The sequence below is a fragment of the Pseudomonas sp. NMI760_13 genome, from assembly GCF_021283245.1.
In the GTDB taxonomy this organism is placed as follows: domain Bacteria; phylum Pseudomonadota; class Gammaproteobacteria; order Pseudomonadales; family Pseudomonadaceae; genus Aquipseudomonas; species Aquipseudomonas peradeniyensis.
In genome coordinates, this window is record NZ_JAJSRC010000014.1 from 1 (window position 1) to 55,449 (window position 55,449).

The 55,449-nt window shown below is 66.9% G+C and carries 53 protein-coding genes and 1 pseudogene (1 of these 54 only partly in view); 23 read left to right on the forward strand and 31 right to left on the reverse strand.

Annotation, left to right across the window (positions count from 1 at the left end; genetic code table 11):
* Positions 1-750: 750 nt before the first annotated feature.
* From LU671_RS15765 to LU671_RS15785, 5 genes are all read right to left on the reverse strand, one after another.
* Positions 751-1,710: a lysylphosphatidylglycerol synthase domain-containing protein gene (locus tag LU671_RS15765; protein ID WP_232856172.1), complete on the reverse strand. Its 960-nt coding sequence runs from the start codon at positions 1,708-1,710 to the stop codon at positions 751-753.
* On the reverse strand, positions 1,710-2,912 hold the full coding sequence (gene clsB / locus LU671_RS15770) for a cardiolipin synthase ClsB (protein ID WP_232856173.1): 1,203 nt from the start codon (positions 2,910-2,912) through the stop codon (positions 1,710-1,712). Before clsB ends, LU671_RS15765 begins: the two co-directional genes overlap by 1 nt.
* Entirely contained in the window at positions 2,909-3,682 is a 774-nt protein-coding gene (locus LU671_RS15775; RefSeq protein WP_232856174.1) for an endonuclease/exonuclease/phosphatase family protein, read from the reverse strand. Before LU671_RS15775 ends, clsB begins: the two co-directional genes overlap by 4 nt.
* A gap of 223 nt (positions 3,683-3,905) precedes the next feature.
* The gene (locus LU671_RS15780; protein WP_203646669.1) at positions 3,906-4,049 is read right to left on the reverse strand and encodes a hypothetical protein; all 144 of its coding nucleotides are present in this window, start codon (positions 4,047-4,049) and stop codon (positions 3,906-3,908) included.
* A 106-nt stretch (positions 4,050-4,155) separates the two neighbouring features.
* Complete coding sequence (locus LU671_RS15785; RefSeq protein ID WP_232856175.1) at positions 4,156-4,452, reverse strand: hypothetical protein; 297 nt, start codon at positions 4,450-4,452, stop codon at positions 4,156-4,158.
* A 260-nt stretch (positions 4,453-4,712) separates the two neighbouring features.
* Between LU671_RS15785 and LU671_RS29450 the strand changes: the two genes are divergently transcribed.
* From LU671_RS29450 to LU671_RS15800, 4 genes are all read left to right on the forward strand, one after another.
* Positions 4,713-4,841, forward strand: a complete 129-nt coding sequence (locus LU671_RS29450; protein WP_269806751.1) for a hypothetical protein — start codon at positions 4,713-4,715, stop codon at positions 4,839-4,841.
* Positions 4,842-4,854: 13 nt separating this feature from the next.
* Complete coding sequence (locus LU671_RS15790; RefSeq protein ID WP_203646667.1) at positions 4,855-5,250, forward strand: low affinity iron permease family protein; 396 nt, start codon at positions 4,855-4,857, stop codon at positions 5,248-5,250.
* 14 nt (positions 5,251-5,264) lie between these two features.
* On the forward strand, positions 5,265-5,816 hold the full coding sequence (locus LU671_RS15795) for an ATP-dependent Clp protease proteolytic subunit (protein ID WP_203646666.1): 552 nt from the start codon (positions 5,265-5,267) through the stop codon (positions 5,814-5,816).
* Positions 5,817-5,973: 157 nt separating this feature from the next.
* Positions 5,974-6,195 carry a DUF6555 family protein gene (locus LU671_RS15800; RefSeq protein WP_186713273.1) on the forward strand — a complete coding sequence of 74 codons (222 nt, stop codon included), beginning with the start codon at positions 5,974-5,976 and terminating at the stop codon, positions 6,193-6,195.
* A gap of 170 nt (positions 6,196-6,365) precedes the next feature.
* Here LU671_RS15800 and LU671_RS15805 read toward each other — a convergent pair whose 3' ends face one another.
* Positions 6,366-6,980 (reverse strand): LuxR C-terminal-related transcriptional regulator, encoded by a 615-nt coding sequence (locus tag LU671_RS15805; protein ID WP_203646663.1) that lies wholly within the window; start codon positions 6,978-6,980, stop codon positions 6,366-6,368.
* A gap of 107 nt (positions 6,981-7,087) precedes the next feature.
* Here LU671_RS15805 and LU671_RS15810 point away from each other — a divergent pair, with 107 nt between their 5' ends.
* Positions 7,088-8,719: an ATP-binding response regulator gene (locus LU671_RS15810; RefSeq protein WP_232856176.1), complete on the forward strand. Its 1,632-nt coding sequence runs from the start codon at positions 7,088-7,090 to the stop codon at positions 8,717-8,719.
* A gap of 5 nt (positions 8,720-8,724) precedes the next feature.
* Here the strand turns inward: LU671_RS15810 and LU671_RS15815 are convergent, their stop codons facing one another.
* From LU671_RS15815 to paaF, 16 genes and pseudogenes are all read right to left on the reverse strand, one after another.
* On the reverse strand, positions 8,725-9,036 hold the full coding sequence (locus LU671_RS15815) for a hypothetical protein (RefSeq protein WP_232856177.1): 312 nt from the start codon (positions 9,034-9,036) through the stop codon (positions 8,725-8,727).
* 353 nt (positions 9,037-9,389) lie between these two features.
* On the reverse strand, positions 9,390-11,438 hold the full coding sequence (paaZ, locus tag LU671_RS15820; RefSeq protein ID WP_232856178.1) for a phenylacetic acid degradation bifunctional protein PaaZ: 2,049 nt from the start codon (positions 11,436-11,438) through the stop codon (positions 9,390-9,392).
* Between the two features lie 25 nt (positions 11,439-11,463).
* Positions 11,464-12,696, reverse strand: coding sequence for an OprD family porin (locus tag LU671_RS15825; protein ID WP_232856179.1), 1,233 nt, complete (start codon positions 12,694-12,696; stop codon positions 11,464-11,466).
* Positions 12,697-12,731: 35 nt separating this feature from the next.
* A pseudogene (locus tag LU671_RS15830) lies at positions 12,732-14,300 on the reverse strand (cation acetate symporter); the annotation flags it as partial.
* On the reverse strand, positions 14,291-14,599 hold the full coding sequence (locus LU671_RS15835) for a DUF485 domain-containing protein (RefSeq protein WP_110736998.1): 309 nt from the start codon (positions 14,597-14,599) through the stop codon (positions 14,291-14,293). The gene LU671_RS15835 and the pseudogene LU671_RS15830, both read right to left, overlap by 10 nt.
* A 171-nt stretch (positions 14,600-14,770) precedes the next feature.
* Positions 14,771-15,847, reverse strand: coding sequence for a 1,2-phenylacetyl-CoA epoxidase subunit PaaE (paaE, locus tag LU671_RS15840; RefSeq protein ID WP_232856181.1), 1,077 nt, complete (start codon positions 15,845-15,847; stop codon positions 14,771-14,773).
* 15 nt (positions 15,848-15,862) lie between these two features.
* A complete protein-coding gene (gene paaD / locus LU671_RS15845; protein ID WP_232856182.1) occupies positions 15,863-16,387 on the reverse strand; it encodes a 1,2-phenylacetyl-CoA epoxidase subunit PaaD in 525 nt (174 codons plus the stop codon).
* A complete protein-coding gene (paaC, locus tag LU671_RS15850; protein WP_232856183.1) occupies positions 16,374-17,132 on the reverse strand; it encodes a 1,2-phenylacetyl-CoA epoxidase subunit PaaC in 759 nt (252 codons plus the stop codon). Before paaC ends, paaD begins: the two co-directional genes overlap by 14 nt.
* Before the next feature lie 8 nt (positions 17,133-17,140).
* Positions 17,141-17,422, reverse strand: coding sequence for a 1,2-phenylacetyl-CoA epoxidase subunit PaaB (paaB, locus tag LU671_RS15855; RefSeq protein WP_011533969.1), 282 nt, complete (start codon positions 17,420-17,422; stop codon positions 17,141-17,143).
* Positions 17,423-17,450: 28 nt separating this feature from the next.
* The gene (gene paaA / locus LU671_RS15860; RefSeq protein WP_232856184.1) at positions 17,451-18,440 is read right to left on the reverse strand and encodes a 1,2-phenylacetyl-CoA epoxidase subunit PaaA; all 990 of its coding nucleotides are present in this window, start codon (positions 18,438-18,440) and stop codon (positions 17,451-17,453) included.
* Between the two features lie 288 nt (positions 18,441-18,728).
* Positions 18,729-20,048, reverse strand: coding sequence for a phenylacetate--CoA ligase PaaK (paaK, locus tag LU671_RS15865; protein ID WP_110737010.1), 1,320 nt, complete (start codon positions 20,046-20,048; stop codon positions 18,729-18,731).
* Positions 20,049-20,142: 94 nt separating this feature from the next.
* A complete protein-coding gene (gene pcaF, locus LU671_RS15870) occupies positions 20,143-21,363 on the reverse strand; it encodes a 3-oxoadipyl-CoA thiolase (RefSeq protein WP_110737012.1) in 1,221 nt (406 codons plus the stop codon).
* On the reverse strand, positions 21,356-21,805 hold the full coding sequence (gene paaI, locus LU671_RS15875; RefSeq protein WP_232856185.1) for a hydroxyphenylacetyl-CoA thioesterase PaaI: 450 nt from the start codon (positions 21,803-21,805) through the stop codon (positions 21,356-21,358). The genes pcaF and paaI overlap by 8 nt, the downstream gene beginning before the upstream one ends.
* Positions 21,798-23,315 (reverse strand): 3-hydroxyacyl-CoA dehydrogenase PaaH, encoded by a 1,518-nt coding sequence (gene paaH, locus LU671_RS15880; protein ID WP_232856186.1) that lies wholly within the window; start codon positions 23,313-23,315, stop codon positions 21,798-21,800. Before paaH ends, paaI begins: the two co-directional genes overlap by 8 nt.
* A gap of 2 nt (positions 23,316-23,317) precedes the next feature.
* On the reverse strand, positions 23,318-24,112 hold the full coding sequence (gene paaG / locus LU671_RS15885; protein ID WP_232856187.1) for a 2-(1,2-epoxy-1,2-dihydrophenyl)acetyl-CoA isomerase PaaG: 795 nt from the start codon (positions 24,110-24,112) through the stop codon (positions 23,318-23,320).
* A gap of 31 nt (positions 24,113-24,143) precedes the next feature.
* The gene (paaF, locus tag LU671_RS15890) at positions 24,144-24,917 is read right to left on the reverse strand and encodes a 2,3-dehydroadipyl-CoA hydratase PaaF (protein WP_232856188.1); all 774 of its coding nucleotides are present in this window, start codon (positions 24,915-24,917) and stop codon (positions 24,144-24,146) included.
* A 340-nt stretch (positions 24,918-25,257) separates the two neighbouring features.
* Here paaF and paaY point away from each other — a divergent pair, with 340 nt between their 5' ends.
* Together paaY and paaX are read left to right on the forward strand one after the other, a co-directional pair.
* On the forward strand, positions 25,258-25,857 hold the full coding sequence (gene paaY / locus LU671_RS15895; protein ID WP_232856189.1) for a phenylacetic acid degradation protein PaaY: 600 nt from the start codon (positions 25,258-25,260) through the stop codon (positions 25,855-25,857).
* 59 nt (positions 25,858-25,916) lie between these two features.
* Positions 25,917-26,840, forward strand: coding sequence for a phenylacetic acid degradation operon negative regulatory protein PaaX (gene paaX, locus LU671_RS15900; RefSeq protein WP_232856190.1), 924 nt, complete (start codon positions 25,917-25,919; stop codon positions 26,838-26,840).
* 174 nt (positions 26,841-27,014) lie between these two features.
* On the opposite strand, the gene LU671_RS15905 is transcribed toward paaX, so the two are convergent.
* Both LU671_RS15905 and LU671_RS15910 read right to left on the reverse strand, forming a co-directional pair.
* Positions 27,015-28,598, reverse strand: a complete 1,584-nt coding sequence (locus LU671_RS15905; protein WP_232856191.1) for a rhodanese-related sulfurtransferase — start codon at positions 28,596-28,598, stop codon at positions 27,015-27,017.
* Positions 28,595-29,197 (reverse strand): cysteine dioxygenase, encoded by a 603-nt coding sequence (locus LU671_RS15910; RefSeq protein ID WP_232856192.1) that lies wholly within the window; start codon positions 29,195-29,197, stop codon positions 28,595-28,597. Before LU671_RS15910 ends, LU671_RS15905 begins: the two co-directional genes overlap by 4 nt.
* A gap of 110 nt (positions 29,198-29,307) precedes the next feature.
* Between LU671_RS15910 and LU671_RS15915 the strand changes: the two genes are divergently transcribed.
* The 11 genes from LU671_RS15915 to LU671_RS15965 all read left to right on the forward strand — a co-directional run bounded on the left by LU671_RS15915 (position 29,308) and on the right by LU671_RS15965 (position 42,466).
* Complete coding sequence (locus tag LU671_RS15915; protein WP_203646635.1) at positions 29,308-30,204, forward strand: LysR family transcriptional regulator; 897 nt, start codon at positions 29,308-29,310, stop codon at positions 30,202-30,204.
* Between the two features lie 551 nt (positions 30,205-30,755).
* A complete protein-coding gene (locus LU671_RS15920) occupies positions 30,756-31,571 on the forward strand; it encodes an ABC transporter permease (RefSeq protein ID WP_232856193.1) in 816 nt (271 codons plus the stop codon).
* 2 nt (positions 31,572-31,573) lie between these two features.
* Complete coding sequence (locus tag LU671_RS15925) at positions 31,574-32,335, forward strand: ABC transporter ATP-binding protein (RefSeq protein WP_442964134.1); 762 nt, start codon at positions 31,574-31,576, stop codon at positions 32,333-32,335.
* Entirely contained in the window at positions 32,332-33,522 is a 1,191-nt protein-coding gene (locus LU671_RS15930) for an acyl-CoA dehydrogenase family protein (RefSeq protein WP_232856194.1), read from the forward strand. Before LU671_RS15925 ends, LU671_RS15930 begins: the two co-directional genes overlap by 4 nt.
* A complete protein-coding gene (locus LU671_RS15935; protein ID WP_232856195.1) occupies positions 33,519-34,463 on the forward strand; it encodes a D-isomer specific 2-hydroxyacid dehydrogenase family protein in 945 nt (314 codons plus the stop codon). Before LU671_RS15930 ends, LU671_RS15935 begins: the two co-directional genes overlap by 4 nt.
* On the forward strand, positions 34,460-35,278 hold the full coding sequence (locus tag LU671_RS15940) for a class II aldolase/adducin family protein (protein ID WP_232856196.1): 819 nt from the start codon (positions 34,460-34,462) through the stop codon (positions 35,276-35,278). Before LU671_RS15935 ends, LU671_RS15940 begins: the two co-directional genes overlap by 4 nt.
* Positions 35,279-35,293: 15 nt before the next feature.
* The gene (locus LU671_RS15945; protein ID WP_232856197.1) at positions 35,294-36,250 is read left to right on the forward strand and encodes an ABC transporter substrate-binding protein; all 957 of its coding nucleotides are present in this window, start codon (positions 35,294-35,296) and stop codon (positions 36,248-36,250) included.
* Positions 36,251-36,298: 48 nt separating this feature from the next.
* Positions 36,299-37,495: a dipeptidase gene (locus tag LU671_RS15950; protein WP_232856198.1), complete on the forward strand. Its 1,197-nt coding sequence runs from the start codon at positions 36,299-36,301 to the stop codon at positions 37,493-37,495.
* 320 nt (positions 37,496-37,815) lie between these two features.
* Positions 37,816-39,390: a flavin monoamine oxidase family protein gene (locus LU671_RS15955; protein WP_232856199.1), complete on the forward strand. Its 1,575-nt coding sequence runs from the start codon at positions 37,816-37,818 to the stop codon at positions 39,388-39,390.
* 75 nt (positions 39,391-39,465) lie between these two features.
* Complete coding sequence (locus LU671_RS15960; RefSeq protein ID WP_110737047.1) at positions 39,466-39,960, forward strand: RidA family protein; 495 nt, start codon at positions 39,466-39,468, stop codon at positions 39,958-39,960.
* Between the two features lie 55 nt (positions 39,961-40,015).
* Positions 40,016-42,466 carry a TonB-dependent receptor plug domain-containing protein gene (locus LU671_RS15965; protein WP_232856200.1) on the forward strand — a complete coding sequence of 817 codons (2,451 nt, stop codon included), beginning with the start codon at positions 40,016-40,018 and terminating at the stop codon, positions 42,464-42,466.
* A 41-nt stretch (positions 42,467-42,507) separates the two neighbouring features.
* Here LU671_RS15965 and LU671_RS29455 read toward each other — a convergent pair whose 3' ends face one another.
* Entirely contained in the window at positions 42,508-42,636 is a 129-nt protein-coding gene (locus LU671_RS29455) for a hypothetical protein (protein ID WP_269806752.1), read from the reverse strand.
* A gap of 151 nt (positions 42,637-42,787) precedes the next feature.
* On the opposite strand from LU671_RS29455, the gene LU671_RS15970 reads away from it, so the two are divergent.
* The 5 genes from LU671_RS15970 (at position 42,788) to LU671_RS15990 (ending at position 48,394) form a co-directional block, all read left to right on the forward strand.
* Positions 42,788-43,687 carry an aliphatic sulfonate ABC transporter substrate-binding protein gene (locus LU671_RS15970; RefSeq protein WP_232856201.1) on the forward strand — a complete coding sequence of 300 codons (900 nt, stop codon included), beginning with the start codon at positions 42,788-42,790 and terminating at the stop codon, positions 43,685-43,687.
* A 233-nt stretch (positions 43,688-43,920) separates the two neighbouring features.
* A complete protein-coding gene (locus LU671_RS15975) occupies positions 43,921-44,697 on the forward strand; it encodes a 2OG-Fe(II) oxygenase (protein ID WP_050705786.1) in 777 nt (258 codons plus the stop codon).
* Positions 44,698-44,702: 5 nt separating this feature from the next.
* Positions 44,703-45,452, forward strand: a complete 750-nt coding sequence (locus LU671_RS15980; protein ID WP_096050126.1) for a tRNA-dependent cyclodipeptide synthase — start codon at positions 44,703-44,705, stop codon at positions 45,450-45,452.
* A 70-nt stretch (positions 45,453-45,522) separates the two neighbouring features.
* On the forward strand, positions 45,523-47,067 hold the full coding sequence (locus LU671_RS15985; protein WP_232856202.1) for a DHA2 family efflux MFS transporter permease subunit: 1,545 nt from the start codon (positions 45,523-45,525) through the stop codon (positions 47,065-47,067).
* The gene (locus LU671_RS15990; protein ID WP_232856203.1) at positions 47,054-48,394 is read left to right on the forward strand and encodes an LLM class flavin-dependent oxidoreductase; all 1,341 of its coding nucleotides are present in this window, start codon (positions 47,054-47,056) and stop codon (positions 48,392-48,394) included. Before LU671_RS15985 ends, LU671_RS15990 begins: the two co-directional genes overlap by 14 nt.
* A 111-nt stretch (positions 48,395-48,505) precedes the next feature.
* Here the strand turns inward: LU671_RS15990 and LU671_RS15995 are convergent, their stop codons facing one another.
* From LU671_RS15995 to LU671_RS16020, 6 genes are all read right to left on the reverse strand, one after another.
* Complete coding sequence (locus LU671_RS15995; RefSeq protein ID WP_232856204.1) at positions 48,506-49,489, reverse strand: fatty acid desaturase family protein; 984 nt, start codon at positions 49,487-49,489, stop codon at positions 48,506-48,508.
* Between the two features lie 19 nt (positions 49,490-49,508).
* The gene (locus LU671_RS16000; protein ID WP_232856205.1) at positions 49,509-50,576 is read right to left on the reverse strand and encodes a GNAT family N-acetyltransferase; all 1,068 of its coding nucleotides are present in this window, start codon (positions 50,574-50,576) and stop codon (positions 49,509-49,511) included.
* A 427-nt stretch (positions 50,577-51,003) separates the two neighbouring features.
* Entirely contained in the window at positions 51,004-52,287 is a 1,284-nt protein-coding gene (locus LU671_RS16005; RefSeq protein WP_269806753.1) for a histidine decarboxylase, read from the reverse strand.
* A gap of 80 nt (positions 52,288-52,367) precedes the next feature.
* The gene (gene dhbA, locus LU671_RS16010; RefSeq protein ID WP_232856206.1) at positions 52,368-53,117 is read right to left on the reverse strand and encodes a 2,3-dihydro-2,3-dihydroxybenzoate dehydrogenase; all 750 of its coding nucleotides are present in this window, start codon (positions 53,115-53,117) and stop codon (positions 52,368-52,370) included.
* The gene (locus tag LU671_RS16015) at positions 53,117-53,983 is read right to left on the reverse strand and encodes an isochorismatase (protein ID WP_232856207.1); all 867 of its coding nucleotides are present in this window, start codon (positions 53,981-53,983) and stop codon (positions 53,117-53,119) included. Before LU671_RS16015 ends, dhbA begins: the two co-directional genes overlap by 1 nt.
* Before the next feature lie 17 nt (positions 53,984-54,000).
* Positions 54,001-55,449 carry the 3' portion of a (2,3-dihydroxybenzoyl)adenylate synthase gene (locus LU671_RS16020; RefSeq protein WP_232856208.1) on the reverse strand. Its footprint extends 153 nt past the window's final position, so only the last 1,449 of its 1,602 coding nucleotides appear in the window; its start codon lies beyond the right edge, outside the window; its stop codon occupies positions 54,001-54,003.

Genomic DNA, 55,449 nt, shown 5'->3' on the forward strand with positions numbered 1-55,449 from the left:
CGCACATGTGTCAGCGATGTGTCCGGTCTCTACAGATCCTTCAAAAAGGGACCCGCCGTAAGGGCGGAAAGGTGACTTTGCGTCACCATCGCAAATGAATGCGCATATAACTTTCAAAACTCATGCTCTAAAAGTCAAAGTCAAAGTCAAAGTCAAAGTCGGCTAGTGCTGGTTTTAATAGTTGTAAGTGCAGTCATTTGCAATGTCGACGCATAGTCACCTTTTCGCCCTTACGGCGAGTTCCTTTTTGAAGGATCAAAAAGGAACCAAAAAATCCTCGCTCCATTCATCCGGCCCTCCGCTTCGCTCCGGGCCCCCTCACTCCGGCCTTGCTCCCGGGAGGACCGCGCTGCAGGGCCCATCCTGGGCCCCAGCGCTTGACGGGCATCCATGCCCGTCACCTCCCTCCGCAAGGCCTGCGTTCGGCCTCCTGAAGTCGCGAAGGTACGGGCGGCGCCTGGGCTGACGCAGCTGTCGCTAGCGGGCTATGGGGCTAAACTTTTGATCGGCAACGGCAACGGCAACGGCAACGGCAACGGCAACGGCAACGGCAACGGCATAGCGCTGAGCTTGCCTCGTTGGGACGTCGGCGTTGTTGCGCTCACAATCGCTACGCGCCTGGCCCAGGCTCGGGGTGTCGCAGTAATAGGTGATGATCCGCGCATCCTTGGGCACGGCAGGGCGGGTGGAGGGCTCGTCACGCCCTGCGGCATTGGGGTTGGCCAAGTACCTCCCAGGCCCGAAGGCCCTTCAGCGCTTGTCGAGGGCCGGCCCGGCCTGTTGGCGCAAGGCCTTGGCGCGCTTCTCGAGGATCAGGTAGGTGACCACCGCCAACAGCAGCGGAATCAGGTAGTACAACGTTCGATAACCCAGCAGCGCGGCGACCAGCGTGCCCTGGCCGAGCTGGCCGTGGAGCAGGGCGAGGAACACGGCCTCCAACACGCCAAGCCCGGCGGGAATATGCGCGACCACGCCCGCCACGCAACTGATCAGCAACACGCCCAGCACCGATGGGTAGAACAGTTCCGGCGGCAGCAGCAGGTGGATCAGCGCCGCCATCAGCGCCCAGTTACTGGCCCCCAGGGCCACCTGGCACAGCGCCAGGCGCAGGCTCGGCAGGGTGATTTCGTGCCCGCGCAGGTCCCACGTTCGCCGCTTGGCGAAGGCACAGGCGAACAGGTAAGCCAACGCGACCGCCACCATCAGCACGCCGATCAGACGCAGGCCGCCGGCGCCCACCGCCCAGCTATCCGGCAGCTTGACCAAGCCCAACGCGAACACCGTTCCGGCCAACAGCAGGTAACCCATCCAGTTGGTCAACAGGCCCAGGGTGAGGATGCGCGTGATGGTCGGGGTATCCAGCCCCAGCCTGCCGTACAGGCGATAGCGCAGGGCCACCCCGCCGACCCAGGTGGTAAAGTTGAGGTTGAACGCATAGCAGACGAACGCCACCGGCAGCACCTGGCGGGCCGGCAGGCGATGGCCGGTGTAGGCGCGGGCGAGCAGGTCGTAGCTGGCGAACACCAGATAGCTGCACAGGGCCAGCAGCAACCCCTGGGCCAGGGTCGAGGGTCGGTAGGCCAGCAGTGACTGGCGCACTTCGTTCCAGTCCAGGTTACGCGCCAGGGTGAACAGCAGCACCGGGATCAACACCAGGAACAGTACGCTCAGCAGGCGTTTGCCCCAGGTCTTCCAGCGTGGCGTGGCCATCAGGTCTTGCCCCCGTGGTAGTCGGCCGGGGCCTCGCTGGCGGCTTGCAGCGACTGCAGGCGCTGCCGATGCGCGGGGAACCAGCCGGCGATACGCGGGAAATAGCGGGTGATGTGGAAACCCAGGAAAATCAAGGGTGCGCGCCACCAGTAGCCACGCACCATGCGCTCCAGCGTCACGGTCTTGCAGTGTTCGCGGGTGAGCTCGCTCAGGTGTTGGTAGAGCACGTCGTTGAACGCCCGGTCGCGGATCAGCAGGTTGGCTTCGAGGTTGAACGACAGGCTCAGCGGGTCGAGGTTGCTCGAGCCCACCGTGGACCAGTCGTCGTCCACCAGCGCCACCTTGCCGTGCAACGGACGCTGGCAGTACTCGTGGATACGTACGTCGTCGCGCAGCAGGTAGTTGTAGAGCAGCCGCGAGAGAGCGCGTACCCAGCGCATGTCTGGTTGCCCCTGGAGGATCAGGGTCACCTCGACCCCGCGCCGGGCGGCGTTGCGCAGTTCGCGCAGCAGGCGATAGCCGGGGAAGAAGTAGGCGTTGGCCACGACGATACGTTGCCTGGCCTCACGGAAGACCTGCAGGTAGCAGACCTCGATATCGTTGCGATGGCGCCGGTTGTCGCGCTCCACCAGCACGGCGCTGGCCGGGCCTGCGGCGGTGCAGGTCGGCTGTACCAGGCTGGTGGTATCCAGCACTGGTGCGAGCATGCGGCAGGAGGATGCGTGCACCTGGGCCACCACCGGGCCGACGACCTCCACCGCGTAGTCCTGCTTGGCCTGCGGACCGAAATCACCGAGGTGGTCGGCGCTGTAGTTGATGCCGCCGATGAACGCGCGTTGCCCGTCGATCACCAGGATCTTGCGGTGCAGGCGGCGGAACAGGTTGGTGCGCATGCCGGCCAGCCGTGGTTGCGGATCGAACGAATGGAAACGCACCCCGGCCTCGGTCATCGAGGCGATGAAGTCGTCGGGCAGGTCCGCGGTGCCGTAGCCGTCCACCGCCACCTCGACCCGCACCCCGCGCCGCGCGGCGTCGATCAGGGCCTGGCGCAACGGCTGGCCGACCTTGTCGTCGTAGATGATGAAGGTTTCCAGGAGGATTTCCTTGCGCGCCTTGGCCATGGCCTCGAACACGCGCGGGTAGTACTGCTCGCCATTGATCAGCAGTTCGACACGGTTGCCGTCGCTCCAGGACTGCTTCATAGCGTCACCTGCGCCACCAGCGGTGCATGATCGGAGAGGTGCGACCACGGGTACCTGGACAACACTTGCGCTTCGCAGGCCTGAGCATTGCGCAGATAGATGCGATCCAGGCGCAGCAGCGGCAGGCGGGCGGGAAAGCTGCGCGCTGGCTTGCCAAAGGCTTCGCGCAGATGGCCCGACAGCCGCGCATCCGCTTTCAGGCGCCAGTCGTTGAAGTCGCCAGCGACGATGACCGGTTCGTCCGCCGGCAGGCTGTCGAGCAACGCCAGCAGCAGGTCGACCTGGCGCTGGCGATGGTCTTCGCGCAGCCCCAGGTGCACGCAGATCGCGTGTACCTGCTCATGGCCGGGTACTTCGAGCTGGCAGTGCAGCAGACCGCGCTCCTCGTTGCCGTGGATCGAGACGTCCAGGTTGTCGTAGGCGCGGATCGAAAACTTCGACAGCAGGGCGTTGCCATGATCGCCATGGGGATAGACCGCGTTGCGCCCGTAGGCGAACTGCGGCCACATGCTGTCGGCGAGAAATTCGTACTGTGGGGTCTGCGGCCAGGTGGGGTGGCGCTCGGCATGCTGTTGATGGCTGCCGTGGACCTCCTGCAGAAACACCAGGTCGGCGCCTGTCGAGCGGACCGCCTCGCGCAGCTCCGGCAGGATGAAGCGGCGGTTGAACAGGGTAAAGCCCTTGTGCACGTTGAGGGTCAGCACCGTCAGGCGGTGCACGGCGCTGACCTTGTCGATGATGCAGCGGGGGGCGGGCAGGGTCCCGTTCATAGCGCCCCCTGGCACAGTCCCCTGGGGTAGAAGCCCTTGCGCCATGGGCCATAGCGCCAACCGGAAATACCAATGCGGATCTCGCTCACGAGGGCTTCCTACGTTCGTGTACTTATCAGTAGCGACCGGTAGCGGAGCGAGAGGGTTCAGCAGGATTGACGAGTGGCGCTGGCTGGGAAACCGGTTCACCTCTGGCTGATGACCATGCTGCACCAAGGTGCCGTCATCCGTCGGATTGTTCCTCGGGTGGCACCTGGCCTTCCGGCCAGTCGGGTACCTCATGTTCCGGAGCGGGCGTTGGGACCTTTTCGCCGGGATCGTGCGGTACTTCATCGACATAAGGGTCTGGATGGTTGGGGTCGATCATGGCTGTTACCTCGTTAAAGCATTCGCGGCCTCACATACCGGCAGGACCGGAACCGTTCGATACGATCCAGGGCGAACGCTGTCGCCCTGGTTGGACCCCTTCGGAATCAGCGTTCCTTGTCCATGCCCTGGTCTTGGTCGCGTTGTTGACCACCGACTTTTCCAGTGTCGGTAAGGTTCTCCCTGTCATCAGGCTGTTCCACCGATTGCCCGCCTTTTCGCCCGGTATCCTGGGACTGCGCCCAATCCTTGTCGGTCTTGTTCTCAGGCCGTTGACCGCCTTGCTGGCCGCCTTTCTGCCGGTCGGTCATGTCGCCTGCTGAGCCGTGGCCGCCTTGTTGGCCGGCGTTGCCCATATTGTTGTCGGCGCTACGGTCGCCGCCCTTGTCCTGATTGTTAGCCATGATGGCTTACCTCTGGTCGAACACAGGAAGGTCTGTGTTCAGTTATGACTGGGCTGTCAGTCATCGCAGTAAAAATATTCTCGGTTTTTCGGACCAGTTGCCTGAAGGACCGCGAGGCAAATATTTAGCGGGTGAACAACAGCAGTGCAGGGAGGCGCCCTGCACTGTGAGAACACCTGCCGAAGGGGGCGAGAAAAACCGGAACTTTGCCCGCCTTGTGGGTCTCCACCGCATGCCGGCGTGCAAATCTAGGTGAGTCCATGAACAGCGACAACGATACCGACGACAATCGACCACAATCCCCGGTGCAACCGGAGGATGACGAGCCGCAGGTGCAATCAGACGACCCGGACATAGGCCAGCCTGGCGAAACCGGGCAATCGGCCTGAAGGAGATCCAGCCATGAAATTCGACCGGTTTGCCCAATGGCTGGCCAACCACAGTGGACGCCCGGTGACTTTCGCCATCGCATTGATGCTGATCATCGCCTGGGGCGTGAGCGGGCCGTTGTTCCACTTCAACGATACCTGGCAACTGGTGATCAACACCTCGACCACGATCATCACCTTCCTGATGGTGTTCCTTATCCAGAACACCCAGAACCGCGACAACGATGAGTTGCACATCAAGATCGACGAGCTGCTGCGCACCACCAAGCGGGCGCACAAGGCACTGCTCGACCTCGAGGACATGGGGCCGGCCGAACTGCATGCGCTGCGCAAGCATTACCAGCGAATGGGCGAGCACGACACGACGGTGCCGGGCAGTGACTCTGCGCAAAAGAACACGCCTGACTGACCCTGGAGGACGACATGGCCAGACACATCATCCACTACACCGGCCCGATCAACTCCGCGACCTGCGGCAACCTGATCAGTACCTGCTCCAAGGCTTTGCAGCAGGGCGCCGAGGTATTGCAGCTGAATATCGCCACCATGGGCGGCGAGTGCAGCTACGGTTTCACCCTGTACAACTTCCTGCGCGCCTTGCCGGTGCCGGTGCATACCCACAACCTGGGCACGGTCGAATCGATGGGCAATATCCTGTTCCTTGCCGGTGTTCACCGTACGGCCTGTGCCTGCAGCAAGTTCCTGTTTCATCCCTTCCACTGGACCTTGCACGGTTCGGTAGACCATGCGCGCATGGCCGAATACGCCATGAGCCTGGACTACGACCTGCGCCTGTATGCGCAGATTGTTGCCGAGCGGACCGAAGGTGCCAGCGAAGTGCTCGACGTGCCGCGTTATTTGATGGCCTATCCGCGCATCCTGGAGCCGCAGGAGGCGCTGGCCAGCGGGATGATCCATGCCATCGACGAGTTGCCGATCGCTGCGGATGCGGTGCAATGGAGCGTGCATGCGTGAGCCCGGACGGCCTGCGCGGCGGGACCAGGCAAACCAATCCGGGCAACTTTGTAATGGGCTGGCCCTCCCTTCAGTCTGCCTGACAATTTATTGAATTTTCATGGAACACCACGATCAGTCAAAGAGTCATCCATGGAGAAGAGGAGGGCCTGCGGCAATGCCAAGTCCCCAGCTGTACACCATTGAATATCGGCTGCACGGAGAGCCGCGGCGGTTCATCATCCGCCAGGAACACATGGACAACGCCGAAGCCTGGCACTGGGCCAGTTGCGATGCGGGGTTGGGGATCATCCCGAAGTTCGGACGGGAAAAGATCAAAAAGGTCAGCCGGCCGATGGCCGAGCGGCATGGCATCACCGATGTGCACTGGCGGGTCTGAACCAGACGCTTACCCGCACAGGGAACAACGCCCGACAGCGAGTCACATATCCTGTGGGAGCGGGTTTACCCGCGAATAAAGCAACGCGGTATATGGCACCGGCTGCGCCGGTGTTCGCGGGTGAACCCGCTCCCACAGGGCCCCGCGACAGCTGACAGCCCGATCTGCGCTTAATTGCCCGAATATTTGACCGCCGCCGCCGTGCGGGTCGGCACATTGAGGGTCTTGAGCAGCGAAGACACATGAATACGCACCGTGAACGGCGAGATATCCAGCGCCCGTGCGATCTCCTTGTTGGTCTTGCCTTGGGCGATCAGGCGCAACACGTCCTGCTGGCGGTGGGTGAGCTGTTCCAGCTCGCTGGAAGCCCCCAGTTGCGGCAGCAGGCCGCTGGGCAGGTAGTTGACCACCACCTCGCCGGCGCGGATGGCGAGGATGGCCGTGCCGATCTCCGCGGGGCTGACGCTCTTGCCGATGAAACCATCGACGCCGGCGGCCATGACTTCGCAGATCACCTCCGGGTCGTCGACCATCGACACCACGATCAGCGTGGTACGCGGCAGTTGCCGGCGCAGCTCGGCGAGTCGACCGATGCAGGTCAGGCCGGGAAAGCGCAGATCGAGGATCAGGGTATCGGGCGTTGTGCCCAGGGTCGCCAGGCGCAGCACGTCGGCCAGGCTGCCGGCTTCCTCCAGCCGGGCTTCGGGCAGGATGCGCCGCACGGTGTTGACCATGGCTTCCCTGAACAGCGGATGGTCATCTGCCACGATGATGCGACAACTCACGTCGAGGAACTCCCTGTCGTCCGACACATGCTAATTTAGCAGTCAACTGCGGCATTTTCCCATGATGCTTGCCGCAAATGCCGACTGGCGCACAAGGACGTTACCCCATGAAGTTCGAAAAGAACAACGAACTGGACCAGGCCAACCTGCGCATCATCGTCGCCTCCTGCGCGATCAGCTACGTGGCGCTGCTGGGCTTCCTGCCGGGTCGCTCGCCGGCCACCTATCTGCCGGTGATACTCTACTACGCCGCTTTCGTGGTGGTTTCGATCGGCATGCGCCAGGCTATCAAGCGCTGGCCGGGGCATTATCCGGCGCGGCGGATCTTCGGCATGCTCGGCGACTACACCGGCACCAGCTTCGGCCTGGTGGTCGGCGGCGAAACCGCGCTGCCGCTGTATGCGGTGATGGTGTGGATCAACCTGGGCAACGGCATGCGCTTCGGTTCGCGTTACCTGGCCATTGCCACGGTGCTGGCCCTGGGGGCGTTGTTGGTGGTTTGGCGGCTGACCCCCTACTGGCAGGAGCAGCCGTTTCTGCTGCCGATGCTGCTGACCACCAGCACCTTGATTCCGTTCTACGCCCACCTGCTGCTGGAGCGCACGCGCAAGGCCACGGCCCTGGCCGAGGCCGCGACCCGCGAGAAATCCCGCTTCCTGGCCCAGGCCAGCCACGACCTGCGCCAGCCGATCCACTCCATCGGCCTGTTCACCGCCTGCCTGCGCGAGGCACGCCTGGGCGAGGAGGAGCGGCGCCTGGTGGACAGCATCGACCGCTCGCTGCTCAACGTCTCGCAGCTGTTCCGCTCGATTCTCGACTTGTACACCCTGGACAACGGCCGGGTGCAGCCGAAATGGGAGACCTTTGCCGTGGACGGCTTCCTGCGCGAGCTGCTGCGCCAGAACAGCGAGGCGGCGCGCTGGGCCGGGGTGGAGATGCGCTTGGTGCCGAGCCGTCACTGGATCCGCGCCGATCCGGGAATGCTGGCGACCATGGTGCAGAACGTGTTGTCCAACAGCTTCAAGTACGCCACCGGACGCCGGTTGCTGATCGGCGTGCGGCCTTGCGGGCAGGGCCTGGCCATCGTTGTCTGCGACCAGGGTCGGGGGATTGCCGAGGAGCACCAGGACCGGGTGTTCGAGGAGTTCTACCGGGTGCGCGAGGCACGCGACAAGGATGTCGAGGGGGTTGGCCTGGGTCTGGCCATCGTCAAGCGCCTGGGGCGGTTGATGGGCCTGCAGGTCAGCCTGCGCTCGCGCCTGGGGCATGGCACCTGCGTGACCCTGCAGGGGTTGGCCAGGGCCCCTGCGCAAGTGCCGCGGGCCACGCTCGACCAGGCCGTGCAGGCGGGCCTGCTCACCGGGCTGCGGGTGTGCCTGGTGGAGGACGACCACAACGTGCTGCAGGCCACCAGTGCCTTGTTGCAACGCTGGGGGTGCGAGGTGCAGGCCGAGAGTTCGCCCCATGGCCTGGTCAGCGACTGTGATGTGATCGTCGCCGACTATGACCTGGGACCGCAGGCTACCGGCATTGACTGCATCGACCAGTTGCGCGCGCAGCGCGGTGCCGATGTGCCGGCGCTGATCATGACCGGTCACGACATCGACAGGCTGCAGGGCGCCTTGCACGCGCGGGGTATCGCGGTGCTGGCCAAGCCGGTGCGACCTGCCGAGTTGCGCGCGGCGTTGCGCGCCCTGCGCGAGACGGCAGCGGCGCCGGCGGTTCAGGCCGGCGCTTGAGGGTGTCACTGGAAGACGGGGGCCTGGCCTTCCTTCCAGCAGGTTGGTGACGGGGTGTAGATGCCCATGCCGGCCACGGCGACCAGGCCGCCGCTGGGCACCTGGCAGTCAAACTGGCCCTTGGAGGTGCTGGCGGTGAAGTAGGTGGTGTTGGAGTCGCTGCGCAGGTTGCTGACCTTGCTTACCGGCACGCCGAGGGTGACCTCGGTACGCTGCTTGAGGGTGTCGGCGCTGGGGCTGGCGGTCTGGCAACCGGCCAGGGTGGCGAGGCCGGCAAGCAGGACCAGGGACTTGAAGGGGAAGGACATGGGGATCATCGCGTTGCTTCCTTGGCATTGTTCTCGGTACGGCGCACCCACCGCCAGGAAGGGGGGCTGGCTATGGGGCGATGGGCCGACTATAGCGCCGAGGGAGCATTGCGCGATGTAGGGCGGATGTGCGAGGTGGCATAGTGATGGCAATTTCAAGGTGTTGAGACTAGGCGTCCGGCTTGGAATTGCCGGGGCTGCTTTGCAGCCCTTTCGCGGCACGAGGCCGCTCCTACAAGGGGGCGCGAATCTCCTGTAGGAGCGGCCTTGTGCCGCGAAAGGGTCGCAAAGCGACCCCAGTAATCGCAAGACCTTGAAAGGGATGGCCGCCTATCGCCAAGCCCCTCGCAACCCAACCACGCTCACCGCTTCACCACCAACGTCAAGATGTCATAACTGGCCACCAGCTCACCCAGCTGGTTGGTCACCTCCACATCCCACGCCACCACCCCTTGCGCCTGCCCCTGCGGACTGGCCTTGCCCTGGTCGATCTTGCGCTTGCAGGTCAAGCGCGCCTGGATGGTATCGCCGATCCCCACCGGGGTAATGAAGCGCAGGGTGTCCAGGCCATAGTTGGCCAGCACTGGCCCTTCGCCCGGAGAAACAAACAACCCGGCCGCCGCCGACAGCACGAAGTAACCGTGGGCGATGCGCTTGCCGAACTGCGACTGCTTCGCCGCAATCTCGTCGAAGTGCATGTAGAAGTGATCGCCCGACAGGCAGCCGAAGTTGACCAGGTCGGCCTCGGTCACGGTGCGGCGGTGGGTCAGCAGCGACTCGCCGATGCGCAGGTCGTCAAAATGGCGGCGGAACGGGTGCACCTCGGTCTCGATCACCTCGGCGCCGCGCACGTATTCGCCGGTCACCGCCATCAGCATGCTCGGCGAGCCCTGCACGGCGGCGCGCTGCAGGTAGTGCTTGACCGCGCGCAGGCCGCCCAGCTCTTCACCGCCGCCCGCACGGCCGGGGCCGCCGTGCTTGAGCTGCGGCAATGGCGAGCCATGGCCGGTGGATTCCTTGGCCGCCTCGCTGTCGAGCACCAACAGCCGCCCGTGCCAGGCCGCCGCCACCGGAATGGCCTTGGCCGCCACGGCGCGGTCGGCGGTGACCAGCGACGCCACCAGGCTGCCCTTGCCGCGGGCGGCCAGGGCCAGGGCCTCGTCGAGGTCGTCGTAGGCCATCAGCGTGCTCACCGGGCCGAACGCCTCGATATCATGGGCGCCGCCCTCGGCATGCGGGTCGCGGGCCAGCAGCAGGGTCGGGGCGAAGAACGCGCCTTCGGCCACGCCTTCACCCACCGGGGTGAAACCGTCACTGGCCCCCAGCAACTGCTCGCAGCTGTCCAGCAATTGGCGCACGCGCTCGCCGACATCGCGCTGCTGGTCGTGGGAGGCCAGCGCGCCCATGCGCACGCCTTCGACCGCAGGATCGCCCACCATCACCTTGCGCAGCCGCTCGCGCAGGCGGGTTGCCACCGCGTCGATGTGTTTGGCCGGGACGATGGCGCGGCGGATCGCCGTGCATTTCTGCCCGGCCTTGGTGGTCATTTCCCGCGCTACTTCCTTGATGTACAGCTCGAACTCCTCGCTGTCGGGGCTCACGTCCGGGCCGAGGATGGCGCAGTTCAGCGAGTCGGCCTCGGCGGTGAAGGGCACCGAGTTGCGGATCAGGTTCGGGGTGACGCGCAGCTTGGCTGCGGTGTCGGCGGAGCCGGTGAAGGTCACCACGTCCTGTCCCTGCAGACGGTCGAGCAGATCGCCCGTGCTGCCGATCACCAGTTGCAGGCTGCCGGTCGGCAACAGGCCCGATTCGTTCATCAGGCGTACCACGGCTTCGGTCAGGTAGCTGGTGGACGTGGCGGGTTTGACGATGCACGGCATGCCGGCGAGGAAGGTCGGGGCGAACTTCTCCAGCATGCCCCAGATCGGGAAGTTGAAGGCGTTGATATGCACGGCCACCCCCGTGCGCGGCACCAGGATATGGCTGCCGGCGAAATGGCCTTGCTTGCCCAACGGGATCGCCGGGCCTTCATGCACCAGGTTGCCCGACGGCAGTTCGCGCCGGCCCATGCTGGAATAGGCGAACAGCGTGGCGTTGCCGCCCTCGATGTCGATCCAGCTGTCAGCGCGGGTGGCGCCGGAATGGTGGGACAGGGCGTAGAGCTGCTCCTTGCGCTCGGCCAGGTACAGCGCCAGGGCCTTGAGCCGGGCGGCGCGCTGCTGGAAATCCATGGCCAGCAGCTGCTTGAGGCCCTGGGCCCGAGCGAAATCCACGGCCTCGGCGAAGTCCGGGCGTTCTTCGTGGCTGTAGGCCAGGATATGGCCATCCAGGGCGCTGCGCAGGGCCTGGGCGCCGTGCTGGCCGATCCAGCGGCCGGCGATGAAGCTTTGCAGGGTAGGGGCGGCGGACATGCTGTTCTCCTTTGAAGGGGCGCGGTTACCACAGCGCCAGGGTGTAGCCGATGATCAGGCGGTTCTCGTCCACGGCATTGGTCAGGCCGTTGCCGGACCGGAAAGTGACGTTGCGCCAGCGCAGGCTGACGTCCTTGAACGGGCCGCTCTGGATGACGTAAGTGATGTCGGTGTCGCGTTCGCGCTCGCGGCCATTGCTGAGCGTGGCGGTTTCGGCGTGGCGACCGTCGGTGTAGCGGGTCATGAAGCTCAACCCAGGTATGCCCATCGCGACAAAGTCGTAGTCGTAGCGCACTTGCCAGGAGTCGAGCCCGGCGCGGGTGAAGGTGTTGTAGGTGACCAGGTTGACGGTGTACGGATCGCCGCCGTTGAGGAACGGGAAGGCGCTGTCGCCGGACATCTGCTGCCAGGTGGCGGTGAACTTGTGGGCCTTCACGCCCAGGGTGAACATGGCGTTGAAGTTGCGGTTGTCGATGCGCCCGGCGCGCTCGGCGCCGTCGCCGCGGCTGTCGAAGTAACGCAGGTCGCTGCGCAGGCTGACACCTTCGGCCAGGGGCTGGGTATGCAGCAAACCGACGTATTGCTGGCGGTAGATGTCTTCGAGCTTGGCGTAGTAGTAGCTGACGCTGGCCTGCGGGGTGATGGCGTAGCTGCCGCCGCCGAAGTCGAAGTGGTCGCTGCTGGCGGCGCCGTAGCCGATGTCGTCGCGCCCGGAGGAGTCGCGCAGGTTGGCCTTGGTCAGGCGGCCGCCGTTGAAGGTCAGGCCGTCCAGCTCCTGGCTGGTCAGCAGGCCACCCTGGAAGGTCGAGGCCAGCAGGCGGGTGTCGTTGTACACCACCACCGGCAGGATCGGCTGCAAGGTGCCCAGGCGCAGGGTGCTCTTGGACACCCGCAGCTTGCCGGTCAGGCCCAGTTCGCTGTAATCGTCCACCGGTTCCAGGCTGCGTGGCCCGTAGGGCAGCAGGCCGGTGTTGCGCCGGTCGCGGCTGGAGTCGAGCTTGATGCCCAATTGGCCCATGGCGTCCACCCCGACGCCGACCGGCCCCTCGGTGAAACCCGATTCGAAGCGGGCGGTGAAGCCCTGGCCCCATTCCTCGGCCTTGCTCTGCGGGGCGTTGCCCTGGCGGAAGTCGCGGTTGATGTAGTGGTTGCGCAGTTCGAGGCGTGCGTGGCTGTCAGCGATAAAGTCCGCCATGGCCGGCAAGGGCAGGGCGAGGGTGGCCAGCCAGGCGGCTGACTTGAGGTGCGTGCGGTTCATTGTTGTTGTACCCGACATTTTTATTGTTCTTGAGGTCAGTGCTTGCTGGCGCCGGCGGCGCCGATACCGGTCATCGAGCGAATGAACTGGGCCAGGTAGCGCCCACGTTCTTCGCGCGCCCGCTCCGAGCTGTCGGTGACCGAGAAGGCCCAGGCGGCGAGGAAGGCCAGCGACATGGAGAACAGCGCCGGGTTGCTGTAGGGGAACAGCGCCCGCTCGTTGTGCAGCACGTTGACCCACACCGCCGGCCCCAGCACCACCAGGACGATGGCCGAGACCAGCCCGGCCAGGCTGCCGCCCACCGCCCCACGGGTGGTCAGGCCTTTCCAGAACATCGAGAGCAGCAGCACCGGGAAGTTGACCGAGGCGGCCACCGCCAGCACCAGGCCGGAAAGGAAGGCGATGTTCTGCGACTCGAACAGCAGCCCCAGCAGCACCGCGAACAGGCCGATCCCCAGGGTGGCCAGGCGCGATACGCGCATCTCTTGCTGCTCGCTGGCCTGGCCCTTGCGCACCACGCAGGCGTACAGGTCGTGGGACACCGCCGAGGCGCCGGACAGCGCCAGGCCCGCGACCACGGCGAGGATGGTGGCGAAGGCCACCGCCGAGATGAAACCAAGGAACAGGTTGCCGCCCACCGCCTGGGCCAGGTGCACCGCGACCATGTTGCCGCCGCCGATGATCGCCCCGCTGGCGTCGCGGTAGGACGGCTCGGTGCCGACCATGACGATGGCGCCGAAGCCGATGACGATCAGCAGCAGGTAGAAATAGCCGATGAAACCGGTGGCGTAGAACACGCTCTTGCGCGCTTCCTTGGCGTCGCTGACGGTGAAGAAGCGCATGAGGATATGCGGCAGGCCGGCGGTGCCGAACATCATGCCCAGGCCCAGGGAGATGGCGTCCACCGGGTTGGACAACAGCGCTCCCGGCGCCATGATCGCCTGGCCCTTGGCGTGCACGGCCACGGCGCTGGCGAACATTGCCTCGGTGCTGAAGCCGAAGTGCCTGAGCACCATGAAGGCCATGAAGGTGGTGCCCGACAGCAGCATCACCGCCTTGATGATCTGCACCCAGGTGGTGGCGAGCATGCCGCCGAAGGTGACGTACAGCACCATCAGCACGCCCACCAGCATCACCGCGTACAGGTAGCTGATGCCGAACAGCAGTTCGATCAGCTTGCCGGCGCCGACCATCTGCGCCACCAGGTACATCAGCGCCACGGCCAGGGTGCCGAAGGCCGAGGTCAGGCGCACCGGGGCCTGGGCCAGGCGGTAGGAGACCACGTCGGCGAAGGTGTACTTGCCCAGGTTGCGCAGGCGCTCGGCGATCAGGAACAGGATGATCGGCCAGCCGGCCAGCACGCCCAGGGCGTAGAGCAGGCCGTCGTAGCCGTTCATGAACATCATCGCCGAGATGCCGAGGAAGGAGGCGGCGCTGATCATGTCGCCGGCGATCGCCAGGCCGTTCTGCATGCCGGTCAGGCCGCCGCCGGCGGTGTAGAAGTCGCTGGCCGAGCGGGTGCGCAGGGCGGCCCAGCGGGTTACCAGCAGGGTGAAGCCGACGAACACCAGGAACATCGAGATGGCGGTCCAGTTCATCGCGCGCACTCCTGCTTGACCACCTCGTTGAGCGGGTCGATGACACGGTTGGCGCGGTGCATGTAGATGCCGGTGAGGGCGAAGGACAGCAGCACCATCAGCACGCCCACCAGCATGCCGACGCTGGTCACCCCGCCGCTGAGTGACTGGCCGAGCACGCCGGGGGCGAAGGCCACCAGCAGGACGAAACCGTAGTAGGCGACGAGCATGGCCAGGGTCAGCGAGCCGTTGAGGCGGCGCTTGCGCTGGATCAGTTGCACGAAGGCGGGGTGCTTGCTGATGGATTCGAGGTGTTCGGGTGTCATGGGGAGCGTTCTCTCTGGCTGTTGTAATTGTTTTTTCAGGTCACGCGGGTGTTGCCGGTATCTGTGTTGGCTTCTTCGCGGGTAAACCCGCTCCCACAGGGACGGCGTTGGTCTTGAGGGCGCCGATGTACCTGTGGGAGCGGGTTTACCCGCGAAGCAGGCGACGCGGTGCTAGAGCTGATCGAAATCGAGCACCACCTTGTCGCTCAACGGGTAGGTCTGGCACGACAGCACATACCCGGCCGCCACTTCGTAGTCCTCCAGGGCATGGTTGCTGTCCATCTCCACCTCGCCCTCGATCACCTTGCACTTGCAGGTCGAGCACACCCCGGCCTTGCACGACCAGGGCAGTTCGGCGCCGATGGCGTTGCCGGCCTCGAGCACGCTGCGGGTGTTGCGCGGCAGGTCGAAGGCCAGGGCGCGGCCGTCGCTGATCACGGTGACGTGGCTGACCGCCGAATCCACCTGGCGCGCCGCCTCGCGGGCTTCGCGACGGGCCTCTGCACCGGCGGCGGCGAACAGCTCGAAGTGGATGCGCTCCCTGGCCAGGCCATTGGCCTGCAGGCTGTCGCGCACGGTCTCGGTCATCGCCTGCGGGCCGCAGATGAATGCCGCATCGAGTGACTTCACGTCGAGCCAGCGGGCGAACAGCTGGCCGCACTTGTCGGCGTCGATGCGGCCGTTGTACAGGTCGACATCCTGCTGCTCGCGGCTGAACACGAAGATCAGGTTGAGGCGGTCGAGGTACTGGTTCTTCAGGTCTTCCAGGCGATCGCGGAACAGCGCGCTGTTGCTGGCGCGGTTGCCGTACAGCAGGGTGAAGCGGCTGTGGGGTTCGCAGGCCAGGGTGGTGGCGACCAGCGACAAGATCGGGGTGATGCCGCTGCCGGCGGCCACGCCCAGGTAGTGACCTCGGCGCGCCGGGTCCAGCGGCACGAAGAAGCTGCCCGACGGCGGCATTACCTCGAGCTGCTGGCCGGCCCTGAGCACTTCGTTGGCGAAGGCCGAGAAACGACCGCCCGGCACGCGTTTGACCGCCACGCGCAATTCGCCGTCCTGCACCGCGCTGCAGATCGAATAGGAGCGGCGCACTTCTTCGTCATCCAGTCGGGTGCGCATGACCAGGTACTGGCCCTGGGTGAAACGAAACTCATCGTGCAGGTGCGCGGGCACGTCGAAGGCGATGGACACCGCGTCGCGGGTCTCCTGGCGCACTTGCTTGACGGTCAGGCTGTGAAACTGGCTCATGGCGTTCTCCACGGCTCAAAGGCATTTGAAATAGTCGAACGGCTCCAGGCACGCACGGCAGCGGTACAGGGCCTTGCAGGCGGTGGAGCCGAACTGGCTGAGCAGTTCGGTATCGCTACTTGCGCATTGCGGGCAGCACACCGTGGGCGAGGCCCCCCGCAGGCTGGCACTGCCGACGGGCGGTGCGATGCCGTAGGCGCGCAGGCGCTCGCGGCCCTGGTCGCTGATCCAGTCGGTGCTCCAGGCCGGGGTAAGCCTGCGCTCCAGCGCGGGCTCGGCGAACCCGGCCTGTTCCAGCGCCTGGCGGATATCGCCCTCGATCACCTCGGTGGCCGGGCAGCCGGAGTAGGTCGGGGTGACCACCAGGTGCAAGTGGCCGGCGCGCCAGTCGAGGTCGCGCACGACACCTAAGTCGACCACGCTGACCACCGGTACCTCCGGGTCCATCACCTCGGCCAGCACCGCCCAGGCCTGGGCCAGGTCGCCGTCGCGCAGGGCGCGGGCGCCGCGGTCACCCGCGATCAGCTCACCAGGTCGCATCGGGGTAGGCTCGCGGCAGGCACTGCATCTCGGCCAGCAGCAGGCCCAGGTGCTCGGTGTGCAGGCCCTTGCGCCCGTCCAGGTAGAAGTGGCTGGCGGCTTTGGGCAGCGGCAGCTCGACCGAGGCGAAGATCGTTTCCACCGTGGCGTGCCAGCGCTGGGCGACCTGCGCCGGGTGGGCGGCGATGCCGGCCCGGGCCAGTTGCACTTCGCTGTCGCTGGCGACCGTCAGCTCGACGGTGAAGCGCCACAGCACGGGGATGGCCTCGAGCATGCGCTGGCGGCTCTCTTCGGTGCCGCCGCCCAGGCGCTGCACCCACTCGCCGGAGCGGCGCAGGTGGTAGGTCACCTCCTTCAGGGCCTTGGCGGCGATACCGGCGATGCGCTCATCGTTCGAGGCACACAGACCGTCAAGTACAGCGTGGTGCCAGGCGTCGTAGAGGAACTGCTTGAGCATCGTCACGGCATAGTCGCCGTTGGGCTGTTCGACCAGCAGCAGGTTGCGGTAGGCGCGCTCGTCGCGGCGGAAGGCCAGGGCGTCGGCATCGCGGCCGTCGTCCTGCAGTTCGGCGGCATAGTCCAGCCAGTTCCGGGCCTGGCCGACCAGATCGAGGCCGACGTTCATCAGCGCCAGTTCTTCCTCCAGCGCCGGAGCCTTGCCGCACCACTCGCACAGGCGCTGGCCCTGGACCAGGGCGCTGTCGCCGAGCAGCAGCAGGTATTGAATCAATGCTTGCTTGTGCATGGCGCGCCTCACATGTGTCCGACTTCGGCCGGCAGCTCGTAGAAGCTGGCGTGGCGATAGACCTTGTCATCCGCCGGGGCGAACAGCGGGTCCTTCTCGTCGGGGGAGGAGGCGGTGATCAGCGCCGAGGGCACCACCCACAGGCTCACCCCCTCGCTGCGTCGGGTGTACAGCTCGCGGGCATTCTCGATGGCCATGGCGGCGTCGGCGGCGTGCACGCTGCCGACGTGCTTGTGGTTCAGGCCGTGCTTGCTGCGCACGAAGACTTCGAACAGGGTCCAGACAGACATTGGGGGTATCTCCGCATCATTCGCCGCTTCAGGCGGCGTTCTTGTTCTGTTGCTTGCGGGCATAGGCCACGGCGGCCTCGCGCACCCAGGCACCGCTTTCGATGGCGTTGCGCCGGGTGGCCAGGCGTTCCTGGTTGCACGGGCCGTTGCCCTTGATCACTTCGTAGAACTCGTCCCACTGGATCTCGCCGAAGTCGTAGTGGCCACGGGCCTCGTTCCACTTGAGCGCGGGGTCCGGCGCAGTGCAGCCGAGCAGTTCGAGCTGGGGCACGGTCTGGTCGATGAAGCGCTGGCGCAGTTCGTCGTTGGTCTGGCGCTTGATCTTCCAGGCCATGGACTGGGCGCTGTTGGGGGAATGCTCGTCGCTGGGGCCGAACATCATCAGCGCCGGCCACCACAGGCGATCGATGGCGTCCTGGACCATGTCCTTCTGCGCCTGGGTGCCGTGGCGCATCATGGTCAGCAGCAGCTCGTAGCCCTGGCGCTGGTGGAAGCTCTCTTCCTTGCAGATGCGGATCATGGCGCGGGAGTAGGGGCCGTAGGAGGTGCGCTGCAGCACCACCTGGTTGACGATCGCCGCGCCGTCCACCAGCCAGCCCACCGCGCCCATGTCGGCCCAGCTCAGGGTCGGGTAGTTGAAGATGCTCGAGTACTTGGCCTTGCCGCTGTGCAGCCTGGCGATCTCTTCGTCGCGGTCGGCGCCGAGGGTTTCCATGGCGCTGTACAGGTACAGGCCGTGGCCGGCTTCGTCCTGGATCTTGGCCATCAGCTGCAGCTTGCGCTTGAGCGACGGCGCGCGGGTGACCCAGTTGCCTTCCGGGAGCATGCCGACGATTTCCGAGTGGGCGTGCTGGGAAATCTGGCGGATGAGGGTCTGGCGGTAGGCCTCGGGCATCCAGTTTTTGGCTTCGATCTTGATCTCGGCGTCGATCTTCTCCTGGAAGGCGCGCTCTTCGGGCGACATCTCCTCCAGGGACTTGAGGCGCTTGACGCCGGTTTCTACGAGCTGTGCGTACATGTTCAGGCTCCCGGTTGTGGGCTGCTTGGGGCGTGGGTCATTTATAAGCGATACAAAACACAACATCAAACAGTATTTGATGTATCAAATAAGAATTGTGTATCGCATTGGGATTGTCGGGGCTGCTGCGCAGCCCTTTCGCGGCACAAGGCCGCTCCTACAAGGGGAATGCGATCTCCTCTGTAGGAGCGGCCTTGTGCCGCGAAAGGGGCGCAGAGCGCCCCCCAGCTTTCTAAAGGCCAAAAAAAGCCCCGGACCATGCCGGGGCTTCCTTCTCAGCGCTTGCCGTCAGCCAGCCAACCGCTTGTCATACACATGACAAGCCTTGCCCTCCGAACGTTTCAGCGTGCCGCAAGGCTGCAACTGGACCTGCGTGCTGATACCGATATAGGTCTTGATCTGCCGCGCCAGCTCGCCCACCACCTGCTTGCGCTGGCCCTCGTCGAGGTACTGGCTGTCGCTGCGCAGTTCCACATGCACCTCGACGCTGTCGAGGTTGCCATTGCGATACAGATGAATCTCATACAACTCTGAAAGCTGTTTTATTTTGAGCACCTGTTCCTCGATCTGCGTGGGGAACACATTGACCCCGCGGATGATCAGCATGTCGTCGCTGCGCCCGGTGATCTTGCCAATGCGTCGCATCGGCCGCGCCGTGCCGGGCAGCAGGCGGGTCAGGTCACGGGTGCGGTAGCGCACCATCGGCAATGCCTCCTTGCTCAACGAGGTGAACACCAGCTCGCCAAGCTGGCCGTCCGGCAGCACGTCGCCGCTGACCGGGTCGATGATCTCGGGGTAGAAGTGGTCCTCCCAGATGGTCGGGCCGTCCTTGGTCTCGAGGCATTCCATGGCCACGCCCGGGCCCATGATTTCCGAGAGCCCGTAGATGTCCAGCGCATCGATGCCCAGGCGTTGCTCGATGGAGCGGCGCAGTTCGTCGGTCCAGGGTTCGGCGCCGAAGATGCCCAGGCGCAGCTTGAGGTCGTGCGGGTCGATGCCCTGGCGCTCGATCTCGTCGGCCAGGTTGAGCATGTACGACGGCGTGACCATGATGATGTCGGGCTGGAAGTCGCGGATCAGCTGCACCTGCTTCTCGGTCTGGCCGCCAGACATGGGGATCACCGTGCAGCCCAGGCGCTCGGCACCGTAGTGCGCGCCCAGGCCGCCGGTGAACAGGCCGTAGCCATAGGACACATGCACCTTGTCGCCACGACGCCCGCCAGCGGCGCGGATCGAGCGCGCCACCACGTTGGCCCAGGTGTCGATGTCGTTCTGGGTGTAGCCGACCACCGTCGGCTTGCCGGTGGTACCGCTGGAGGCGTGCAGACGCACCACCTGGTCCTGGGGCACGGCGAACATGCCGTAGGGGTAGTTGTCGCGCAGGTCGTTCTTGCCGGTGAAGGGGAATTTCGCCAGGTCGTCCAGCGACTTCAGGTCATCGGGGTGGGCGCCGCAGGCGTCGAAGCGCTGGCGATACAGCGGCACGTTGGCGTAGGCGTGGTTCAGGCTCCAGCGCAGGCGATCCAGCTGGTGCTGGCGCAGCGCGTCGAGGCTGGCGGTTTCCATCGGGTCGAGCAGGGCGCGGTCGGCATCGTGGTAGAGGTTCATGGTTTCACTCGAGTTGTTCTTGTCATGGGCCGAAGCCCTGAGTGTCATGGCAGGCAGCATACTGCCCGCGTCGCGTGGCGTCTCTGGCGGCTGATCAGAGGCGTTCGAGCACCAGGGCGATACCCTGGCCGACGCCGATGCACATGGTGCACAGGGCGTAACGCCCGCCGGTCTGTTCCAGCTGGTGCAGGGCGGTGGTGACCAGCCGTGCGCCGCTCATGCCCAGCGGGTGGCCCAGGGCGATGGCGCCGCCGTTGGGGTTGACCCGGGGATCGTCGTCGGCCAGGCCCAGCTCGCGCAGCACGGCCAGGCCCTGGGCGGCGAAGGCTTCGTTGAGTTCGATCACGTCCATGTCGGCCAGGGACAGGCCGGTCAGTTCCAGTACCTTGCGGGTGGCTGGCACCGGGCCGATGCCCATGAGTCGCGGCTCGACGCCCGCCGCCGCGAGGCCAAGCACCCGGCCGCGAGCCTTGAGGCCATGTCGCCGGGCTGCCGTGGGGCTGGCCAGGAGCAGGGCGCAGGCGCCGTCGTTGACCCCCGAGGCATTGCCGGCGGTGACGCTGCCGCCCTCGCGAAACGGCGTGCCCAGGCGCGCCAGTTGCTCAAGGGTGGTGTCGCCCCGTGGATGTTCGTCCTGCTCGATACGCTTGGCCGGGCCTTTGCGCTGGGGGATCTGCACCGCGACGATCTCCCGGGCCAGGCGGCCATTGGCCTGGGCGGCGGCGGCCTTGAGCTGGCTGCGCAGGGCGAAGGCGTCCTGGTCCTCGCGGGAGATGGCGAAACGCTCGGCGACGTTCTCGGCGGTCTCGGGCATCGAGTCGATACCGTAGTGCGCCTGCATCAGCGGATTGACGAAGCGCCAGCCGATGGTGGTGTCGAACAGCTGCGCGCTGCGGCCGAAGGCCTGTTCCGACTTGCCCATGACGAAGGGCGCCCGCGACATCGATTCGACGCCGCCGGCCAGCATCAGCCCGGCCTCGCCGCAGCGCAGGGCGCGGGCGGCGTTGCCGATGGCGTCCAGGCCCGAGCCGCACAGACGGTTGAGGGTGGTGCCGGGCACCTCGATCGGCAGCCCGGCCAGCAGGCCGGCCATGCGCGCGACGTTGCGGTTGTCTTCGCCGGCCTGGTTGGCGCAGCCAAGGATGACATCGTCCACGGCCGCCCAGTCCAACTCGGGATGGCGCGCCATCAGCGCCTTGATCGGCACTGCGGCAAGGTCATCGGGGCGCACGCTGGACAGGGCGCCGCCATAGCGGCCGATGGGCGTGCGCACGGCATCGATGATCAGCGCGTGGGGCAGGGTGGCGTCAGTCATGGGAGGTCTCCGGCGACAGCACGGTGCCGCGCACTTTGTAGGATTTGCCGTGGAACAGGGCGATCAGCTCGCCCTGCTGGTTCTCGATGCGCACGTCGTAGTTGCCGGTACGGCCCTTGCGGCTCTGCTCGCTGGCGGTGGCCAGCAACTGATCGCCCAGGCGTGCCGGCGCCACATAGTCGATGCTGCAACCCAGGGCCACGGCGGCTTCATCGTAGCTGTTGCAGGCGAAGGCGAAGGCCGAGTCGGCCAGGGCGAACAGGTAGCCGCCGTGGCAGGTGCCGTGGCCCTGGAGCATGTCGGTGCGCACGCGCATGCCCAGCCGGGCGCTGCCTGGGCCGGCGTCGAGCAGTTCGATGCCCAGGCCCTGGCTGGCGGCGTCGCGGGCGAACATGGCCTGGGCGCAGGCGCGGGCCAGGGTGTGTGCGGATTGTTCAGCCATGCAGGCGGCCTCCTTCGGCGTGGGTGCGGCGCAGCAGCAGGGACGGGCGATAACGTTCCTCGCCGTAGCTGCGTTGCAGGTTGTCGAGCACGTTCAGGGTGTAGCCGACCCCCAGGTCGTCGGCCCAGGCCAGCGGGCCGCGCGGGTAGTTGACCCCGGCGCGCATGGCCAGGTCGATGTCGCCGGGCGTGCCGACGCCTTGCAGCACGGCGTCAGCGGCTTCGTTGGCGAGCATGGCCACGGTGCGCAGCACCACCAGGCCGGGCAGGTCGGCCACCGGGTAGGCGCTCAAGCCGGCCCAGGCGAGCAGGGCAACGGCCTGGTCCAGGGCCTCGGCACTGCACTCGGCGCCATGACTGATGGCCAGGCGCGTGGCGCTGGTGTAGTCCAAGGCCAGGTCCAGCAGCACCAGGTTGCGCAAACCGTCCTCGCGGGCGCGCTGGCTGGCCAGGCGACCATCGGACAGCGCCAGGGTGGCGTCTCTCACCCGCAGCAGGCCGCCGCCAGCGCGCTCGGTGACGTCGATACCCTTGGCGCGCAGGCGCTCGACCAGGGGCCGCAGGACACCGAGGTCACCTTCCACCGTGCAGCGCTCGACAGGCGCCTGGCTGGTGAGTGCCGCAGGCGCTGGCCGCTCGGCGCCTTCAGCGTAGCTATAGAAGCCCTGGCCAGTCTTGCGCCCGAGGCGCCCGGCGTCGACCAGCTCTTTTTGCACCAGCGATGGCTGGAAGCGGAAGTCGCCATAGAACGCCTCGAACACCGAGCAGGTCACCGCGTAGTTGACGTCATGGCCGATCAGGTCGGTCAGCTCGAAGGCGCCCATGCGAAAGCCTCCGGCGTCGCGCAGCAGGGCATCGAGGGTGGCGCAGTCGGCGGCGCCTTCTTGCAGCAGGCGCAGGCTTTCGGCGTAGAAGGGCCGAGCCACGCGGTTGACGATAAAGCCTGGCGTCGAACGGGTGTGCACCGGTTGCTTGCCCCAGTTGCGGGCGGTGTCGTACAGGGTGCTCGCCAATGTCGGCGCCGTGGCCAGTCCGGACACGACCTCCACCAGCGCCATCAGCGGTGCCGGGTTGAAGAAATGCATGCCGATCACCCGTTGCGGGTGCCGGAGCCCGGCGGCAAGGCTGGTGATCGACAGTGACGAGGTGTTGCTGGCCAGGATGCAGTCGTCGGCGCAGTGGGCTTCAAGCTGGCGTAGCAGCTCCTGCTTGATCGGCAGGCTTTCGACGATGGCCTCGATCACCAGGCGGGCATCGGCCAGGTCGGCGAGGCTGTCGATCGGTTGCAGGCGAGCGCGGATGGTGCTGCGGGTGTCGGGGGTAAGCCTACCTTTCTCCACCAAGCGGCCGAGCTGTCGGTCGATACCCTCGATGGCCTGCGCGGCGGCGCCGGGGCGGTTGTCATACAGGCGTACCGGGTGGCCGGCCTGGGCCGCCACCTGGGCGATACCAGCCCCCATGGCGCCGGCGCCGATCACTGCCACCAGGGCGTTGTTGTCGAGTGCGGCCATGGTCAGCGCCCCTTGAACACAGCTGTGCGTTTGTTCATGAAGGCGCCGACGCCCTCGCGGTAGTCCTCGCTGCGCCCAGCCAGGCGTTGCAGGTCGCGCTCCAGTTCCAGCTGTTGGTCGAAGCGGTTGTCGAAGCTCTGGTTGAGGGCGCGCTTGATCAGGGCCAGGCCATAGGTGGGCTGGGTCGCCAGGTGGCGGGCGAGCTTGAGCGCTTCGTCGCGCAGCGCGGCATCGTCCACCACCCGGTGGATCAGCCCCCATTGCTCGGCCTGCTCGGCGCTCAGGCGCTCACCGAGCAGGGCCAGCGCCTTGGCCCGGGCCATGCCGACCAGGCGCGGCAGCAGCCAGGTGCCGCCGGAGTCCGGCACCAGGCCGATCTTGCAGAACGCCTGGATGAAGCTCGCCGAGCGCGCCGCCAGCACCAGGTCGCAGGCCAGCGGCAGGTTGGCCCCGGCGCCGGCGGCCACGCCGTTGACCGCGCAGATCACCGGCAGCGGCAGGTCGCGCAGACTGCGCACCAGCGGGTTGTAGAACTGCTCGATGGACTGGCCCAGGTCAGGCAGCTCGGCGCCGGGGGCGACATTGCGGTCGGCCAGGTCCTGGCCTGCGCAGAAGCCACGGCCTTCGCCGGTCAGCAGCAGCACCCGGGCGGTTTCGCTCTGGCGCACCTGCTTCAGCGCCTCGCGCACTTCCAGGTGCATGGCGCTGTTGAAGCTGTTGAGCTGCTCGGGCCGGTTCAGCGAAAGCAGGGCGACGCCGTCGTCGCCGATGGAAAACAGGATGTGCTGGAAGGACATGACTGGCTCGCTCCGTCAGTCGGTGGAAGGCTTACAGCCCTTGGAATCGGGCCGGGCGTTTGGCCTGGAAGGCGCGGATACCCTCGTCGCGGTCGGCGGTGCCGGCCAGCAGGGTGAAGGCGTGGCGTTCGAAGCGCAGGCCGCAGGCCAGGTCCATGTCCTGGGCCTTGAGCAGCGCCTCCTTGGCCAGGCGCACCGCCAGCGGTGCCTTGGCGGCAATGGTGGCGGCCACCTGCAGGGCGCGCTCGACGGTGAGTTCGGGCTGGGTGACTTCGCCGACCAGGCCTGCCTGCAGGGCATGACGGGCATCGATGGCTTCGCCGCCGAGGACCATCTGCATGGCCAGCGGCTTGCCCACGGCGCGCAGCAGGCGCTGGGTGCCGCCGGCGCCGGGGATGATGCCGAGGTTGATTTCCGGCTGGCCGAAACGGGCGTCGCTGCCGGCGATGACGATGTCGGCGCACATCACCAGCTCGCAACCGCCGCCGAGGGCGAAGCCGTTGACGGCGGCGATCAGCGGTTTGCCAAAGGCGGCGATGCGCTGCCAATGGGCCACGCGCGGGTCGTTGAGGATGCCGACCAGGTCGCGCTGGGCCATCTCGTTGATATCGGCGCCGGCGGCGAAGGCCTTGCGGCTGCCGGTGATGACCACGGCGCGGGTCTCTGGGTCATGGTCGGCGGCGTCCAGATCTGCGGCCAGCTCTTCCAGCAGCGCCGTGTTCAGGGCGTTGAGGGCTTGCGGGCGGTGCAGGGTGATCAGGCGGACGCCGTCCGCCGGGGCCTGCACGATGAGGTTGCTTGGCATGGGGTACCTCAGGCTGCACGTTCGGCGCCGGCTGGGGCCGGCTTTTCTTGGAATTGTTCGTGGTGCTGGGGCAAGTATATGTACAAAGCGATACGGGAAATCAATATGGAAATTGTAATTGCGTATCTTTATTTGAGGTGGGTGACACTATCGCGGGGCAAGCCCGCTCCCACGCTGCCTCGCTGTTGTAACCATTTATTGGCGCTGGCTTGCCCAGCGATTAGGTCGTCACTGGTCTGAAGCTTTGTGAAGAAAGCGATACACCAGCAAGGCATTGACTAAGTGATTTGATCTGATACAGGATCGCCATGTCTTCTGAATCATATCGAGCACACAGCCCATGCCCTGCTATCGCCTCGACGGCCTGACACCAGTGGTTCACCCTAGCGCCTACGTACACCCCAGCGCCGTGCTGATCGGCGACGTGCTGGTCGGCCCCAACTGCTACATCGGCCCCCTGGCCTCACTGCGCGGCGATTTCGGGCGAATCATCCTGGAAGAGGGTGCGAACCTGCAGGACACCTGCGTGATGCACGGTTTCCCCGGCGGCGACACGCTGGTCGAGCGCAACGGCCATATCGGCCATGGCGCCGTGCTGCACGGCTGTCGGGTAGGCGAGGACGCACTGGTCGGCATGAACGCGGTGGTCATGGACGGCGCGCATATCGCCCCACGCTGCATCGTCGCCGCCACGGCCTTCGTCAAGGCGGGGTTCACCTGCCCGGAGCAAAGCCTGGTGGTTGGCGCGCCAGCCGAGGTCAAGCGCCCGCTCAGCGACCAGGAACTGGCCTGGAAGCAGCGCGGCACCGCCGAATACCACAGCCTGGCCCGGCGCTGCATGACCGCGCTGGTGGAGTGCCCGCCGCTGACTGCGCCCGAAGCTGACCGCCCACGCATGGGCGACTCCGGCTTCCGGCCCAAGGCCGAGGGCGGCGCATGAGCCTTGCGCGGTCGCGGCAGGCAGGTATAGTCGAGGCTTTAGCCGCGCCTCGTTCCCCCATGAGCAGCCTTGCCCCCCTGAACCACCTGATCACCCGTTTCCAGGAGCAGACGCCGATCCGCGCAAGCTCCCTGATCATCACCCTGTATGGCGATGCCATTGAACCCCATGGCGGCACGGTCTGGCTGGGCAGCCTGATCAACCTGCTGGAGCCGATGGGCATCAACGAGCGGTTGATCCGTACCTCGATCTTCCGCCTGACCAAGGAAGGCTGGCTGACCGCCGAGAAAGTCGGCCGGCGCAGCTACTACAGCCTGACCGGCACCGGTCGGCGGCGTTTCGAGAAAGCCTTCAAGCGCGTCTACAGCGCCAGTTTGCCGGCCTGGAACGGCGCCTGGACCCTGGTGCTGCTGGCGCAGCTCGACGCCGGCAAGCGCAAGGCCGTGCGTGAAGAACTGGAATGGCAGGGCTTCGGCGCCATGGGCGCGAACCTGCTGGGCTGCCCACGCACCGACCGTGCCGACCTCGCCGCGACCCTGCGCGAGCAGGACGCCGAGGACGACTGCATCGTCTTCGAAACCCACGCCCAGGAAGTGCTGGCCTCCAAGGCCCTGCGCGCCCAGGTACGGGAAAGCTGGAACATCGAGGAACTGGGCCAGCACTACAGCGAGTTCATCCGCCTGTTCCGCCCACTGTGGCAAGCCATGAAGGACCTCGAGGCGCCGAGCCCGCAAGACTGCTTCCTGGCGCGCACGCTGCTGATCCATGAATACCGCCGCCTGCTGCTGCGTGATCCGCAACTGCCGGACGAGCTGTTGCCGGGTGACTGGGAAGGGCGCGCGGCGCGGCAGCTGTGCCGCAACCTGTACCGGCTGGTGCAGGGCAGGGCGGAGGAATACCTGGCCTGCGCGCTAGAAACGGCGGACGGGCCGTTGCCGGATGCCAACGAGAGTTACTATCGGCGCTTTGGCGGGCTTGGTTGACTGGCATCTAACTGATGGGTTCAGCAGGGACCTGTAGGAGCGGCTTTAGCCGCGAACACCGGCAAAGCCGGTGCCATCCACCGCGTCGCTTGCTTCGCGGCTAAAGCCGCTCCCACAGGGTGCGCGCCAGCCGCGCAATCGACAGCACAGGGCCGACAGTCGGGTGCTTTTTCTTCAGATCACAAAAAAACCATGGGTCCCATCCCGCCCCAACTGGTCCACCAACCCGAACTCCCAATCCAGATACCCCTGCATCGCCTCCCGCGGATTGTCGGTGCCCTCGTAGGGGCGGCGATAGCGATCGATGCGCGGCGCACCCAGACGCTGTTCGCCTTGCTCAGTAGGCAGTCCCTCGGCAATCCAGGCGCTGTTGCCGCCCTCGAGCACGAACACCGACTTGCCGCTCAGCGCCGCCACCTCCGGCGCGGCATAGCGCGCCAGCTGGCTCGAGCCGCAGGTGAGGACAAAGCGCCGCGCTCCGGACAATGACGCCAGCACCTCCTTCAGCTGGCTGCGCAGCGCCCACACCGCGCCAGGAATATGCTGCCTGACATGGTTGGCGCTGGTGGTGAAGTCCAGTACCTGGGTATCCGGCTCCGATAGCCAGTCGGCGAGGCGGGCGGGGCTGATGGTCTCGGCCTGGGCCGGCACCGGCACGGGCGCGACCCAGGCACCGGTTTGCGTGAAGTCGTCCGATGACAACCCATCGAGCACCGCCACCTCCCAGCCCATCTGGGCCAGCCACGACGCGCTCATGTTGGCGCGCACGCCGTCGTCGTCTACCAGCACCAGGCGGGCGCCGCGTACACTGGCGACATGGTCGGTCTCCTGCACCAACTGGCCGCCGGGCGTGGAGCGGGCGCCGGGCAGGTGGCCCAGGGCAAACTCCTCTGGCGTGCGCACATCGAACAGGTAGGTGGTGCGCTGCGCTTCGGCCTGCCATCGGCGCAGGCCTGCCAGATCGATGCGCGCCACACCGGCACGGTCGGCCACCTGGCGGGCGCGTTGCGCGGCGCTGTCACGGGTGGCGGCGGTCACGGCGCGGAAACGGCGCGACTGGCCTTGCTCCAGCGTCTGCCCGGCGAGGGTCCAGCCGATGGTGCCGTTGCGCAGGGCCGCCACCGGGTTGGGAATACCGGCATTGACCAGCGACTGGGTGCCGATGATGCTGCGGGTGCGCCCGGCGCAGTTGACGATCACCCGGGTGCCCGGATCGGGGGCCAGCTCCGCCACGCGCAGCACCAGTTCGGCGCCGGGCACGCTGATGCCGCCGGGGATGCTCATGGTCTGGTATTCGTCGAAGCGGCGGGCATCCAGCACCACCACATCGGCGTTGGCGTCCAGCAGCGCCTTGACCTCTTCGGCAGCCAACGAGGGCGTATGGCGTTCGGCCTCGATCAGTTCGCCAAAGGCCTTGCTCGGTACATTGACATCGCGGAACAGTTCGCCGCCCGCTTGGCGCCAACCGGCCAGGCCGCCTTCGAGCAGGGCCACGTCGGTGTAGCCGAGGCTGAGCAGGCGCTGCGCGGCGGTCGACGCCAGGCCTTCGCCGTCGTCGTAGACGGTGATGGGCGTGTCACGGCGTGGCACTCGGGCGTAGATCTCCAGCTCCAGGCGTGACAGCGGCACATTGGCGGCGAACAGCGGATGGGCCTGGGCGAACGGGTCTTCCTCGCGGACATCGAGCAAGGCCAGCTCCTGGCCGGCAAGGAGGGCGGTGCGGATGGCGTGGTAGCTGCGGTGGGTGGTCTGGCTCATGCGCGGTTCTCTTTCGACAGATCCCAGAGGTTGGGCAGGTGGTTGTTGGAATAGCCGGAAATGAAGGGCTTCTCTGTGCCCTCGGCGCTGTACACCGCACGCCGCACCGCGCCGATATTGGCGCCGTAGACATGGATGCTGATGGAGGTGCGGTCGGCATGGGCGTTGCGCACCTGGTGCAGGTCGCCGATGCGCGGCGACACCGCGATCACCTGGCCGGGCTCCAGTCGTTCGGCCGGCCCCTCCTGCTGCAGGCCACCCTGCGCCAGGGCATAGCCCTGGCTGATCTCGCTGCCGCGCAGCATGCCGATCAGCCCCCAGGTACGGTGGTCGTGCACCGGGGTTTCCTGCCCCGGCCCCCAGACGAAACTGACGATGGAGAAGCGCTGGCTGGAATCGGCGTGCAGCAGGTATTGCTGGTAGCGCTCCGGGTTGGGCCGGGCGTAGTCGTCCGGCAGCCAGTCGTCGACACTGACCAGCTCGCGCAGCAGCCGCGCGCCGTGGTCGAGCAGGCGCGGCTCGTCCGGCGCCTGGGCGAGGAGGTCGGCCAGCTCGCCGATGAAGCCGCGTAGCCGTCCGAGGTTGGGCGTTTGAGACATGGGTTCCCTCGATGTCCATGAGATGAGGCAGCGCCGGGCGCTACCGTGGCGAGGGAAAAGGTATTATTCTTGTTGCGTATTTTTCCAGATATTTATTATGCGAATTAAGAATGAAGATAGATGATATCGATGCATTCGTGGCCGTCATCCGCAGCCAGTCCATCAGCCAGGCGGCCGAATCGCTGCGCCTGACCCAGCCAGCCATCACCCGTCGGGTGCAGAACTTCGAGGAGGCCCTGGGCGTCAGCCTGCTGGACCGCAACACCAAACCGCTGAAACCCACGCCCATGGGCATGCGCGTCTACGAGCAGTGCCGGGCGGTGCTGCGCGAGATGGACGCGCTGCGCGAGCTGGTGCTGAGCGACTCTTCGCCCAGCGGCGCCCTGCGCCTGGGGGTGCCACAGACCATCGGTGACGTGGTACTGCTTGACGCCCTGAGCCAGCTCAAGGCGCTGTACCCCGACCTGCAGACCCAGGTCGCCACCGGTTGGGGCAGCCATCTGCTGGGCAAGATGGAAAACGGCGAGCTGGACGCCGTGGCGGCGCTGTTCCCGGCCGGCAAGGTGTTCCCCGAGGGCATCGTCGGCCGTTCGCTGGCGCGTATGGACCTGGTGGTGGTGGCCGCCCGTGGCGAGGTGGGCAAGCGCAGTTGCAAGCTCGCCGATTGCTACCAGCGCGGCTGGGTGCTCAACCCCGACGGCTGCGGCTTCCGTGCCGGCCTGCAGCGGGCGCTGAACGACGAAGGGCTGTCGCTGCGGATCAACCTGGAGACCTTCGGTACCGAGCTGCAGTTGGGCTTGATCGCCAATGGCCTGGGCTTCGGCCTGGTGCCGCGGCCGTTGCTGGACAACAGCCGTCATCGCGAGCGCCTGGAGATTGTGCAGGTGAGTGATTTCAAGCCGGTGATTGACCTGTGGCTGATTCATCCGCGTTTTCTTGGGAATTTGCAGGCGCCGGTGGCGTTGTTTGGCGAGACGGTGGCGCAGCGGGTGGTGAGTCAGGGGTGAGGTTTTGGGTTTTGATCGTGTTTAGGCGAAGAGGTGCCTGGCGATAGCCTTGCAGCGCCTATGAGATCGAGCGCCGCCCGCGCGGCGCATCGCGGCACAAGGCCGCTCCTACATTTGTTGCAACGTGCCAAACCTGTCAGGCCATGGTTGCCCGCCTTGGTGCATGCCTTGAGACAGGTTAGGCGGCAGTATTGCCCACAAGGCGTACCAGGTAATGGCACAGGTTTGACTGGCCCGAAACAGATGTAGGAGCGGCCTTGTGCCGCGATGCGCCGCGCGGGCGGCGCTCGATCTTGAGGGCGCTGCAAGGGTTGCGGCGGACACCTGGCGGCCATCACGCAAGCAATAGCCCTGCGCCCGAACACTTAAAATATTATTTATATAATAACGATCAATAAATGCACATTTTCTATATTAGGTTAGAAGCAGATCGAATTTCACGTCCCTTTTTAAGATCGATAGCATAAGGATCAAGCCAGGCACCGGCGGGCTCGATCCACACTCCCGCCACCGCCAGCAATCAATGGAACGGCCTTGAGCGAGGAGATGGAATGTCCCGGTACAGCAACACCCTGGTACCCATCACAGCCCTGCTGCACTGGCAGGGCTTTCGCAACCTGGGCCTGCGACTGGTCAGCCCGTTGCTGCTGCTGGCGGCCTGGGAGCTGGCCTCGCGCAGCGGCATGTTGCCGCCGCGAATCATCGCCGCGCCCAGCGCCATCGGCGACACCCTCTGGCAGATGATCGCCAGCGGCGAGCTGGCCGGGCACCTGTGGGTGTCTCTCAAGCGCGCCCTGAGCGGCCTGGCCATCGGTGTCAGCGTGGGCACTCTGCTGGCCTTGCTCGCAGGCCTGTCACGGCGCGGCGAGCTGGCCATCGACTCGCCGGTGCAGATGCTGCGCACCTTGCCGTTCCTGGCCATCGTGCCGCTGTTCATCCTGTGGTTCGGCGTGGGCGAGACGCCCAAGATCGCCCTGATTGCCCTGGGTACCACCTTCCCGGTGTACCTCACCCTGTTCTCCGGCATCCGCGGCGTCGACCCCAAGTTGGTGGAGGCCGGGCAACTGTTCGGCCTGGGCCGCCTGGGGCTGGTCTGGCATGTGATCCTGCCCGGCGCGCTGCCGGCATTCTTCGTCGGCCTGCGCTACGCCTTCGGCATCAGCTGGCTGGGCCTGGTGGTGGTCGAGCAGATCAACGCCAGTGCTGGCCTGGGTTACCTGGTCAATGACGCCCGCGACTTCATGCGCACCGATGTCATCGTCATCTGCCTGATCGTCTACAGCGTGCTGGGGCTGTCCATCGACGCCCTGGTGCGCCTGCTCGAACGCCTGGCCCTGGCCTGGCGCCCCACCTTCATAAGGAACTGACCATGGAAGTCGCACTGCAACGCCTGCGCCCCCCGGTGCGGGTGCGCGGGCTCACGCGCAGGTTCCAGGGCCACACGGTGCTCGACGGCCTGGACCTGGACCTGGCACCCGGCGAGTTCGTCGCCTTGCTCGGCCGCAGCGGCTCGGGCAAGACCACCCTGCTGCGGGCGCTGGCCGGGCTCGACCGGGTGGAGGCGGGCACCCTGGAGGTGCCTGGCGCCCATGCGGCGGTGTTCCAGGAACCACGGCTGATGCCCTGGAAGCGTGCCTGGCGCAATGTCGTCCTGGGCCTGAGGGGCGCCGAGCCGAAAGCGCGTGCCCTGGCGGCGCTGCGTGAGGTGGGCCTGGCGCACCGCACCGAGGCCTGGCCGGGCACCCTGTCCGGCGGCGAGGCCCAGCGCGTGGCCCTGGCCCGGGCATTGGTGCGCGAGCCGCAACTGCTGCTGCTCGACGAGCCGTTCGCCGCGCTGGATGCCTTGACCCGCATCCGCATGCACCAGTTGATCCTCGAACTGTGGCGCACCCATCAGCCGTCGGTGCTGCTGGTCACCCACGATGTCGACGAGGCCTTGCTGCTGGCCGACCGCGTGGTGGTGCTGGAGGCGGGGCGCCTCGCCGAGCAGATCCCGATCCGCCTGCCGCGTCACCGCGAGGTGGCCAGCTGTGGCTTCCAGGAACTGCGCCAACACCTGCTGGCCCTGCTCGGCGTCGAAGCGCCCGCGGCCAGCCATGCCCACACCCTCGCACGGACCGCCCAACGATGAGCCTCGACCTGCACACCAGCGCCAAGGCGCCCGATCTCGATTCGCCGGCCTTCGCCGACCTGCTGGCCCGCCTGAGCGACGAATTTGCCGCCAGCGCCGCCGAGCATGATCGCCGGGGCAGCTTCCCCCACGCCAACCTGCGCCGCCTGCATGAACACGGCCTACTGGCCCTGACCGTGCCGCGCCGCCTGGGTGGCAGCGAAGCGACGCTGGCCCAGGCCCGGCGGGTGATCGCCGCCGTGGCCCGGGGCGAGCCGTCCACCGCCCTGGTGCTGGTGATGCAGTACCTGCAGCATGCCCGCCTGCAGCAGAACCAGGCCTGGCCCGAGCACCTGCGCCTGCGCCTGGCCCGCGAGGCGGTGACTGACGGCGCGCTGGTCAACGCCCTGCGTGTCGAGCCGGAGCTGGGCACCCCGGCGCGGGGCGGCCTGCCGGGCACCGTCGCCCGGCGGGTGGCCGAGGGCTGGCGGATCAGCGGGCGCAAGATCTACTCCACCGGCATCCCCGGGCTGACCTGGCTGGCGGTGTGGGCACGCAGCGACGAGGCCGAACCGCGGGTCGGCACCTGGCTGGTGCACCGCGACACGCCGGGCATCCGCATCGAGGAAACCTGGGACCACCTGGGCATGCGTGCCACCTGCAGCCACGATGTGATTTTCGATGATGTACTGGTGCCCGCCGAACAGGCCGTGGATGTCCTCCCGGCGCACCAGCCACGCCCGTCCGAGCTCGACCACAACGGCGTACTGTGGCTGGCCGTGCTGCTGTCGAGCATCTACGACGGCGTCGCCCGGGCCGCCCGCGACTGGCTGGTGGGCTGGCTGGCCGGGCGCACGCCGGGCAACCTCGGCGCGCCGCTGTCGAGCCTGTCGCGATTCCAGGAACTGGTGGGGCGCATCGATGCCTTGCTGCTGTCCAACCGGGTCCTGCTCGACGCCGCCGCCGAAGGGCGCATCCCGGCAAGCGAGGCCACCCAGGTCAAGTACCTGGTGACCACCCAGGCCATCAGCGCCGTCGAGCTGGGCGTGGAGGCCATCGGCAACCCGGCGCTGGCCCGGGGCAATCCGCTTGAGCGGCATTACCGCGACGTGCTGTGCAGCCGTATCCACACGCCGCAGAACGACGCGGTGCTCGGCGCCGCCGGTCGCGCGGCGTTCGCCTTGCCCAGCCGTGGCGGCCAGGCATGAGCGGCGTGCGTATCGCCAGCCAGCTGGACGCCCGGTTCAACGCGTTGCTGGCCGCCGCCGTGCCGGGCGTGGAGATCCTGGCGCTACCCAGGGGTGTGCCCCATGGCCTGCCGGACGATGTACGGGTCCTTTTGGCCGCGCCCGACGCTAGCCTGCGTGACGCCGTTGCGCCGCCCTCGGGCTGGCCGTTCGGGCTCGGCTTCGTGCAACTGGTCAGCTCCGGCATCGACTACTTTCCCGGCTGGCTGCTCAAGCCGCTGCCTGTGGCCAGTGCTCGCGGGGTGACGGCGGACAGCCTGGCCGAATTCGCCCTGGCATCGATGTTCGCCGCCGCCAAGCAACTGCCACATCTGTGGATCGACGAACCCGGGCAATGGCAACCACGTCCGCTGGCCTCGCTGGCCGGCAGCACCTTGGGTCTCTACGGCTTCGGGCGGATCGGCCAGGCCCTGGCGCGCAAGGCCCTGGCCCTGGACATCGAGGTGATTGCCCTGCGCCGTTCGGCCAGGCCGTTCGAGGTGCCCGGCGTACGGGGCGTGGCCAGCCTCGAGGAGCTGTTCGCCCGCGCCGATCACCTGGTGCTGGCGGCGCCGGCCGACCCGTCGACCCGGCATGTGGTCGATCGGCGCAGCCTCGCCCACGCCAAGCCCAGTCTGCACCTGATCAATATTGCCCGTGGCGCCCTGGTGGACCAGGACGCCTTGCTCGAGGCCCTGGACAGTGGCCAGCTGGCGCTGGCCAGCCTCGACGTCACCGAGCCCGAGCCGCTGCCGGCCGGGCACCGGCTGTACAGCCACCCCCAGGTCCGGCTGAGCCCCCACACCTCGGCCAACACGGCGCAGGTGTACCGCAACCTCGCCGCGCTGTTGGCGCGCAACCTCGACCATTTCCGTAGCGGACGACCGCTGGAGAACCTGCTGGCCCAAGGAGAGACCGCATGAGCGCCAGGCTGAGCCGCCTACCCACCGCCTATTCATTGCCCCGCGACGGCCACACCGTGCATCGCTGGCAGGACCCGCCGCAACAATCGACCCACGAGGCCGAGCGGTTGCTGCGCAAGCAGCGCCTGGCCGGTTCGTTCCGGCTGTTCGCCCGGCACGGCTTCGACATGGGTGGCGCCGGCCATATTACCGTGCGCGACCCTCAGTACCCCGATCACTTCTGGGTCAATCCGGTGGGCGTGTACTTCGGCCATATCCGCGTCAGCGACCTGCTGCTGGTCAACCCACGGGGCGAGATCGTCGAAGGGCAGGGCGCGTTGAACCTGGCCGCCTTCGCCATCCATGCGGCGCTGCACGAGGCGCGTCCGGACGTGGTGGCCGCCGCCCATGCCCATTCGTTGTACGGCAAGGCGTGGTCGAGCCTGGGACGCCTGCTCGACCCGCTGACCCAGGACGCCTGCGCCTTTCATGGCAAGCACGTGCTGTTCGACAACTTCACCGGGGTGGTGCTGGAGGCCAGCGAGGGGGCGCGTATCGCCGCCACCCTGGGGCCGGACAAGGTCGCGCTGATCCTGCAGAACCATGGGCTGCTCACGGTCGGGCGCACGGTAGAGGCCGCGGCGTGGCGCTTCATCGCCCTGGACAACGCCGCCCATGCGCAACTGCTGGCCGAGGCCGCCGGCACGCCGCGGCCGATCCCGGCGGCGGTAGCCGAGCACACCGCGCGCCAGGTCGGCACCGAGTTCGGCGGCTGGTTCAGCTTCCAGCCGTACTGGGACCGCCTGCTGCGCGACGAACCCGATTTTCTCGACTGAGTGCAAGGAGGCGCCATGAATCGCCGTCGTTTTCTGCAGTACAGCGCCCTGGGCGGGCTCGCCTGCGCGCTGCCTGGCGCCTTTGCCCGCGACTGGCAGGGGCTGACCCTGGGCGTGGCCACCTACAAGGGCGCCGCGCCGACCTTCTTCGAGGAGGCCGGCATCGAGCGCCCGCCCTACGCGGTGAAATACGCCGAGTTCAACGGCGGCAACCTCGGCTTTGAAACGTTGATCAGCGGTACCCTGGACCTGGCGCCGATGAGCGAGATCCCGCCGATCTTCGGCATCCGCAACCAGGCGCCGGTCAGGCTCATCGCCGTGCTGACCGGTGACGTCAACAACCAGGCCTTTGTCGTGCCCAAGGGCTCGACCATGCAGTCGCTGGCCGAGCTGCCGGGCAAGCGGGTGGGGTACATCCGCTCCACGTCCTCGCACTACATGCTGCTGCGCGCCCTCAAGGACCAGGGCCTTACCCTGGCGGACATCCAGCCCCTGGCGCTGACGCCCCAGGATGGTTTCGCCGCGTTCCAGAACGGCAACCTGGATGTCTGGGTGACCTTCGGCTACTTCATCCAGCTGGCCGAGCTGCGCAGCGGGGCGCGGGTGCTGCGCACCGGGCAGGGCTACCTGTCGGGCAACTACGTGATCGCCGCCAACCAGCGGGCGATCGAAGATCCGCGCAAGCGCGCGGCGATCGAGGACTACGTGCGCCGCGAGTACCGCAGCTGGCAGTGGGTGCAGCACCACCCCGAGGCCTGGGCCGCGCGTTGCGAGCAGGTGCTGGGCATTCCCCGGGAAGTGTTCATCGCCCAGTACAAGGCCCAGAGCGGGCCGCGGGTGCTGCAGGCGGTGGACGATGCCGCGGTGCGCTCGCAGCAGGATGTGGCCGACACTTTCTACGCCGCCGGCGTGCTGCCCCAGCGCCTGGATGTGGCGCCGTTGTGGGATCGGAGTTTCAGCTGGGCTTCGTGATTAACGCGGCCGCTCCTACAGGGACCGCGCCTGGCAATAAGGAATTCTATGCCTCGCTCAACTCGATATGTCTGGGTGGCGTTGATGCTCGCCTGCGGCTGCGCGCTGGCCGATGTCCGCGCCCTCCACGAACGCCTGATTGTCCTCGACAGCCACCTGGACACGCCCATGCAACTGGCCCGGCCCGGCTGGGACATCGGCCAGCGCCACCGCTATGCCGACGACCTGTCCCAGGTCGACCTGCCGCGCATGTGCGACGGTGGTCTGGACGGCGGTTTCTTCGCCATCTTCACCCCCCAGGGACCGCTCACGCCCGAGGGCCGTACCCTGGCCAGCGAGCATGGCCTGGCGGTGATCACCCGGATCCGCGACATGGTCGCCGCCCGGCCGGACGCATTCGCCCTGGCCACGCGGGCGCAGGAGGTGCCGGCGATCGTCGCCTCCGGCCGGCGGGTGGTGCTGATCAGCATGGAGAATGCCGAACCGCTGGCGGCCGACCCCGGCCGGTTGGCCACTTACCACCGCCTGGGTTTGCGCATGCTGGGCCTGGTGCATGCGCAGAACAACGACTTCGCCGACTCGGCCACCGCGTTGCCGAATTGGCATGGGCTGAGCCCGGCTGGCCGCGAACTGGTGCAGGCGGCCAACCGCCTGGGAATCCTCATTGACGTGTCCCATGCCTCCGATGCGGTGTTCGACCAGGTGCTGGCGTTGTCCAGCGCCCCGGTGATCGCCTCGCATTCCGGGGCCCGGGCCATCGGCCCGCATCCGCGCAATCTCGATGACGAACGATTGCGCCATCTCGCCGCCAAGGGTGGAGTGGTGCAGGTCAACACCTACGCCAGCGACCTGGTGCCGCGTGCGCCGAACCCCGAGCGGGACAAGGCCCTGGCGCCGCTGTACCGGGAGTTCCGCCTGGCGGCCAGCCTGCCGCCGGCGCAGGTGGCGGACCTGGCCCGGCGCATACGCGAGGCCGAAGCCCGGTATCCGTTGCCGGCGACCAGCCTGGACGACTTCATGCGTCATCTGCTGCACATCCTCGAGGTGGTTGGCCCGCGGCATGTCGGCATCGGCGCTGACTGGGACGGTGGTGGCGGGGTGGAGGGGTTGCGCGATGTCAGCCAGTTGCCAGAGATCACTGCGCGGTTGCTGGCGGCGGGGTACAGCGAGCAGGACCTGGCGGATATCTGGGGTGGGAACCTGTTGCGGGTGATGGAAGAAGCGCAATCTACGTGTCCACTGTAGGAGCGGCCTTGTGCCGCGAAAGGGCTGCATCGCAGCCCCCAGGCATTGGTGTCACATCGTCGATCGTCGGGGCCGCCTTGCGGCCCTTTCGCGGCACAAGGCCGCTCCTACAAAAAAGCAGGTGTTTCAAAATAATTATGCGTTCTGCGCAGCATGCAAAGCTTAAGACATTACACATTTTAATATTTGCATATGCTCAAAATGTATTTCTCTTAGCTCATCCCGCTCTCTAGGATGGCTCCACATAGAGCGTTTTCGTAGCTTGAAAACATCAAGTCATAACCGAAAGCGATAACCGTGGACCAGGGAGAGTGCCCGCGATGCCATTGACCAGACGCCAGCTCATTGCCCGTATCGGTATGGTCGGTGGCCTGCAAGCCGCCACGGCGGCCCTGGGGTTGTTCGGGTCGCTGGGCCCGGCGCGGGCCGGCCAGGAGAACTACGCCCAGCTGCCGCTGGCCCGTGTCGGGCAGGGCGCCAGTGTCACCGTGGTCGGCGCCGGCATCGGCGGCCTGGTGGCCGCCTACGAGCTGCGCAAGGCCGGCTTTGCCGTCACCCTGCTGGAGGCCCGCGAGCGGGTCGGCGGGCGCAACTGGACCGTGCGCCGGGGTGACCGGGTCGCGTTCACCGATGGCAGCGTGCAGACCGTCGAGTTCGACGATGGTTTCTACCTCAACGCCGGCCCTGGCCGGTTGCCCAGCCATCATCAGCTGATGCTCGGCTACTGCCGCGAACTGGGGGTGGAGCTTGAAGTGCTGGTCAACACCAGCCGCAACGCTCTGGTGCGTCCCGACCTCGACCAGCCACCGATGCAGATCCGCCAGGCGGTCAACGACAGCCGCGGGCACCTGGCCGAACTGCTGGCCAAGGCCGTCGACCGCCAGGCCCTGGACCAGGAGTTGAGCCTGGACGACCGGCGCAACCTGCTGGGCTTCCTGCGCACCTGGGGCGACCTGTCGGAGAAGCTCGAGTACCTGGGTTCGGCGCGCTCGGGCTACAAGGTCTGGCCCGGGGCCGGCGACCAGCAAGCACTGCGCAACGACCCGCTGCCCCTGCGCACCTTGCTCAACCCGGCGCTGGGCACGGCGCTGATGATCGACGAGTACCCGGAGTTCTCGCCGACCATGTTCCAGCCGGTGGGCGGCATGGACCGCATTCCCCTGGCGTTCCAGCGCCACCTGCAGGATGCCCTGCGCCTGGGGGCCGAGGTACGCTCGATTCGCCATTTCGACGACCGGGTGGAGATCGGCTACCAGCAGCATGGCCAGCCGCAGCGCATCACCAGCGACTATGCGGTGATCGCCTTGCCGCTGCCGTTGCTGGCGAAGCTCGACAGCAACTTCAGCGCCCCGGTGCGCCAGGCCATCGCCGCCGTGCAGTTCGGTCACGCCAACAAGGTGGCCTGGCAGTCCCGGCGCTTCTGGGAGACCGACTACCAGATCTACGGCGGCCTGTCGTTCATCAACCAGGCGTCGTCCGGGCTGTGGTACCCCAGCGGCGGCTTCAACCAGGCCGAGGGCATTCTCGTCGCCGCCTACAACAACGGCGAGACCGCCCGCCAGTTTGCCGACAAGTCGGTCGCCGAGCAGATCGCCCTGTCGCGCCAGGCCGTGGAGCTGCTGCACCCGGGCCACGACCACGAACTGCGCAAACCGCTGGTGGTGGACTGGGGGCGCATACCCCACAGCCTCGGGCCGTGGATCAGCCACCCGCTGGCCGACGCCGACTACGACCTGCTCAACCAGGCCCAGGGCCGGGTGCACCTGACCAGCGACGCCCTGGCCCACAGCGGTATCGGTATCTGGCAGGAAACCGCTGCCGGAGCCGCCCGGCGGGTGGTGCGCAACCTGTGCGAGCGTGCCCAGGGCACCTCGCAGAGCCGGCAGACAGCCTGACTACTACACAACTAAAACCATCTGCCAGGTAGCGGACCTCCGAGGCTGGCGCCTACACATCAGTGGAGCTTCGCCATGCCTTTCAAGCACGCCCTTCTGGGGTTGGGGGTCCTGTTCGCCGCGGCCAGCCAGGCCGCCGATATCGAGCGCGTCCCCTCGACCTATCCCAACTCGCCGATCCTGCAGTCGGCGACCCTGCCGCCGGGCACGGCGCTGACCTTCGTCTCCGGCATCCTGCCCGACCCGGCCGACCCCAAGGCGGCCAAGGACGAGCTGCGCGCCAGCGGCGACACCGAGGCGCAGACCGTGGCGGTGCTGCGCAAGGTCGAGGCCGCCCTGGCGCCGCGCGGGCTGGGCCTGGGCGACGTGGTGCAGTTGCGGGTGTACCTGGTGGGCGACCCGGGGTTGCAGGGACGCATGGATTTCGACGGCCTGCAGCGCGGCTTCCGCCAGTTCTTCGGCAATGACCGTCAACCGTTGAAACCGACCCGCACCACGGTGCAGGTGGCCGGGCTGGTGTTGCCCGGCGCCCTGATCGAAGTCGAGGCGGTCGCCGCCAAGGCCCGTTGAACCCCGAACCCGATAGCGGCGGCCGGGCCATGGTCGCCACAAGGAATATCCGCAGATGCCCAAGACCTTCAAGCTTTCCCCCGTGGCCACCGCCCTGGCCCTGAGCCTGGCTGGCGAGGCCATGGCCGCCGAAGACCCGGCGCTGTCCACCGTGGTGGTGACCGGCGTGCGCGGCAGCCAGCAGCGCACCGTGACCGACAGCCCGGTGCCGGTGGACGTGATTTCCGGCGAGCAGTTGCGCACCAGCGGCCAGAACGGCCTCAAGGACATGCTCACGCGCCTGCTGCCCTCGTTCAACGCGCCGACCATCAACGGCGGCGGCACTGCATTCCTGGTGCGCGGCATCAGCATGCGCGGCCTGGGCGGCGACCAGGTGTTGATCCTGGTCAACGGCAAGCGCCGGCACAACACGGCGATGATCAACAACAACGCCCGGGTCGGCACCGCCGCGGTGCCGGTGGACCTCGACCTGATTCCCACCGCGGCGATCGAGCGCATCGAGGTGCTGCGCGACGGCGCGGCGGCGCAGTACGGCTCCGACGCCATCGCCGGGGTGATCAACATCATCCTCAAGCAGGATGCCGAGGGCATCACCTCCGACAGTTCGCTCGGCCAGTACTACGCCGGCGACGGCACCAGCGGCCATGAGGCGGCCAATGCCGGCTTCGGCCTGGGTGACGGCGGCTTCCTCAACCTGTCGTTCGACGCCAAGGTGCAGGAGCCCTACGACCGCGCCGGCGCCGTGCGCGGCAATTTCACCACCCTGGCCAACGGCCAGCCCGACCCGCGCCTGACAGAGCGTCACGGTTGGGGCGAGGAATACGGCCTGGGCCGCGACCGCACCTACAGTGGCGCCTACAACCTGGAACTGCCGCTGGGCGAGGAACTGAAGCTGTATTCGTTCTCCACCCTCAGCTACCGCGACGGCAAGAAAGTCCTCGGCCACCGCGCGCCCACCGACATCACCGCCACCAACTGGCTGCCCAACGCGCCTTATCCGAAAGGCGGCCAGGCCACCCGCGAAGTGGAGGAGACCGACTACCAAGTGCTCGCCGGCCTCAAGGGCCTGGCCGCCGAGTGGGACTGGGACCTGTCGACCACCTATGGCCGCGACAAGGCCAAGCTGTACACCGACAACAACCTCAACCTGTCCAACGACCCCTTGCTGAGCCAGCGGCGCTTCCACCTGACCGACGAGATCTTCGACCAGTGGACCACCAACCTGGATTTCAGCCGGGCCCTGGACATCGGCTGGAGCAGTCCGCTGGAAACCTCGTTCGGCGTCGAGTACCGCTGGGAGAAGTACGAGCTTACCGAGGGCGAACCCAATTCCTACAACTACGGCGACTATGTGATCCCCAGCGGCCCGCTGGCCGGGCGGCGCCCGGACCCGGGGCTGTTCTCGGTCAACGGCACCACCCCGGAGGACGCCGGGCAGATGATCCGCCACAGCGGCGCGGCCTATGTCGACTTCGGTATTAACCTCACCCCACAGTGGTACAGCGCCTTCGCCCTGCGCTATGAGCGCTACAACCAGGAGGTCGGCGAGACCGTCAGCGGCAAGTTCACCACCCGCTACGAGTTCGCCCCGGGCTATGCGGTCAGGGCCGCGGTGAGCAATGGCTTCCGCGCGCCGTCGCTGGCGCAGAACGTGTTTTCCTCGACCAGTTCGGTGACCATTTTCGGCGCCGGCGGCAGCACCAGCACGGCGCGCACCAAGCAGATGCGCCCAGGCTCGCCCGAGGCCATCGCCTTGGGTGCCCAGACCCTGGAGCCGGAAAAGTCGCGCAACTACAGCCTGGGCTTCACCGCCGAACCCACCGACCGCTTGCGCCTGACCGCCGACTTCTACCTGATCGACATCGACGACCGCATCCTGCAGACCGGCGTGCTCACCGGCCCCGCCGTGTCGAGCATCCTGGTGGCCAACGGCCTGTCGCCGGACCTCTCGGGGCAATACTTTGCCAACGCCGCCGATACCCGCACCAAGGGTGTCGACCTGGTGGCCGAGTATCGCCAGCCGCTGGCCGAGTACGGCACCGTGCGCTGGAGCCTGGCTTACAACCACAACAAGACCAGCATCCGCGACCTGGCCGACACCCCGGCGAGCCTGTCGAGCCTGGGCGCGGGCTACGTGCTGTTCGACCGCCAGCAGCAGATCGACCTGACCAAGGCCACACCCAAGGACAAGTGGATCCTCAACAGCAACTACAAGGTCGACGACTGGACGGTGAACCTGACCCTGACCCGCTACGGCGAGTACACCGAAGGCTCGAACATCCCGGCCAACGACCGAACTTACGGCGCCAAGTGGATCACCGATATCGACGTGGCCTACGACCTCACCCAGAACATCACAGTGGCGCTGGGCGCCAACAACCTGTTCGACAAGTACCCGGACAAGATCGGCATCGTGCCCTGGGCCGGGACCTACGAGTACGGCATGTTCTCGCCTTATGGACTGGGTGGGGGGTACTACTACGGCCGTGTGAGCCTGGCGTTCTGATGGGTACTCGCGAAGCTGACGGCTTTCCTGTGGGAGCGGGTTCACCCGCGAACACCGGCATGGCCGGTGCCATCCACCGCGGTGTGCCATTCGCGGGTAAACCCGCTCCCACAGGGGCGTGGCTCGCTGGCGTGTTGCTGTGCCGGGCGTGTCACACGCCGGCCAGCCATGGGAGTTTCCTGCATGATTGAGCGTGGGAGCGGGCTTGCCCCGCGATCACCGGCAGAGCCGGTGCCATCCAACGCGCTGCCTGCATCGCGGGGCAAGCCCGCTCCCACGGGATTCAGGGGGCGTTACATCCTGGCGGGGTTGCTGTGCCTGATGCTGGGGATCGCACACGCCGAAGAAACCCTGCGCGTCTCCAGCCAGAAGAACTCGCTGCAGGTGCTGCTGCAGGCCGCCGGCGAGCTCGAGGATGTGCCATACCCCCTGGAGTTCGCCGCCTTCGGCGCCGCCGCGCCCACCGCCGAAGCCCTGGCGGCCGGCGCGGTGGATATCGGCACCCTGGGCACCGCGCCGTTCGTGTTCGCCACGGCGGCCGGCGCCGGGCTCAAGACCGTCGGGGTGGTGCGCCTGCAGGTGACGCCCACGGCGGTGGCAATCGTCGTGCCCGACAGTTCACCCCTGACCGACGCGGCGTCGCTGGTGGGCCGGCGCATCACCACCACCCGTGGCTCCATCGGCCATTACCTGGCGCTGGCCGCATTGCGCGCCAGCGGCCATAAAGGCCGCGACGCCACGTTCGTGTTCCTGCAGCCGGGCGAGTCGCGCAGCCTGCTGGCCAACGGCGGCGCCGATGCCTGGGCCACCTGGGATCCGTACACCAGCATGGTCCAGCTCGAAGGCGGCACGCGGGTGCTGGTCAGCGGCGAAGGTTTGTTCGCCGGCAACATGCTGCTGGTGGCCAACCCCGCGGCGATTCGCGACAAGCCGGCGCAACTGCGGGATTTCCTGCATCGGGTCGGCCGCGCCTGGGACTGGGCCAACGCTCATGTCGAGCAATTCTCGGCGATCCAGGCCCGCCAGAGCGGGCTGCCACTGGAAGTGCACTTGCGCTCGAACCGCTATTCACAGCCACGCCGGGTCGCAGTCGACGACGCCCTGGTCAGGGACCTGGCCGACACCGCCAGGCTGTACCGGGACGAGGGGGTGATCGGTCCGGGCTTCGTTGCCGAACAACAGGTGGACAGGCAGTTCAATGAGGCGCCGGAAGTTCAGTAAAAGTTATCCGTAACACATGAGCCAAGTTGTCATTTTTATAATGTTCATGCGCATTGCTGATAATGGTTGAAGTTGCTCTGTAATATTTTGAAAAAGTTTTGACGCTAGAGAAAAACGATATTTCACAAGTGCTTGCCGCTTGTTGAAGATGGCCTGGCGACCATCGGATGTCGCCGGTTATCCGCCCATCACAGGTGCAGTCAAACCGTTCAGGAATAGGCGAGGGAGTGTTCATGCTGACAATTACCACGGTCGAGGAGTTGACCGCCGCACAGTTAGACGATGTGATTCACGCCCGTACACTGGGCATCCTGATCAAAGGCTTCGCACCCGCCGATACCGTGGCCCTGGCTCTGGAGCGCCTGAGCCATCACGAACTGCGCGGCGCCTTCAGCGAACAGACCGAGTTCGTGCGCCTGGGCAAGGCCTATATCGAGATCAAGGACGAAGCCAGCCGCGCCGAGTATCACGGCCAGGCCATCGGCAACATCCGCAAGATCCGCAGCGCCTTCGGCCCGCTGGCGTCGCCCATCGATCACCTGCGCCTGCTGCTCGACGAGGTCTGGCCCAAGGGGGCGCGGCTGCTGGATGTGAACGGGCAGAAGTGCTTCGTCGGCATTGCCCGCTTCCAGGGCAACAATGTCGACCTCACGCCGCATACCGACGACCTGGCGCGCAACGCCCCGGCCGACCACCAGCCGCGGCTGCTCACCCAGCTGTCGACCAACATCTACCTGCAGATCCCCGAGGACGGCGGCGAGCTGGAGATCTGGAACCTGCACCCGGACGAGGCCGAATACCAGCGCCTGCGTGGCCAGCGCGCCTACGGCATCGAGCGCCACCTGCTGCCGCCGCCGGACCTGGTGGTCAAGCCCGAGCCGGGCGACCTGATCTTCCTCAACCCGCGGCTGATCCACGCGGTGCGCCCTTCGGCCACCAGCACCCGGGTCACCCTCGGCGTATTCATCGGTTATTTCGGCGACGACCAGCCTTTGGCCTACTGGAGCTAAGCGACATGAGCAATGTGGAAGCGATCAACCTCAAAGCCTATTTCAACAAGGGCGGCGAAGAACTGGACTTCACCGGCAAGCGCTGCGTGCTGGCGGTCAGCGTGGGCCAGGAATACCACGAGGAGCACAAGCTCAGCTCCACCGTGCACCTGATCAACAAATCCGGCTTCAGCCAGGTGAAGGTGGTGGTGGCCGACACCCTGCAGCGCCACAACAAGCACGGCAAGTCGCCGGGCGAGGCGCTGTCGGCGTCGATCCGCGACGGCGACGCGTGGTTGGCGCGCAATCGCAAGTACCTGGCCGGGCTCGAGGCGCCGGTGCGCATCAGCCGCTGGAACCAGGAGCTGGCCTCGGACCGCTACGCCGAGCTGCGCCAGCAGGTGAACCAGCTGTACCGCGACAGCGAGGACCTGCGCGGCGCCATCGAGGCGACCATCGGCGTGTTCATCGAGCGTTTGCGATTGCGCGACCCCGAGGCGGACCTGGAGCGCGCTGCCGCCCAATGCCGTGAGTACATCCTCGAGGAGGTGCCGATCATCCTGCCGCAGTGGGCCGAGGAGGGGTACGACTACGTGATCTACCCGCAGCAGATGACCGATGCCATGGCCACCGCCCGGCGCCTGCTGGTCGAGCCGCACGCGCCGGAGCGGGTGCACTGGTTGCCGCTGAAGTTCAAGAAGCGCGGCATCCCGATTCCCTTCACCCTGCCAGGAGCGGCGCATCCGGCCTGGGCCGCCAGCGCCATTGCCATCTGAGTCTTCGCAATCCCGGCCCCACGCCACACGGACGACGGCCTTCATACTGAAATCCGGAACAGGAGTTTCCATGGGCGTTTTTGCGCAACAGCAACGCAAATGGTGGGCTTTGCTCGGTGTGAGCATCGCCAGTTTTCTCGGCTGCGTCGACTTCACCATCGTCAATACCGCGCTGCCGGCGCTGCAGGCCGACCTCGGCGCCTCGGTGGACAGCCTGCAGTGGGTGATCAACGGCTTCATCCTGGCGCTTTCCAGCGCCATGGTGCTGGTCGGCCGGCTGGCCGACCTGAAAGGCCGCCGACGGGTGCTGAATATCGGGCTGGGAGTGTTCGGACTGGCCTCGCTGGCGGCGGGGCTGGCCACCGGCATCGACACCCTGGTGGCGGCCCGGGTCGCCCAGGGCCTGGCCTGCGCGGTGCTGTACACCGCGTCGGGGGCGATCGTCGCGGCCACCTTCGCCAGCGAGGAGCAGGGCAAGGCCTTCGGCGTGCTGTTCGGGGTCAACGGCATTGGTCTTGCCGCGGGGCCGGTGCTGGGCGGGCTGATCACCAGCGCCTTCGGCTGGCAGTGGATCTTCCTGGTCAACGTGCCGTTCGTGCTGCTGAGCCTGGCGATCATCGCCGTGGCGGCGGACGAGTCGCGGGCCGGCGAGGAGGGCGCGCGGCTCGACTGGCTGGGCGCGCTGCTGTTGCTGGTGGGCTTGCCGAGCCTGGTGCTGGTGATCGTCCAGGGCGCCGCTTGGGGCTGGACCTCGGCCAATACCTTGGGCCTGCTGGCGGTGGCGCTGCTCGCCTTGCTGGTCTTCGTTGGCGTCGAGTTGCGGGTCGATGCACCGATCATCGACCTGCGCCTGTTCGCCAACCGCCGTTTCGTCGCGGCGGTCACCGCCAGCTTCGGCCTGGCGGTGTTCTATTGCGTGGCATTCTTCGTCATGCCGCTGTACCTGGCGTTGATCCGTGGCGAGAGCGTGCAGGCCAGCGGCCTGCTGTTGTTGCCGACAACGCTCGGGGTGGCGTTGCTGTCGCCGCTGGTGGGCCGCCTGGTGGACCGCAAGGGCCCGGCGCTGCTGGTGCAGGCCGGGCTGCTGCTGTTCGTGCTGTCCGCCGTGCTGCAGGCAGCATTCGGCGAGCACACCTCGCTGGTGCATCTGTTGGGCGCCTTCGCTGTGATGGGACTGGGCTGGGCCTGCATCCTCGGGCCCTCGACGGTGCTGGGGATCTCGTCGGTGCCGCAGCAGGTGAGCTCGGTGGCCATGGGCTCGCTGATGACCCTGCACAATGTCGGCGGTGGGCTAGGGCTGGCGGTGGGGGTAGGGTTGTACCGGGCGGTGGCCACCGATACGTTGTCCGCCGCCAGCGGCGTGCCCGTGCAGACCGGCTGGCTGGCCCGGGCGGCGGCTGCCCCGGAGCAGGGGGCGACCTTGTTGGCCGAGCACCTGGGGCAGGGCGGCGATGTCCTGCAGGGCTGGGTGCATGCCGCGTTCCTCGACGGTTACCAGGCGCTGATGGTGTTCCTCGCCGTCAGCCTGTTGCTGGTCTGGGGCGGCGTGACCTTGCTGCTGCGCACGGCGAAAGTCGCCGCGCCCGCCCAGGAGCCCAGCCATGGCAAGGCGTGACGGCCGCCTGCGGCTGGGCGCCTTTCTCTCCGGCGCCGGCGCTCACGCCGGCAGTTGGCGACATCCGCAGGCCGACGCCGATGCCTCGATCAACTTCGAGCGCTACCGGCAGTACGCCCAGACCCTGGAGCGCGGGCGTTTCGATGCGCTGTTCCTCAACGACAACGTCGCCGTCGGCGAGCTGGACCCACGGGTGCTGCGCAGCAGCGCCTACAGCCTGCGCTGGGACCCGCTGACCCTGTTGCCGGCGCTGGCGGTGGTAACCCGCCATATCGGCCTGATCGCCACCGCCAACACCAGTTTCAACGAGCCGTACAACATTGCCCGCACATTTGCCTCCCTCGATCACTTGTCCGGTGGCCGCGCCGGCTGGAACCTGGTGACCGCGCTGATCGGTGGCGAGAACTTCAACCAGGGGGCGCACCTGCCCCATGCTGATCGTTACGCCCGCGCCGAGGAGTTCTTCGATGTGGTCACCGGGCTCTGGGACAGCTGGGCGGACGATGCCTTCCCGCTGGACAAGGCCTCCGGTACCTGGCTGGAGCCTGCGCGCATGCGGGTGCTCGACCACCAGGGCGAGCATTTTCGCGTACAGGGTCCCTTGAATGCGCCAAGGCCGCTGCAAGGCTGGCCAGTGATTGCCCAGGCCGGTTCCTCGCAGGCCGGCCGGGCGCTGGCGGCACGCAGCGCCGAGTTGGTATTCACCGCCCAGCAGACCTTGAGCGAGGGCCGGGCGTTCTACGCCGACATCCACCAGCGCCTGGCCCTGGCCGGGCGGGAGCCGGAGTCGTTGCTGGTGTTTCCGGGCCTGGCGCCGGTGGTGGGCCGCACGGCCAGCGAAGCCCAGGAGAAGCACGAGCAGCTGCAGTCGCTGGTGGATCCGGAGGCGGCGCTCAAGGCGTTGTCGTTCCTGCTGGACATCGGCATCGACCTGGAGCAGTTGCCGGCGGATGCCCCGGTGGTGCTGCCGGACCCTTTGCCGTTGACCGAGCGGCACCAGAGCCGCCAGCAGTTGGTGGTGGACCTGATCCGCCGCGAACGGCCCACCGCCAGGCAGTTGCTGGCCAGGCTCGGCGCGGGCGGGCACCGGCTGCTGGTGGGCACGCCGGGGCAGATCGTCGAGGAGATGGCCTGCTGGTTCGAGGAGGGGGCGGCGGATGGCTTCAACCTGCTGTTTACCCACCTGCCGGGTGGGCTGGATGATTTTGTCGGGCAGGTGGTGCCCGAGTTGCAGCGGGTGGGGTTGTTCCGGCGTGAGTATGAGGGGCGTACGTTGCGGGAGAATCTGGGGCTGCGGTATGTGCCCAATCGACATTTTCAGAGCTGAGTATGGCGCCTGTGGGAGCGGGCTTGCCCCGCGATGGCGTCATTAGCGAACTGACGCTATCGCGGGGCAAGCCCGCTCCCACGAATACCTGTACTGACCCGGAGGGGCAGCTCAACCCCGCTGATCGAAGAAATGCCCCATCAGCTGCAACAACGGCCGCCGCCGGTTCTTCACCGCGAACTCCCACTCATGGGTCTGCGACGGCGCATGGCCGACCTCATGCTCGCTCAGCAGCTTCTGCACCTGGGCCAACCGGTACCACGGCACCGAGGGGAAGGCGTGGTGGACGATATGCAGGTTGAAGTTGAGGATCACATAGCGCGACCACAGCGGCAGGTCCTTGCAGTCATGGGACACGCCGTCCTGCTCCCAGAACTGCAGGCGGTCGGCGTCCCGCGCAAGCAACGGCGCCTCGGCATGGTGCGGCAGGTTGAGCAGCTCGACCATGAAGAACAGGAATACCCAGGTGATCCCGTAGAACAGCACCAGGTCCAGCAGGTGCCCCAGGCTCCAGGCCAGCACGGCCGCCGCCAGGTACCCGGCCAGGTACAGGCGGGCGAAGCGGATCTCCTTGAGAATCCTCGGCGAACTGTCGCCCTTGGCCCGGGCAATGAACGGCGCGCGCCAGTTGAGCAGGAAATGGTTGGCGGCGATCATCGGGATCCAGTGCTTCCAGACGAACTCCAGGGTGCGCTCCTGCTTTTTCGTCATCACCGAGAAGCGCTCGATCATGCCGCGGTTCTCCGGGTCGTTCACCGGGTGCGCGGTCCAGGTGTGGTGGGCCATGTGGAAGCGCCGACGGACCAGGAACGGCAAGGCGATCAGCCAGCCGTCGCAGTGGCCGATGAAGTCGTTGAGCCGACGGTTGGCCGAGGCGGCGCCGTGGGTCGCCTCGTGCATGATCAGGTAGAGCTGCACGGTGGCCAGGCCTGCCAGCGCCAGGCCCAGCAACTGCAAGGCGGTGGAGTCGGCGAGCCACAGGTTCCAGGCCACCGCCAACAACAGCAGGTCGGCGACCCAGAGCATCACGGTCCAGGGTTCCCGGGCGCCGTCGGGGATCTGTTTTCTTACACTAAGCCATTGGTCCTTGGTCACTTGCAAAAACTCCGATCGGTTAGCTGGCGGCCCTGGAAGCCGGGGCTGCGGGAAGGCTGCAGAGGTTGTTGGCCAGGTGCGCGTAGGCCAGGTCGAAACGGGCGATGTCGTCGTCGAAGCCGTGGCTGCGCGGCGCCACGTCGAAGTCCTGGAACACCAGCTGGAGGCAGTCGTAGCGCGTGCCGTTCTCCAGGTGCCAGGCCGGCAGGTAGGCGGTGATGGCAAAACCCAGGCGGCGCAGGCTGGCCAGCAGTTCCAGCTTGTCGGCCAGGATCACCAGGCTGACGTACTCGGCCTGCGCATGTTGGCGCAGCAGTGCGCCCAGCTCCGCCAGCACGGCTTGGCTTGACAGGTAGCGACCGCACTGGCCCGACAGCATCAGCGCGCCGGCCTTGGGATCGTGGGTGTAGCTGAGCTGGCCATGGCGTTCGGCGCCGGTGGGGCCGCTCAGGAAGGTCTCCGGGTAGCTGCCGGGGGTGACGCCGAGCCGCAGGGCGGGGTAGAGCAGGCGGCGGACGAAGTCGGCGGCGCGGGTGGTCACGTACCAGGGCGCAACATGGACAAAACCGGCCTGGAGCACCGGCTGGATGGCGGTCAGGTGATATTCGCGCAGGCCGTCGACCGTGTCCGGGCCGCCGTCATGCCCCACCAGCACGGCGGGGCGGATCTTGTTCATGACGCTGTGGCTTGCGATGTTGCGGGTGATGTAGAAGCCCAGTTCCACGGGCTCGGGCCGGTGGGTCTCGAAGCCCAGGCGGATCAGGCTGGAGATGGCGCCGGTCCTGCGCGCATCGGGGTGGATGACCCCGTGGCAGACTTCCCACGAGCGGTTCCAGGGGCGACGGGCGATGCAGCAGCAACCGAGCAGCTGGCCCTGGGCCTCGGCAACGAACCACTGTTGTTGCCCACTGCCCATGGAGTGGCGGATATAGCCCGGGTTCTGGCAGGGGTGGGTGGTCTGCCCATAAACCTGCTGGAACAGCGCGGCGAGGGCTTCGATATCGGCGGGGCTGGCCGGGCGATAACGCAGTGATTCGGTTTCCGGCAACGGCGCAACGGCCGTTTGCGGCGAACGGGTCGCAGTCATGACGCACCTTTTGTCTTTATTGAAGGCGAACGAATGCAGTGACCGCCCAAGGCGGGTCACAGGCACGTGGCGGGGTGGGTGCAGGGGTCAGTGACGGGGATGTCGTCGCAGGTCGGCGCGGCTGGGTGATGTGTGTAGAGGGTGAGGCGAGGGTGCGTCATCCGTGAGCATGGCCATCATACGACTCCTGTACATGGCGGGTTCTTGTCCAAGGCCAGCGGAAATCCTTGCCGCTGCCAGGAAACGGACTATAGAGCCACGCCATGGGCCGTCAAACGGGGGGCGACCGGTGTCTGCAACGCGGTGCCCCGTCACGGTGCCGAGGCGGCGGGCAGGCCCGCCCCCTGTTTTTCGGCGCGCAAGGTCCCGGAGCAGTGCGCCGTAAGAAAAGGCTTACATGTAAATGGTTGTAAAGACGACCAAGCGTTCAGATATCGCTGTCCTTGAGGCGGGCAAGGCCGCTGTCGCGCGCGGGTCTGGCATGGCCCGGCAGCGGCTCCGGCCGGGGTAGTCCTGCCGTGCTGTAGACTCGGGTACGACTGCCCAGGCCATCCACCAGTGGCGCCTGCAGCGGGTATCGGGTGCGAGACTTGAGGTCAGCGATCACCTCGTCGAGCAGGGCGTCGATCTGTGCGCTGTCCTGATGATGGGCAGTGGTGATCAGGTGCGCGGTGTCGCCCGAGGTGGCCAGGCAATGGCGTTTCCACACGCTGGCCGAGGGGCAGGGGAACACCACGGTGATCGAGTTGGGGTTGCGCCAGGCCTCGATGCCGGCCGCCCGCAGCCGGTCCACCGCGTGCTGGGCCAGGTCCAGGCAGCGCTGGATGCGTGCGCGCCAGTCCTCCCGCGACCGGCTGCACAGGGCGGCCCACATCATCAGTGGCGTGTGACCATTGCGCGAGCCGCTGATGGTCTGGTCGCGGGCGCTGATGTAGTCGATTTCCACCGAGATGCGCTCGACGTTGCCACGCCGCGCCACGACGATGCCGCAGGGCATCGGCGAGCCGATCATCTTGTGTCCGGAGACGCAGATCGAGTCGATGCCGTCGGCGAACGAGTAGGGCTCGGGGGCGTCGACGAAGGGCAGGATCATGCCGCTCAGGGCCGCGTCGGCATGCAGGTAGTAGTCCTCGCGGCGGATGCCGGCCCGGGCCAGGCGTTGCTGGATGGTGGCGATGTTGTCGGTGGCGCCGCGCAGGGTGGTGCCGATATTGGCGAAGATGATCGGGTGGCGCTCGCCATCGGCGGCGATCCGCGCGACCAGGTCGTCGTAGTCCATCTCGCCGTTGGCCTGGGACTCCACCACTTGGGCCTTGATGCGCAGCAGGCGGACGATCTTGGCCACCGAGTAGTGGGTGTCCTTGGAGTAGTAGAGGGTGGCGGCGGGGAACAGCTCGCGGGCCAGGTAGCAGCCGAACATGTTGCCTTCGGTGCCGCCGTTGGTGACGTAGCCCCAGCTGTCCTCGAACGGGATGTGGAACAGCTCGGCGAAGTAGCGCATCACCTCGCGCTCGAAGTCGAAGGAGTTGAGCAGGTAGTTGCTGGGCTCGTTCCAGTCGCCGCAGTTGTTGATGGAAAAGCGCATGAAACGGTGCAGCAGGCTGTAGTCGAAGTCGGCTGACTCGGGGTAGCCGACATTGAAGTACTGGTGGGTGAGGCAGTATTGCCAGAAAGCCTCGAGACGCTTGTGGTTGGCGGGTGAGAATGTCATGTCCAGCTCCATGGTGCGCGCTCGGCCAGCCAGGGCCGAGCGCGGTGCGGGTGAAAGTCCTTGTCAGTGCCGCATCAGGCTCAGGCGGCCAGGGTGGCGCCGCCGTCGACCACGATATCCTGCAGGGTCACGTGGCCGGCCTGCTCGGAGGCCAGGAACAGCACCACATTGGCGATGTCGTCGGGCGTGGCGATCTTGCCCAGCGGCACGCCGAGCTTGAACTGCCCGGGCAGGCCGTCGACCAGCTGGCGCTCGAGCGCCGGGTCGCCGAGCATGCCGGCGAGCATCGGCGTGCGCGTCGAGCCCGGCGAGACCACGTTGCAGCGCACGCCATAGGGCGCCAGTTCCAGGCCCACGCAGTGGCTCAGGCTGACCAGAGCGGCCTTGGAGGCGCAGTAGGCGGCCATGTTCAGGCGCGGCACGTGGGCGGCGTTGGAGGCGACATTGACGATGGCGCCGCGGCGCTGGCGGCGGAACACCGGGGTCCACTGGCGCATCAGGTAGAACGGCGCGCTCACGTTGACATCCAGGCAGCGCTGCCAGTCCTCGCAGGACACTTCGTCGCTGCGCCCCAGGCGCAGCACGCCGGCGACATTGACCAGCACATCGAGGTACTGCGCCTGCTCCTTGAGGCGGTCGCAGACCCGCTGCACATCGGCCGGGTCGGTCAGGTCGACATGCAGCAGCGGGAACGGCACGTCGGCCTCCTCGCAGTCCAGGCCGATGACCTCGGCGCCTTCGTCGAGAAACTGTTGCGCCACGCAGCGGCCAATGCCGCTGGCGGCACCGGTGACCAGCACGCGCCGGCCGGTGAAACGGGCCATGGCCATCAGGCGGCACCCCGCGCTTGCACCAGCGACCACCAGCCGTCCAGGGTCGGCGCGTTGGCCAGTTCCTCGAAGCTGACGGCGATGCCGCGCTGCTTGAGCTCGGCGGCCAGCTTCATCACCTGCAGCGAGTCCAGCCCGTAGAAGATCAGGCTTTCCTGCGGGTCGAGGTCGCTGTCGTCCTCGATCATCTGGCGCACCCGGCCGTGCAGCCAGTCGCGGGTGGTTTCGCCCGCGGGCTGGGTCAGCAGGGTGGCGGTGTCGGTCACATGGCCGCAGCGGGTGGCCACGTACTTCAGGGCCAGGCGGTGCTCCTCCTCGGAGAAGTCGGCCACCGCATCGCCCACCAGGAAGGCCTGGATATCGTTCATGAAGGCGTCGGCGGCGGTGATCATGCAGCCAATATGGGCGTACACGCCGCCGATCAGCAACTGGTCACGCTGCCAACCGCGCATGCGCTCGAGCAGGTCGGAGCGCTGGAAGGCGCTGTAGCGCCACTTGGTCAGCACGGTATCGCCCGGCTGCGGCGCCAGGGCGTCGATGATCGGTTGCTGCTCGGGGCTGGCCGCCGGCAGGCCCGGGCCCCACATGGCGTTGAGCAGGGCGCGGTCCTCGGGCGGCTGTTCATGGGGCTGGGCGGTGTAGACCACCGGGATGCCCTGCTCGCGGGCCCACTGGATCAGCCGCGACAGGTTGTCCACCAGGGCGGTGAGCAGGGCGCCGTCGGGCTGGTAGAAACGCAGGAAGTAGCGCTGCATGTCGTGGATCAGCAGCACGGCGCGGGCCGGGTCGGGCTGCCACTGGGTCTTGTTGGCCGGGTAGCTGGCCCGCTGTGGCATGGCATAGTCGTGGATGGTTGGAATGGTCATGTCGGGTCCTTGGACGGTCAGGCGGTCGGGGCAACGGCGAGCAGCGCGCGCAGTTGCTTCTTGTCGATCTTGCCCACTGCGGTCAGCGGCATGGCGTCGATCAGCCGGATCCGGTCCGGGAGCTTGTACTCGGCGATGCCCAGGCTCATCAGGTGACGGCGCAGGGCAATCGGCTTGAGCTGCGGATTGCGCGAGACGATGAAGGCGCAGCTCTTTTCGCCGAGCAGGTCGTCGGGCAGCGCCACCAGGGCCGCGTGGGTCACGTCCGGGTGCATGACGATCAGGTTCTCGATCTCTTCCGAAGCGACCTTTTCGCCGCCGCGGTTGATCTGGTCCTTGACCCGGCCGACCACCCGCAGGTTGCCGTCGGCGCTGCGCTGGACGATGTCGCCGGAGTGGTAGAAGCCGTCCTGGTCGAACACCTGGGCGTTGTGCTCGGGGCTTTTGTAGTAGCCGCAGAAGGTGTAGGGGCCGCGGGTGGCGAGCATGCCCGGCTCGCCGTCGGCGACCGGCTGGCCCTGTTCGTCGAGGATGCGCACTTCGTCCAGCTCGCTGATCGGCCGGCCCTGGGTGGTGAACACCTGCTCGTCGCTGTCATCCAGCCGGGTGTAGTTGACCAGGCCCTCGGCCATGCCGAACACCTGTTGCAGCCTGCAGCCCAGCACCTCGGGGACCTGCCGGGCCAGGGCCTCGGCGAAACTGGCGCCGCCGACCTGCAGCAGGCGCAGGCTGCGCAGCTTGGCGGCGTGCCCGGGGGCGGCCTGCAGCCACAGGGCCACGGCGCTGGGCACCAGGGCGGCCATGGTCACGGCATGGCGCTCGATCAGGGCGAAGCAGTTGAGCGGCTCCGGGTTGGTCGCCATGACGATGCAGCCGCCGGCGTGCAGCACGCCCAGGCCACCGGGGGAACTGAGGGTGTAGTTGTGCGCCGCGGGCAGGGCACAGAGAAAGCGTGTGTCGCTGTCCAGGGCGCAGATCTGCGCGCTGGCGCGCACGCTGTAGGCGTAGTCGTTGTGGGTGCGCGGAATCAGCTTGGGAGTGCCGGTGCTGCCGCCGGACAGCTGGAACAGCGCCACTGCGCCGGCTGGGCTGGGCGCGTAGTGGGTGCCGCGCACATCGGCGCTGGCGCTCCAGTCGTCGAGGGCATCGAGCATCAGCGTCAGCTTCGGACGCAGGCCTTCCTTGGCCAGGTCGTCGAGGAACGCGTCGTTGCGGAACACTTCGTGCTCGGCCGAGGCGATCAGCAACGCGGGATGGATCTGCCGGGCAAAGGCGCCCATCTCGTGCTGGCGGTGGCTGTAGAGCGCGTTGACCGGGGCGATGCCGGCCTTGAACAGGGCAAACAGCACGATGTAGAACTCGGCGACGTTGGGCAGCTGCACCAGCGCCGTGTCGCCCTGGCCCAGGCCGTGGGCGGCCAGGCGCGAGGCCAGGTTGGAGGCGCGCCGGTCCAGTTCGCCGTAGCT

Bases quoted from the DNA above. Each gene is read 5' to 3' on its own strand.
- LU671_RS16000 (WP_232856205.1), bottom strand. From the start codon at position 50,576: ATGACTGCGACCCGTTCGCCGCAAACGGCCGTTGCGCCGTTGCCGGAA.
- paaZ (WP_232856178.1), bottom strand. From the start codon at position 11,438: ATGTCCGCCGCCCCTACCCTGCAAAGCTTCATCGCCGGCCGCTGGATC.
- LU671_RS29450 (WP_269806751.1), top strand. From the start codon at position 4,713: ATGAACAGCGACAACGATACCGACGACAATCGACCACAATCCCCGGTG.
- paaC (WP_232856183.1), bottom strand. From the start codon at position 17,132: ATGCACAAGCAAGCATTGATTCAATACCTGCTGCTGCTCGGCGACAGC.
- LU671_RS15955 (WP_232856199.1), top strand. From the start codon at position 37,816: ATGCCATTGACCAGACGCCAGCTCATTGCCCGTATCGGTATGGTCGGT.
- LU671_RS15965 (WP_232856200.1), top strand. From the start codon at position 40,016: ATGCCCAAGACCTTCAAGCTTTCCCCCGTGGCCACCGCCCTGGCCCTG.
- LU671_RS15990 (WP_232856203.1), top strand. From the start codon at position 47,054: ATGGCAAGGCGTGACGGCCGCCTGCGGCTGGGCGCCTTTCTCTCCGGC.
- LU671_RS15975 (WP_050705786.1), top strand. From the start codon at position 43,921: ATGCTGACAATTACCACGGTCGAGGAGTTGACCGCCGCACAGTTAGAC.
- LU671_RS15915 (WP_203646635.1), top strand. From the start codon at position 29,308: ATGAAGATAGATGATATCGATGCATTCGTGGCCGTCATCCGCAGCCAG.
- LU671_RS15925 (WP_442964134.1), top strand. From the start codon at position 31,574: ATGGAAGTCGCACTGCAACGCCTGCGCCCCCCGGTGCGGGTGCGCGGG.
- LU671_RS15950 (WP_232856198.1), top strand. From the start codon at position 36,299: ATGCCTCGCTCAACTCGATATGTCTGGGTGGCGTTGATGCTCGCCTGC.
- LU671_RS15970 (WP_232856201.1), top strand. From the start codon at position 42,788: ATGCTGGGGATCGCACACGCCGAAGAAACCCTGCGCGTCTCCAGCCAG.
- paaI (WP_232856185.1), bottom strand. From the start codon at position 21,805: ATGGCTGAACAATCCGCACACACCCTGGCCCGCGCCTGCGCCCAGGCC.
- LU671_RS15910 (WP_232856192.1), bottom strand. From the start codon at position 29,197: ATGTCTCAAACGCCCAACCTCGGACGGCTACGCGGCTTCATCGGCGAG.
- paaG (WP_232856187.1), bottom strand. From the start codon at position 24,112: ATGTCCTTCCAGCACATCCTGTTTTCCATCGGCGACGACGGCGTCGCC.
- LU671_RS15785 (WP_232856175.1), bottom strand. From the start codon at position 4,452: ATGGCTAACAATCAGGACAAGGGCGGCGACCGTAGCGCCGACAACAAT.
- LU671_RS15810 (WP_232856176.1), top strand. From the start codon at position 7,088: ATGAAGTTCGAAAAGAACAACGAACTGGACCAGGCCAACCTGCGCATC.
- paaB (WP_011533969.1), bottom strand. From the start codon at position 17,422: ATGTCTGTCTGGACCCTGTTCGAAGTCTTCGTGCGCAGCAAGCACGGC.
- paaK (WP_110737010.1), bottom strand. From the start codon at position 20,048: ATGAACCTCTACCACGATGCCGACCGCGCCCTGCTCGACCCGATGGAA.
- LU671_RS15835 (WP_110736998.1), bottom strand. From the start codon at position 14,599: ATGACACCCGAACACCTCGAATCCATCAGCAAGCACCCCGCCTTCGTG.
- LU671_RS15905 (WP_232856191.1), bottom strand. From the start codon at position 28,598: ATGAGCCAGACCACCCACCGCAGCTACCACGCCATCCGCACCGCCCTC.
- paaE (WP_232856181.1), bottom strand. From the start codon at position 15,847: ATGAGCCAGTTTCACAGCCTGACCGTCAAGCAAGTGCGCCAGGAGACC.
- paaX (WP_232856190.1), top strand. From the start codon at position 25,917: ATGAGCAGCCTTGCCCCCCTGAACCACCTGATCACCCGTTTCCAGGAG.
- LU671_RS15780 (WP_203646669.1), bottom strand. From the start codon at position 4,049: ATGATCGACCCCAACCATCCAGACCCTTATGTCGATGAAGTACCGCAC.
- LU671_RS15940 (WP_232856196.1), top strand. From the start codon at position 34,460: ATGAGCGCCAGGCTGAGCCGCCTACCCACCGCCTATTCATTGCCCCGC.
- LU671_RS15775 (WP_232856174.1), bottom strand. From the start codon at position 3,682: ATGAACGGGACCCTGCCCGCCCCCCGCTGCATCATCGACAAGGTCAGC.
- clsB (WP_232856173.1), bottom strand. From the start codon at position 2,912: ATGAAGCAGTCCTGGAGCGACGGCAACCGTGTCGAACTGCTGATCAAT.
- LU671_RS15825 (WP_232856179.1), bottom strand. From the start codon at position 12,696: ATGAACCGCACGCACCTCAAGTCAGCCGCCTGGCTGGCCACCCTCGCC.
- dhbA (WP_232856206.1), bottom strand. From the start codon at position 53,117: ATGGCCATGGCCCGTTTCACCGGCCGGCGCGTGCTGGTCACCGGTGCC.
- paaF (WP_232856188.1), bottom strand. From the start codon at position 24,917: ATGCCAAGCAACCTCATCGTGCAGGCCCCGGCGGACGGCGTCCGCCTG.
- paaH (WP_232856186.1), bottom strand. From the start codon at position 23,315: ATGGCCGCACTCGACAACAACGCCCTGGTGGCAGTGATCGGCGCCGGC.
- paaY (WP_232856189.1), top strand. From the start codon at position 25,258: ATGCCCTGCTATCGCCTCGACGGCCTGACACCAGTGGTTCACCCTAGC.
- LU671_RS15765 (WP_232856172.1), bottom strand. From the start codon at position 1,710: ATGGCCACGCCACGCTGGAAGACCTGGGGCAAACGCCTGCTGAGCGTA.
- LU671_RS15985 (WP_232856202.1), top strand. From the start codon at position 45,523: ATGGGCGTTTTTGCGCAACAGCAACGCAAATGGTGGGCTTTGCTCGGT.
- LU671_RS16015 (WP_232856207.1), bottom strand. From the start codon at position 53,983: ATGACCATTCCAACCATCCACGACTATGCCATGCCACAGCGGGCCAGC.
- LU671_RS16005 (WP_269806753.1), bottom strand. From the start codon at position 52,287: ATGACATTCTCACCCGCCAACCACAAGCGTCTCGAGGCTTTCTGGCAA.
- LU671_RS15930 (WP_232856194.1), top strand. From the start codon at position 32,332: ATGAGCCTCGACCTGCACACCAGCGCCAAGGCGCCCGATCTCGATTCG.
- paaD (WP_232856182.1), bottom strand. From the start codon at position 16,387: ATGCGACCTGGTGAGCTGATCGCGGGTGACCGCGGCGCCCGCGCCCTG.
- LU671_RS15795 (WP_203646666.1), top strand. From the start codon at position 5,265: ATGGCCAGACACATCATCCACTACACCGGCCCGATCAACTCCGCGACC.
- LU671_RS15945 (WP_232856197.1), top strand. From the start codon at position 35,294: ATGAATCGCCGTCGTTTTCTGCAGTACAGCGCCCTGGGCGGGCTCGCC.
- LU671_RS15935 (WP_232856195.1), top strand. From the start codon at position 33,519: ATGAGCGGCGTGCGTATCGCCAGCCAGCTGGACGCCCGGTTCAACGCG.
- paaA (WP_232856184.1), bottom strand. From the start codon at position 18,440: ATGTACGCACAGCTCGTAGAAACCGGCGTCAAGCGCCTCAAGTCCCTG.
- LU671_RS29455 (WP_269806752.1), bottom strand. From the start codon at position 42,636: ATGGCTGGCCGGCGTGTGACACGCCCGGCACAGCAACACGCCAGCGAG.
- pcaF (WP_110737012.1), bottom strand. From the start codon at position 21,363: ATGACTGACGCCACCCTGCCCCACGCGCTGATCATCGATGCCGTGCGC.
- LU671_RS15960 (WP_110737047.1), top strand. From the start codon at position 39,466: ATGCCTTTCAAGCACGCCCTTCTGGGGTTGGGGGTCCTGTTCGCCGCG.
- LU671_RS15790 (WP_203646667.1), top strand. From the start codon at position 4,855: ATGAAATTCGACCGGTTTGCCCAATGGCTGGCCAACCACAGTGGACGC.
- LU671_RS15815 (WP_232856177.1), bottom strand. From the start codon at position 9,036: ATGATCCCCATGTCCTTCCCCTTCAAGTCCCTGGTCCTGCTTGCCGGC.
- LU671_RS15800 (WP_186713273.1), top strand. From the start codon at position 5,974: ATGCCAAGTCCCCAGCTGTACACCATTGAATATCGGCTGCACGGAGAG.
- LU671_RS15980 (WP_096050126.1), top strand. From the start codon at position 44,703: ATGAGCAATGTGGAAGCGATCAACCTCAAAGCCTATTTCAACAAGGGC.
- LU671_RS15920 (WP_232856193.1), top strand. From the start codon at position 30,756: ATGTCCCGGTACAGCAACACCCTGGTACCCATCACAGCCCTGCTGCAC.